This window comes from Janthinobacterium glycogeni, from assembly GCF_051380725.1.
Taxonomy (GTDB): Bacteria; Pseudomonadota; Gammaproteobacteria; order Burkholderiales; family Burkholderiaceae_D; genus Janthinobacterium.
Window position 1 is genome coordinate 1 of the sequence record NZ_JBNYXP010000020.1, and the last position, 53,456, is coordinate 53,456.

Below are 53,456 nucleotides of genomic sequence, written 5' to 3' on the forward strand. Positions count from 1 at the left end.
CCCGTTCGCCACTCGCCACCAGAGCAAGCTCCGTGCTGCCGTTCGACTTGCATGTGTAAGGCATGCCGCCAGCGTTCAATCTGAGCCAGGATCAAACTCTTCAGTTTAATCTCTGTTTAATGTCATTTCTGACAGGTCGGACAGTATCACTACCATCCAAATCTTTTGCATTGCAAAAGATTTGCTCACTCAAAAAACTGACAGGCCACTACTTGCGTAGCGCCTATTTCATTATTTCTTGTGAACATTTGATATTTTAAGTTAGACGCCAATCCGAAGATTGACGCTGCACTGACATCAAATGCCCACACTTATCGACTGTTAATTGTTAAAGAACTGTATTCGGTACTGCTCTCGCGCTATCGACAAAGCGTTGTGTTTGTCAGCTGCGAAGAAGGAAGAGTATGAAGCATTTCAGCACAATCGTCAACACCTTCTTTTCTACTACCCAGCCCCTGAAGGCCGTCCCCTTTGCGCCGCAAACTAGTGCGTCTCATCGGGGAGGCGAATCATATCAAAGACCGCCGAAGTTTGGCAAGCGCTTTTCCAGGAAAGCGTGCATGCCTTCTTTTTGTGCAGGCGTGCCGAAGGCGGCCTGGAACAAGCGGCGTTCATAGGCGACGCCATCGGTCAGGGTCGTTTCAAAGGCGCGGTTGACGCAATCCTTGATCATCATGGCAACCGAGGTCGGCATGGCGGCGATGGTCCTGGCGGCAGCCAGGGTTTCTTCCAACAATTTATCGGCGGGGACCACGCGCGATACCAGGCCGATGCGTTCCGCTTCCAGCGCATCGATGGTGCGCGCCGTCAACAGCAGATCCATGGCCTTGGCCTTGCCGATGGCGCGCGGCAAGCGCTGCGTACCGCCCGCGCCTGGCGTGACGCCAACCTTGATTTCCGGCTGGCCGAATTTGGCGCTGTCGGCGGCGATCAGGAAATCGCACATCATGGCCAGTTCGCAACCGCCACCAAGCGCATAGCCCGCCACTGCGCCCACCACGGGCTTGCGCACGCGCAAGATATGCTCCCAGTTGCGGCTGATGTAGCCCTGGGTAAAGGTATCGGGATACGTGTAATCGGCCATGGCGGCGATGTCGGCGCCGGCGGCAAAGGCTTTTTCGCTGCCCGTGAGCACGATACAGCCGATATTCTCGTCGGCGTCGAACTTCAGCAGAGCGTCGCCCAGCTCATTCATCATGTTGTCGTTCAAGGCGTTCAAGGCCTTGGGGCGGTTCAGGCGGATGACCGCCACTTTGTCCTGGATGTCGATGATCAGGTCTTCGTATTGCATAGTGTCTCCTCTCGATGAACGGTGCAACGATTGTAGCGGCTAACGGCAGCGGCGCGGCAGGTGCGCTGCTATTATTGTGAGCCTGATCATTTTTTATCGAGCAGCGTATTTTCTCCTCCCTCATCCAGTACTGTGCCCGCTACCTGCGCGGCGATGGCAGCGCCGCCAGCGTCAATTTTCGCCGCCTGTGGTTCAGCAACGGCCTCAATTGCTTCGGCGCCCAGATCACCTCGCTGGCCCTGCCCCTGTGCGCGGTGCTGTTATTGCATGCGACGCCGGAGCAGATGGGCGTGCTGGTCGCCTTGCAGGCGCTGCCGTTCGCCCTCTTCGGTTTGCCTGTCGGCGTGTTGCTGGACCGGCGCAGCAAGCACCCGATCATGCTGTTCAGCGAAAGCATGTCGGGCCTGGCCCTGGCCAGCGTGGCCGTGGCCTACTGGTGCGGCGTGCTGTCGATGCCGTGGTTATATATAGTGGGGTTCATCATCGGCACGGGCTTTGTCGTCGGCGGCGGCGCCGAGCAGGTATTTCTGACTTTCCTGGTGGGCCGCGATGGCTTGATCGATGCGCAATCGAAATTTGCCGCCACGGAATCGGCGTCGCGCCTGATCGGTCCCGGCCTGGCCGGCGTGCTGGTGCAAGTGCTGTCGGCGCCCGTCGCCATCCTGTGCACGGCGTGCGGCTATCTGATTTCCGTCTTCAACTTGCGTGCCATGAGCGTGCGCGACCCGCGACCGGCCCCCTCCGACAAGCACGCCTTGCGCGACATCGCCGACGGCCTGCTGTTCGTGTGGCGCGAACCGCTGCTGCGCGCGCTGGCCTGGGGCGCCGGCATCTGGCACTTCCTGTTTTATGCCAGCATGGCCTTGACGGTGCTGTTCGCCACGCGCGACCTGGGCATGAGCCCTGGCGTGCTGGGCATGACGCAGATGCTGGGTGGCGCCGGCGTGCTGCTCAGCGCCTTCATCGTCAAGCCGCTGACGGAGCGCTATGGCGCCGGCCGCACCATCCTGATCGGCCTGGCATCGACCTCGCTCTGTTTTGCCCTGACACCGACGATCCCGGCAGCACTGTTCGGCAGCGCGGCCGCCAGCGCCGTGGCGTATGCCATATTGATGTTCTTTTTCGATTGCGGCGTGATGCTGTTCTTTATTCCTTACCTGGGCTTGCGCCAGAAGGTCACGCCCGATCCCATGCTGGGCCGCATGACGTCGACCATGCGCTTCCTGACGGTGGCGACCGCGCCGCTGGGCGCGCTGGCCGCCGGTTGGATAGCGGAACATTTTGGCGTGCGCAATGGCCTGGCCTGCATCGCGGCAGGCAGCATTGTGTTGACGGTCGCCATGGTATGGGGCACGCCGCTGCGTAGCGTGCGCACCTGAAGCGATGAACGGGCATACACTGGTGAAAGATTGCTTTGGCGACACTATTCATGCCAAAGCCTGTGAGGTTTGATTTATATCAAGGTTTTAATTGATGTAAATCCATAAGCTGTCTTACATCACTTGAGGAGCACGCTATGTTTAACACCATCTTATTTCCCACCGACGGCTCGCCGTTGTCCGACAAAGCCGCCGAGACCGCCCTCGCCTTCGCCCAACTGAACAAGGCCAAGCTGGTCGCCATCAGCGTGGTGCAGCCCTTCCCGTTCTCGCCGATGGCCGACGGCGGCATCGTGCTCGACGCCAGCCTGTATGAACAGCAGATGCAGGAAGCGTCGCAACGCGCCATCGACAAGATCGGCGCAGCGGCGCGCGCCGCCGGCGTGCCTTTCGAAGGCGTGGTGGCAGTGTCACCGAGCCCGCACGATGAAATCGTCAATGCGGCGCAAACCCACCATTGCGACATCATCCTGATGGCCTCGCATGGCCGCAAGGGCTTGAACAAGTTGTTCGTGGGCAGCGAAACGCAAAAAGTGCTGGCTCATACTCACCTGCCAGTCATGGTCCTGCGCTAACCTTGCGCTAGCGCAATCCCCGCCCGGCGCCGCGAGAAACTCAGCGCGCCGGCGCCTGCTTCGGCAGCAATACCCACACGGCGCCGCTCTGCTTCATGCGGCCCGCATTCTCGGCCGCTTCCGCGCCAAAGCCAAAGAAATAATCGACCCGGATCGGCCCGCGAATGGCGCCGCCCGTATCCTGCGCCATCACCAGGCGCTGCATGGGAATTTCGCTGTTGGCTTGCGTGGTGGACAGGAACACGGGCGCGCCGAGCGGCAGGAAGCGCGAATCGATGGCCACCGAGCGCTGCGGCGTCAGCGGCACGCCCAGCGCCCCCTTCGGCCCCACTTTCGGATCGGGCAGGCGCTCTTCCTTGAAGAACACATAGCTCGGATTGGCGTTGAACAGTTCATCCTTGCGCGTGGGATGGCCGGCGATCCACGCCTTGATGCCTTGCGCGGACGCCTGGCTCAACGTCAGCTCGCCCTTGTCGACCAGGTAGCGGCCGATCGATTTATACGGATGACCATTCTGATCCGCGTACGCCACGCGTACGGTTTCCTGCGTATCGGTCAGCTGCACGCGCCCGGAACCCTGCACTTGCAGGAAGAACGCCTCGACTTCGTCATCCACCCACAGCAATTCCTTGCCCGTGACGGACGTGGCGCGCTCGATGTCGGCGCGGGTCGCGTACGGTATCACCTTCTTGCCGACCAGCTTGCCCCGCAAGCGCATATTCTTCAGTTCCGGATACACGCCGGCCAGGTCGACCGAGACCAGATCGTCGGGCACCTTGTACAGCGGTGTCTGGTACGGGCCGCCGCGCTTGCGCGCGCCGTGCAACAGCGGCTCGTAATAGCCGGTGACGAGGCCCGTGCTGACGCCATCGGCGGTGACGACTTGATTGGGCACAAAGAAGGTCTCGAAAAACAGGCGAATGGCCTTGTCGCTGTCGGCATTGACCTGGCGCGCGATCGTGCACGATTCCTTCCAGTCCGGACGCTTCACCAGCACGCCGCACGAAGCCATGAAGGCGGGCCAGGCGGCGCGCATGTCGTCGCGGGCCCAGCCGGGCAAGGCGGCAAACTTGGCGGGCACGAAAGTAGGAGCAGCCACATCCGTGGCCTCCTTGGCGTCGGCCGGCTTGGCCGGCACTGGCTTGACGACGGTCGGCGCGATGGGCGGCGCCTTGCCGCCGGCGGCGGTCGGTGGCGCGGATGGCGTGGTACAGGCGGAAAGCGCAAGCGCGACGACGCCGATGGAAACGGGTAGACTACCGCGTGTCAACAGACGGCGGGTAAATACTAAGCTGCGGGTAAATAACATAGGGGTGCGTATGTGGATCTTGATGATAGAGGCGCTGGTGGCGTTCTTCTTGCTGGCATTTATAGTCTGGTGGACCATGTATTCGGGTAAAAAACCCGCACCGCCGGCACGCAAGCAGCTCGGCGAAGAACAGGACAGCACCGAAAAACTGAAATAAGGGGGCAAGCCCCCGGCGTTGCGTCAATGCAGCGTGCGCGGCACCGACAGCACGAACTCGGGAATCAAAGCTTCAAACTGATGGCCGTCTTCGGCCACGCAAAAGTATTCGCCGCGCATCGAGCCTTGCGGCGTACCCAGCATGGTGCCGCTTGTGTATTCGAACTGTTCGCCCGGCTGCAGCAGCGGCTGGTGGCCGACGGCGCCCAGACCGCGCACCTCTTCCACCTTGTTGTTCGCATCCGTGATAAGCCAGTGGCGCGAAATCAGTTGCGCGCCAGCCGTGCCCGTGTTGACGACGCGGATCGTGTAGCTGAACACGTGCCGCCCCTGGTCCGGTGCCGATTGTTCGGGCAGATATTGCGTTTTGACCGTTACCGTAAATTCATAAGTCGCCATCGTCATTCCTATTCAGACATTGCCAGTCGTATTGTGTGTCGCGCGCGACGCATTGGGCATCGCGCGACGCGTATTCTGTGTTTCACGGTCCTTCAATGAAGCATGGTACCGGCGTCAAGCGTAAAATAGCGCATCTTCGCATTTTCTACTCTCAGCCTTTAGCCACCATGACAACATTCCGTATCGCTCCCAGCATCCTGTCCGCCGACTTTGCCCGCCTGGGCGAGGAAGTGCGCAACGTCGTTACCGCCGGCGCCGACATCATCCACTTCGACGTGATGGATAACCATTATGTGCCGAACCTGACCATCGGCCCGCTGGTGTGCGAAGCGATCCGCCCGCACGTGCAAGTGCCCATCGATGTGCACCTGATGGTCAAGCCTGTCGATCGCATTATCCCGGATTTCGCCAAGGCTGGCGCGAACATCATCACCTTTCACCCGGAAGCGTCGGATCACGTCGACCGTTCCTTGCAGCTGATCCGCGACAATGGCTGCAAATCGGGCCTGGTCTTCAACCCGGGCACGCCGCTGCACTACCTGGAACACGTGATGGACAAGATCGACATCATCCTGATCATGTCGGTCAACCCGGGCTTCGGCGGCCAGTCCTTCATCCCGCAAGCGCTGAAGAAAATCGCCGAAGCGCGTCGCATGATCGACGAGTCGGGCCGTGACATCATGCTGGAAGTCGATGGCGGCATCAAGATCGACAACATCGCCGCCGCCGCCGCCGCCGGCGCCGACACCTTCGTCGCCGGCTCGGCCATCTTCGGCAAGCCCGACTACAAGGCCGTCATCGACGCCATGCGCGCCGAGCTGGCAACCGTCAAGGGCGCCTGATGCAGGCGGGCACGGTGAAAGACCACGTACTGGCCGGCGTGCGCGCCGCCATCATCGACCTCGATGGCACGATGCTCGACACCGTGCCCGATTTTCATGTCGCCATCAACGGCATGCGCGCCGAACTGGACCTGGCGCCCATCAGCGCCGAGGCCATCAAGCTGATGGTGGGCAAAGGCTCGGAAAACCTGATCCGCACCGTGCTGGCGCTCGACTTCGATGCAACCGGCGTGGAACAGCATTTCGAGCAGGCAATGGAGGGCTACCAGCGCCACTATCTGACCATCAATGGCCAGTTCAGCACCCTGTACCCGGACGTGGAAGCGGGGCTGGCGGCAATGAAGGCGGCAGGCTTGCGCCTGGCCTGCGTCACCAACAAGCCGATCGCCTTCGCCCTGCCCCTGCTGCAGCAGAAAAAACTCGACGGCTATTTCGAGATCGTCTACGGCGGCGATTCGCTGCCGAGGAAGAAACCTGACCCGATGCCGCTGCTGCAAGTATGCGCAGACTTCGACCTGGCGCCCTCCAGAGTGGTGGCCATCGGCGACTCCTCGAGCGACGCGCAAGCGGCCAGGGCTGCGGCTTGCCCCGTATTGACCGTACCGTATGGCTACAACCACGGACACTCTATACACGAGACCGATTCCGATGGTATAGTAAATACGCTGCTCGAAGCGGCCCATTTCATAAGCATGCAAAACAGACCAGCATACTGACCAACATCGTGAACACGTTTCTCATCAAAAAACACAACGTCACCCAAACCGGCTCGATTGAGGCCTGGCTTTGGCGACGCTGGCAATCCTGGCAGGCCTAAGGGCCGAGCCGTGTAAGATTGCTGTCGGCGGCACGCGCGCATTTGCGTATTGTATGCACCGGCAGGTTTTTTGATAACCCACCGCAGGGTTTGTGCATCGCGCACACTTGTACCCTGGCGGCATGGAGAGACACATGACCGAACTCGAATTCAAATCGCTGGGCCAGCAAGGCTACAACCGCATCCCCCTGATCGCGGAAGCCTTCGCCGACCTGGAAACCCCGCTCACGCTGTACCTGAAACTGGCCCAGACCCAGCAAGGCGGCAAGAATACCTTTTTGCTCGAATCCGTCGTCGGCGGCGAACGCTTCGGCCGCTACTCCTTCATCGGCTTGCCCGCCACGACGGTGTTGCGCAGCTACGGCAGCCACACGGAAATCGTCAAGAACGGCGTCGTGATCGAAGAGCACGAAGGCAATCCGCTCGACTTCATCGAACAGTACCAATCGCGCTTCAAGGTGGCCCTGCGTCCAGGCATGCCGCGCTTCTGCGGCGGCCTGGCCGGCTACTTCGGCTACGACACCGTGCGCCACATCGAGAAAAAGCTGGCCGGCGGCGCGCCGAAAGACGACCTGAACCTGCCTGACATCCAGCTGATGGTGACGGAGGAACTGGCCGTCATCGACAACCTGTCCGGCAAGCTCTATCTGATCGTCTACGCCGACACGGCGCAGCCCGAGTCGTTCAGCAAAGCGCGCCAGCGCCTGAAGGACTTGCGCATGATGCTGCGCCGCGGCGTCGATGCCCCCGTCACCAGCGCTTCCGTGCGCACGGAAACCATCCGCGATTTTGCCAAGGAAGACTACCTGAAGGCCGTCGCCAAGGCGCACGAGTACGTGATGGCCGGCGACCTGATGCAGGTGCAGATCGGCCAGCGCATCCGCAAGCCGTATGTTGACTCGCCGCTGACCCTGTACCGCGCCCTGCGTTCGCTGAACCCGTCGCCGTATATGTACTTCTATAATTTCGGCGACATGCAGATTATCGGCGCCTCGCCCGAAATCCTGGTGCGCAACGAGAATACGGCCGACGGCGGCAAGAAAGTGACCCTGCGCCCCATCGCCGGCACGCGTCCGCGCGGCGCCACGCCGGAACGCGATGCGGAATTGTCGGCAGAGCTGCTGGCGGACCCGAAAGAGATCGCCGAGCACGTGATGCTGATCGACCTGGCGCGCAACGACATCGGCCGCATCGCCGAAACAGGCAGCGTGCACGTCACCGACCGCATGGTCATCGAAAAATACTCGCACGTGCAGCACATCGTCTCGAACGTGGAAGGCACCTTGAAGAAAGGCTTGTCGAACCTGGACGTGCTGCGCGCGACCTTCCCGGCCGGCACCCTGACGGGCGCGCCGAAAGTGCGCGCCATGGAAGTGATCGACGAACTGGAAATCACCAAACGCGGCATCTACGGCGGCGCCTGCGGCTACCTGTCGTTTGGCGGCGAAATGGACGTGGCGATTGCGATTCGCACGGGCGTGATCAAGGACGGCATGCTGTACGTGCAGGCCGCAGCCGGCATCGTGGCCGATTCGGTCCTCGAAATGGAATGGCAGGAAACCGAAAACAAGGCGCGCGCCGTATTGCGCGCCGCCGAACAAGTGCAAGATGGCCTGGATGGGGAGTTTTAAGATGCTGCTGATGATCGACAACTACGACTCCTTCACCTATAACATCGTGCAGTATTTCGGTGAGCTGGGCGAAGACGTGCGGGTATACCGCAACGATGAAATCACGATCGAACAGATCGAGGCGCTGAACCCGGACCGCATCTGCATCTCACCCGGCCCGAAAGCGCCGGCGCAGGCGGGCATTTCGGTGGAAGTGCTCAAGCACTTCGCCGGCAAGAAACCGATACTGGGCGTGTGCCTGGGCCACCAGGCCATCGGCGAAGCGTTTGGCGGCAAGGTCATCCGCGCCAAGCAGGTCATGCATGGCAAGACTTCCCTCATCGCGCATACGGGCGTGGGCGTCTTCAAGGACATCCCCAGCCCCTTCACAGTGATCCGCTACCACTCCTTGGCGATCGAACGCGCCTCGCTGCCTTCCTGCCTGGAAGTGACGGCGTGGACGGACGACGGCGAAATCATGGGCGTGCGCCACCGGGAATACGATATCGAGGGCGTGCAGTTCCACCCCGAATCGATCCTCTCGGAGCACGGCCACGCCCTGCTGAAGAATTTCCTCGAGCGCTGATTCCCTGCGCACGCCCCGGCGTGCCATCAGTGTCCTCCTGCGCCATCATTGAAGAAGGAAGCATCATGCCGATCACCCCACAAGAAGCCCTGCTGCGCTGCATCGAACACCGCGAGATCTTTCACGACGAAATGCTGTACCTGTTCCGCCAGATCATGTCCGGCGAAATGTCGCCCACCATGATCGCGGCCCTGACCATGGGCTTGCGCGTGAAAAAGGAAACCATCGGCGAAATCGCCGCCGCCGCGCAGGTGATGCGCGAGTTTTCCACCAAGGTGCCCATGGCCGACACCACCAACCTGCTCGACATCGTCGGCACGGGCGGCGACGGCGCGCACACATTCAATATTTCCACAGCCTCGATGTTCGTGGCGGCGGCAGCGGGCGCCCGCGTGGCCAAGCACGGCGGGCGCAGCGTGTCGTCCTCGTCCGGCAGCGCCGACGTGCTCGACTCCCTGGGCGTCAACATCAACCTGCAGCCCGAACAGATCGCCCAGTCGATCGCACAGACAGGCATCGGCTTCATGTACGCACCGAACCACCATGCGGCCATGAAGCATGCGGCGCCCGTGCGCCGCGAACTGGGCGTGCGCACGATCTTCAATATTTTGGGACCGCTGACGAATCCCGCCGGCGCGCCGAACATCCTGATGGGCGTGTTCCACGCCGACCTGGTCGGCATCCAGGTGCGCGTGCTGCAGCGCCTGGGCGCGCAGCATGCGATCGTCGTGTATGGCCGCGACAATATGGATGAAGTGTCGCTGGGCGCGGCCACCATGGTCGGTGAACTGGTCAACGGCGAAATCCGCGAATATGAAATCCATCCGGAAGACTTCGGCATGTCGATGATCGCCAGCCGCAACCTGAAGGTGGCCGATTCCGTCGAATCGAAAGCGAAGATGATGGAAGCGCTGCGCGGCGAGCCCGGTGCGGCCGCCGATATCGTCGCCCTGAATGCGGGCACGGCGCTGTACGCGGCCGGCGTGGCCAGCTCGATCGAAGACGGCCTGGCGCGTGCGCGCACCGCCGTCAGTTCGGGCGCCGCGCTGGCAAAACTCGACCAGTTCGTGCAGGTCACGCAGCAGCTGGGCACCCCGCCGCAAGCGTAAGCCCTCCGCCCTCCTTGATAGAATAGCGACCATCATGTCCGACATACTCGATAAAATCCTGGCCGTAAAAGCCGACGAAGTGGCCAAGGCCAAAGCCCGCCGCAGCCTGGCCAGCCTGCGCGGCGACGTGGAAAGCGACAGCGCCCTGCGTGCAGGCCTGCGCGGCTTTGAAGCCAGCCTGCGCCAGCACATCGCCGCCGGCAAGCCCGGCATCATCGCCGAAGTGAAAAAGGCGTCACCGTCGAAAGGCGTGATCCGCGCCGACTTTCGCCCGGCCGACATCGCCGCCAGCTATGCGGCGCATGGCGCGGCCTGCCTGTCCGTGCTGACGGACGAACAGTTCTTCCAGGGCTGCGTGGATTACCTGCAGCAGGCGCGCGCCGCCTGCGCCATTCCCGTGCTGCGCAAGGATTTCATGGTCGACATGTACCAGATCTATGAAGCGCGCGCCATGGGCGCCGACTGCATCCTCCTGATCGTCGCGGCGCTCGACCATGGCCTGATGGCCGAGATGGAAGCATGCGCCCACGAACTGGGCATGGGCGTGCTGATCGAAAGCCATGACGGCGAAGAACTGACGGCGGCATTGAAACTCAAGAGCGCGCTGATCGGCATCAACAACCGCAACCTGCGCACCTTCGAGACCTCGCTCGACACGACCATCAATCTCTTGCCGCGCATCCCGCAAGACAAATTGATCATCACGGAATCGGGCATCCATAGCACGGCCGACGTGCAACGCATGCGCGATGCGCACATCCACAGCTTCCTGGTGGGCGAAGCGTTCATGCGCGCGCCAGACCCCGGCGTGGAGCTGGAACGCCTGTTCAGCTAAACCATGGTAGTCTGGCAGACATGAGACACGCGATCATCGTCCTTGCCACTGCCGCCCTGCTGTCGGCTTGCCAGACTGCGCCCCCGCCAGCGGTGCGCACGCCCACGCCCCCTCGCACGCCGGCCGCGATACAGCTCGCCGCCAGCATCGACGCCTACAAGGCGCTGGTGGCGCAGCAGATCATGGCGGCCAACGGGGAATACACGTTCAGCGGGCGCCTGCCGCCCATGCTGCCGGCCATCGTCGTGCTCGACCTGAGCGTGGGTCCCGATGGCGAACTGAAAAGCGTGCACGTTCACCGTTCGCGCGACAGCGAAGCATCGGCCGCCGCGCTGGCCGCCGTGCGGCGCGTGCAGGTCCTCTTTCCGCCGGCGGCACACCTGATGCGCCGCCACGCCAGGACCTTCGATTTCTCCGAAACTTTCCTCTTCAACGACCAGTACCGCTTCCAGCTGCGGACATTGTCCGGTCCACAGTAAACGCGGCGGTATCGAGTTCGATGCGGTCGCGTCCCCGCTCCTTGGCCAGGTAGAGGGCCGCATCGGCGCGCGACAGCAACTGTTCCAGTCCTTCCACCACCGATGCCTGGCAAGCGACGCCGATGCTGACCGTACACGGTGGCAGTCCTGCATGACTGGGCTCGCGCAGCAAGGCACGGATGCGTTCGGCCACGCCCAGCGCGTCATGCACCGGCATGTCCGGCATCAGCACGACGAACTCCTCGCCGCCGAAACGCGCCACGCAATCCGTTTCGCGCAGGGCGCCTTTGACAACGGTGGCCACATGCGCCAATACCTGGTCGCCCACCGCGTGACCGTAACGGTCATTGATCGATTTGAAGTAATCGAGGTCGATGCTGAGCAGTGTCAGCGGCAAACGGCGGCGGCGCAAATTGCCTATCTCGCGCGCATAGGCGTCGCCAAAGCCGCGCCGGTTCAGCACCTGCGTGAGCGGATCGTGGGTCGAGCGGCGCTCCAGTATCTGCTGCAGGCGCCGCGTCGCCACCGTCATGAAGCCCACCGTCAGCAGCAGCGCCATGAAATTGGCAACCGCCAGATAGATGCCGGCCGGCGTGCCGGCCACCGTCAGATTCACGCTGGCGCCGCCATGCAGCAAGGCCGCCACGCCGCGCGCCAGCACCACGACGGCTTGCAGCAGCATCAGCGCGCCAAAGAAAAAACTCGAGAAATGGCGTTCGCCATGGCGCCACACCAGTTGCACCTGCCGCGCATAAAACAGGAAGACCAGCAGGGAGAAGAGCGCCACGCGCGCCGAGAAGTCGGGGCGCGCCAGCAGCCACCAGCAATTGCCGGCGATGGCAAGGGCAAGTATCAGCAGATAGGCGCGGCGGCTGGGCGCCAGGCCAAAGAATGTCTCCGTGCCCAGCATCGACAGGCCGATGCCGGCCACCAGCGCCGCATTGGCCGCGATTATGGACAGTGCCGGCGGCAGCACTTCGCGGGTGCCGAACAGCAGGGACGCGCACACGAGCAGCAGCAAACCTGCCGCCCAATGTCCGAGGCCATGCACCTCGCGCCGGAAACTGCGGTACACCGAGAACATGACGATGCTCATCGCCCCGCACATCAGGGTCGTCATCAGCATAATCGTTCGAGGATCGAGGGTTTGCACGTTGGGCGCGGTCGAAAAGAATCAGTTCGGCAATTTTAGTTTAGTTAAAGAAAAATTAGTTCATTTACAGTAAATATGATGGCAATCCACCAATACCGGCGGATAAATTGCATTTGAGAAATTACTGCTTGAAATAAAAAACCGGCCAATGACGGCCGGTTTTCTGTCTTACAGCATGACAAACAGCATCATGCGGCGCTAGGACGCTTCGGTCCCGTGGCTTTCTTTGGCGCCGGCAGCAGGGTCAAGCTGACACCCGGCACGCGGTCGCCCTGCAGCACGGCGGTGAATGTCATCAGCTCGTCGCGGCGGAAGGCGTGAATGGCCACCGTGGCGCCGACGGCATAGCGGCCCAGCAAGGTATCGAGGTTGGCCGGGTTGCCCGTCACGCGCAAGCCGTCGACGGCGACCAGCACGTCGCCCGCCGACAGGCCGGCCACGTGGGCGGCGCCGCCCTGGTGCACCTGCGCCAGTTTGGCGTCATTGCCGTCGCGGCCCAGGTTGACGTCCAGGCTGGCTTTTTCCGCCTTGCGCGCGTCGCTGTATTTCACGCCGAACGGCGCCAGCAGGCGCGCCAGCGGCACGTCGTCCGTGCCGCGGATGTAGCGCTCGAAGAAAGGCTTCATGCGCGTGCCGGAAACCTCGTCGAACAGGGCTTCGACTTCGGCCGGCGTCACGCCGCGGCCTTTGCCTTCTCCCTTGCCCTTGTAGAAATCGCGGCCATAGCGCTGCCACAGCGCCTGCATCACGTCGTCCAGCGACTTTGCGTCATGCGTCTTGGTGCGGATCGTCAGGTCGAAAGCCAGCGCGATCAGCGAACCCTTGGTGTAGTAGCTGACGATGGCGTTCGGCGCGTTTTCATCCTGGCGGTAGTACTTGCCCCAGGCGTCGAAGCTGGAATCGGCCACGCTTTGCTTGGTGCGGCCGCTGCCGCGCAGGACGCTGTTGACAGTCTTGCCCAGCAATTTGAAATAGGCCGCTTCGTCGATCAGGCCCGCGCGCACCAGCATCAGGTCGTCGTAATAGCTGGTAAAGCCTTCGAACAGCCACAGCAGCGGCGAATAGCTTTCCGCCTGCAGGTTGTACGGCGCGAAGGCGGCCGGCTTGATGCGCTTGACGTTCCAGGTATGGAAGTACTCGTGGCTGCACAGGCCCAGGAATTTCAGGTAGCCGTCGCCGATCTCGGTGCTGCTTGATGCCGTCGTCGGCAGGTCGGCGCGCGCGCAAATCAGCGCCGTCGAGGCGCGGTGTTCCAGGCCGCCGTAACCGTCGCCGACGGCCATGGTCATGAATACATAGCGGTCCATCGGCGCCTTTTTCGTCTTCGGCTCGAAGAAGGCGATCTGCGTTTCGCAGATGGCTTTCAGGTCGCGGCACAAATGGCCAAGGTCCAGGTTCGGCACCTTGCCGGTGACGACGATATCGTGCGGCACGCCATATGCGGTGAAGGTGGCCAGCGCGAAGTCGCCCATTTCCACCGGGTGGTCGATCAGCTCATCGTAGTTGGCTGCCTGGTAGCTGCCGAAACCGTAGCGCTTGGCCTTGAGTTCCGGCAGGGTGGTGGCCACGCGCCAGGTCTTGCAGGCGGCATCCTTGGGCTGCACGATATGCACTTCATGGGCGTCGGATTCCTGGCCCAGCACGCGCAAAAACACGCTGGTGCCGTTGAAGAAGCCGTGATTCTGGTCCAGGTGGGCGGCGCGCACGGACAGATCCCAGGCATACACGTCGTATTCGACCGTCAACGGGCCCTGGCACGGCGCGGCTTGCCACGAATGCTTGTCCAGTTTGCTCAGCGCCACGGCCCTGCCTTCGGACTCGGCGCGGATGCTGACGATGTTGCGCGAAAATTCGCGGATCATGTAGCTGCCCGGGATCCAGGCCGGCAAGGACAGTACCTGGCCGATGGCGGCCGGCGACTTGACGGTCAACGTCACCTTGAACATGTGGCCGGCCAGATCAGCGGCGGCGATGCTGTAGACGATGCCGGCGGCCGGTGCGGTTTTCACTGCGGTTTTCGCCGCGGCTTTGCTTGTGGCTTTGCCGCTTGCCTTGGCTCCCGCCTTGGCGGTGATTTTTTGAATCGGTGCTTTCTTCATGTTTTCCTCGTGTCTGGCATGGATATTCTACAATCGCCCGGGTGCGCCAGGCACCGGCGACAAATCATCAGGTGTATCAATATCGCGCAAGATGCCGCTGTCGTCCACTGCCACTTCGCACACGGCATGGCTGCTGACGATGCTGCGCGCGCCCTGGTCGCCATCGAGCGCCAGCAGCAGCGGCAAGTGAAAGGCGCTGAATGCGACAGGATTGCCGCGCCGTCCCTGGAACACGGGCACGGCGATGTGCGCACCAGCGCCGATGGCTTGCGACAAGGCGGCGATTGTAGCCGCTTCCACGAAAGGCATGTCGCCCAGGGCGATCAGCCAGCCCGGCGCGCCGCGCACATGATCGATGGCGCAGGTAAGCGACGCCGCCATGCCCGTGTCGGCATCATGGCAGACGCGTACCTCGCAGCCCAGCGCTCCGAGTGTGCGCGCCACCTGCGTATCGTCGGCGCGCACCACGGCCAGCACGCGCGGCAAGGCCGCCAGCATGGATTTTGCGGCCGCCGCCACTACCGGCAAGCCCGCATGCGGGCCCTCGGCCAGCGGCTGCAATAATTTGTTCTGTACGCCGGAAGGATCGAACCTGCGTCCCCTTCCGGCTGCCAGCAAGATGCCGACCGTACTCAAAAAACCGCTGCCGTCATGCGGCCGCCAGGTCGAACGGCAGCTTGCGCAGGCGCTTGCCCGTCAGGGCGAACAGCGCGTTGGCGAAGGCGGGCGCCAGCGGCGGCACGCCCGGTTCGCCCATGCCCGTCGGCGCATCGCCCGACGGCACCAGGTGCACCTCGATCACCGGCATGTCGGGCATGCGCGGCACGGGGTAGTCGCCGAAGTTCTGCTGCTCCACCACGCCATCCTTGAGCGTGATGGACGCGCCGGGTATCGTCATGCCCAGCGCCATCAGCGCGGCGCCCTGCACTTGCGCCTCGATCGTCAAGGGGTTGACGGCCAGGTTGCAATGCACGCCCGCCCATACCTGGTGCAGCTTGGGCGCGCCCGCCACCACGGACGCTGTCACCACGTAGGCGACGACAGAGTTGAACGACTCGTGCATGGCCACGCCCCAGGCCTGCCCTTTCGGCAGCTTCTTCTTGCCATAGCCGGACTTGGCCACGGCCAGGTCCAGCGCGGCGATGTGGCGCGTGTGCCTGGCGTCGATCAGCTGCTTGCGGTAGGCGACGGGATCCATCTTCGCCACGTGCGCCGCTTCGTCGATCAGGGTTTCCATGACAAAGGCCGTATGCGTCGAGCCGACGGAGCGCCACCACAACACGGGCACGTTCGCCTTGGCCGTGTGCACCGACAGTTTCATCGGCAGAGTGTACGGCTCGCCCATGCCTTCGACCATGGTGCCGTCGACGCCATTTTTCACCATGAAGGCCTCAAAGGGCGTGCCGGCCATGATGGACTGGCCCACGATGGTGTGGTCCCAGGCGAGGATCTTGCCTTTGGCGTCTAGGCCGATCTGCGCGCGGTGCACGTGCGACGGCCGGTAGTAGCCGCCCTTGATGTCATCCTCGCGGCTCCACATCAGCTTCAACGGGCCGCTCTTGCCCGCAGCCCGGTACGCCTTGGCGACGTTGACGGCTTCGACCACGTAGTCGGACGAGGGCACGGCGCGCCGGCCGAAGCCGCCGCCGGCCATCATCGTGTGCAGGGTCACCTGCTCCGGTTTCAGGCCGGAGGTGGCGGCAATCGCCGCCTGGTCGCCCGTCTGGAATTGCGAGCCCACCCACATCGTGCATTTGTCGGCCTGCAGGTCGACGACGCAGTTGAGCGGCTCCATCGGCGCGTGCGCCAGATAGGGGAATTCGTAGACGGCTTCGATCTTCTTCGGCGCCTTGGCCAGTGCGGCGACGTCGAAGGCGCGCGCCACCGTGCCCGGCGTCTTGGCCAGCGCCTTGAAGGCAGCCAGTTGCTTGTCACTGCTGACCTTTTCCACGGCGCTCGTATCCCACTCGATCGCCAGCGCATCGCGCCCCTGTTTGGCGGGCCAGTAGCCGTCGGCGATGACGGCCACGCCGCTGCCGCCACGGTCGGTCTTCACTTCCAGCACCTCCAGCACGCCCTTGATGGCCTTGGCCTTGCTGGCGTCGAACTTCGCTACTTTCGCGCCAAACACGGGCGGACGCGCCACCATGGCCACCTTCGCGCCTGGCGGCTTGAAGTCGATGCCGAACTGCTGTTTTCCCGTGGACTTGGCTGCCGCATCCAGGCGTTTCACTGGTTTGCCGATGATGGAAAATTCGCGCGGGTCCTTCAGCTTGACGGTGGCAGGCACGCTCTGGCGCATGGCCGCGTCGGCAAACTCGCCGTAGGTCGCCTTTTGTCCGCCGGGGCCATACAGCACGCCCTTGGCGGCGCGCACCTGCTCGGGATTGACCTTCCACTGCGCGGCGGCGGCGCCCACCAGCATGGCGCGCGCCTTGGCGCCGATTTCGCGGTACTGCGTGAACGAATGGGCGATGCTGCCCGAGCCGCCCGTCATCTGCATACCGTAGGCGGCGTCCTTGTACTGCTCGCCGGCGGGCGCCAGCGCGCCGTGCACCAGGCTCCAGTCGGCGTCGAGTTCCTCGGCGATCAGCATGGGCAAGCTCGTTTGCACGCCCTGGCCGAATTCCAGCCGGTTCACCTGCACCGTCACCGTGTTATCGGAGGCGATGTGCAAGAAGGCATTCGGCGCATACACGGGCTTGGCGGGAGCGGCATCGGCCGCCTGCGCCAGCTTGCCAGCGCCGGGCAGGAAAAAGCCCAGCATCAAGCCGCCGCCGGCCACCGCGCCGGCCTTCATGAAACCGCGCCGCGAGACGCCATCGGCCGCGCCAACCACAGCCACCGGCGCCGATGCCAGCGCCGCGCCCAGGGTCACGCCGCCATGCTGCAGTGCTTCCTGATTCAACCATTCGATACGCATGTCGCTCTCCTCAGGCCAGGGTCTTGGCCGCGTCCTTGATGGCCGCGCGGATCCGTTGATAGGTGCCACAGCGGCAGATATTGCCGCTCATGGCGCCGTCGATGTCGGCATCGCTGGGCGCCTTGTTGGTGCGCAGCAGCGCCGTGGCGCTCATCACCTGGCCGCTTTGACAGTAGCCGCATTGCGGCACGTCGTGGCGCACCCATGCCGCCTGCACGGCCTTGCCCACCTGGTCGTTTTCCATCGCTTCGATGGTGGTGATCTTTTGCGCGCCCACCGAGGAAATCGGCGTGATGCACGAGCGGATCGGCTGGCCATCGAGGTGCACCGTGCAGGCGCCGCACAGGGCCGCGCCGCAGCCGAACTTGGTGCCCGTCATGTTCAGGTTATCGCGCAGCGCCCACAGGATGGGCGTGGAAGGATCGGCGTCGACCTGCGTGTCGCGTCCGTTGATATTCAAGGTAATCATCTGCTGCTTCCCCTCTTTTGGATTGTTATGGCATCTACGAACTACACTTGATGATACGACAGCGGAAAAAACGCAAAAAAAAGCGCGCCTTGCGAGGGCGCGCCGTCCAGCCTTCCTGGCGACAGCCCGGATTACTTAATGGTCGAGAATTTCTGTTCCAGCGTCTTCGCATCGACCGCGCCCGGAATGCGGCTGCCGTCGGCAAAGAAGATGGCTGGCGTGCCCGAGACGCGCAATTGCTGGCCCAGCGCCAGGATTTTTTCATGCGGATTGGCGCACGTGGCGGCGACCGTGGCTGGCGCCTTGCCGTTCAACATCCAGTCATCCCAGGCCTTGTTGCGGTCGGGTGCGCACCAGACATTGCGCGACTTGACGATGGAGTCCGGCGACAGGATGTTGTACATGAAAGTGTAGACGGTGACGTTGTCGATTTCCTTCAGCGCGTTCTGGCGGAAACGCTTGCAATAGCCGCAGTTCGGATCTTCGAACACGGCGATCACGCGCTTGCCATTGCCCTTGACGGTTTTCATGGCCGAATCGAGCGGCAGGTCGGAGAACTTGATGCGGTTGACTTCGTCCAGGCGCACCTTGGTCAGGTCTTGCGACGTCTTGGCGTCGAAGACGTGGCCCACGAACAGGTATTGCGCGGCCTTGTCCGTGTACAGGATGTCGCCGCCCGTGCGCACTTCGTACAGGCCGCCGTACGGGGTTTCCTTGACCGAATCGACCTTGGCGCCTTCGCCCAGGCGCGGTTCGATCAGCTTCTTGATGCTCGCTTCCGTCGGCGTTTCCGCGCCGGCGCACGACATCATCAGGCCCGAGGCCATCAGCAAGGCGATTTTGCTCATGCTTCCGTTCATTGTTATCACTATCACTTCTCCACTTGAAACGCCCGGCGGGACTGGCCTCTGGCCCGGCGTCGTTATCTCTTCGACAAAACGATCGCCGCAGACCAGCTGCGGCGACCTTGAATTTTCACTGCTGCCATTATCCGGCGATATCTTAAGATACGCTGATATTTACGGATGTCCCAATGCGTGCGCAATCATTTTTCGCTTCAGCGCAGGTAATTTATCCAACAAGTTTAATCCCAAATTGCGAACCACGCGCAACGGCTCCAGATCGGCGCCAAATAACCGCGCCAGGCCGTCGGTGGCCAGCTGCATCAGCAGCACGTCTTCCTTGCGCGCGCGGGCATAGCGGGCCAGCACGCGTTCGTCGCCGATACCGCGGTGCGCCTCGCGTTCGGCGATCGTCTTGACAAGCTGCGCCACATCGGCAAAACCCAGATTCATGCCGTGGCCGGCCATCGGGTGCACCACGTGGGCGGCGTCGCCGACCAGGGCCACGCGCGGCGCCACCATGGCGTGCGGGCGCATCAGGGTCAGCGGGAACGCGCGCACCAGTTCCGGCTGCAGCGGCGTGAGTTTACCCAGTTTGTCGTGGCAATACACGGCCAGGCGCGCGGCCAGGGCGTCGGCCGATTCGGCCATGAGGGTATCGGCCAGCGCATCGGGCGCCGACCAGACGAGAGAAACGCGGTCGCCCGGCAGCGGCAGCAGCGCGACGATGCCTTCGCTGCCAGTGAACCACTGGTGGGCCGCGCCATGGTGCGGCTTTTCGCAGGCGAAGTTGCTGACCACGCCGCGCTGGCCGTAGGAGCGGTAATCGAGACCGATGTCGCACTGGCCGCGCACCCACGATTGGGCGCCGTCCGCACCCACCACCAGCGCGCAGGTGATGGTGTCGCCGCCATCGAGGTGCACGATGGCCGAGTCGTCCGTCCATTCCAGGCGGCTGGCGCGGCCCTGCACCACGCTGACGTTCGGCGCGAATTTCAGGGCGGCGTCCAATGCCTGACCCAGGTTGCGGTCTTCGATGATCCACGCCAGCGTGCCCACATGGGCGCCGTAGGCGTCGAAACCGAGTCCGCCCGCCTGGGCGCCGTCGCCGTTGACCAACATGGCGTCGACGGGCGCCACCCTGTCGGCCTCCAGGGCGCCCCACACCTTCAGCGACGACAGCAGCTGGTGCGCCGTGTGATTGAGCGCAAACACGCGCACGTCCCAGCTGGCTTCCACCGGCTTGGCGGCGGAAGCGGTTGTGGGAGGACTCACCGGGGATAACAGGGTGACGCTTTGTCCTGCCTGGGCAAACGCCAGCGCCGTGGTTTTCGCGATGGCGCCGTTGCCGACGATACAAACGTCGCTGTGGCTGTGCATGAAGCGCCGCATGGTAGGGGGAGTGGGACTGTTCATGCGGCCATTATAGCGTTTGCCCCACCCTTTTCAGATAGTCCGGAAGTACTGGACGCGTGCCCCAGATCAAGCGGCGCCATGAAATACGGGCAGCACGTGGTCCGCGATCTCCTGCATCGTCTCGGCCAGCGGACGGCGGTTCTGCCGCAGTTGCAAGCCGATGTGCCGCACGCCGGCGTCGCGCATGGCCTGCAATTCCGCGATCAGGCCGTCGCGCCCCGTGCGGCCGCCGAAGCGGAAGCGCTGCAGCGGCAAGTGCGGATCTTCATCCAGGTCCAGGTGGATGAAGCTGACATACGGCTTGTTCTCTCCGGCCACGGCGCGCCATTGCGCCGCGCGCCGCGCATGGTCGTCCGGCGTGCCCGGATAGGCGAGCCAGCCATCCATCTGCGCGCCGATCCAGGCGGGCGACTGCTGCGCCAGCCCCGCCACCAGCAGCGGCAAGGGCGCGGCCGGCTTGGGCAGCAGCCGGATGCCGGGCGGCAGGCGTATATCTCCCCAGTCGCGCAGCATGGCGACCTGTTCGCGGAACGCGGCGCCGCGCTGGTCGAAATCGAGGCCAAAGACGGGATACTCGACAGGCCGGTCGCCGCTGGCCACGCCCAGCAGCAAACGCCCGCCGCTCAGCTGGTCGACACTGGCCGCCGCCTTCAAGGTCAATACGGGCTCGCGCAGCGGCAGCACCACGGCGGCCGTGCCCAGCAGGATGTTCTCCGTGATGCCGGCCAGGTAGCCGAGGTAGGTAAACACCTCGAAGACCTGGGCCGCGTCGCCGAATGACGGGTCGTACAGGGGCACGTCGCGCAGCCACAGGGCGCGGAAACCCAGGCGGTCGGCCAGCCTTGCCAGCGCCGCGTGCTGCTTCAGGTCAGGCTCGCCCGGCACGCGGCCGGACGCCGCATTCGCCTGGCGCCCCGTGGACGACCAGTCATTATCGAGCGGCAGTTCCAGGCCGATGCTGAAACCGCCCTGCCCCAGCTTCGTCATGGCGCCCATCTCAATCCCACTGCGGCGCCAGGCCGTCCGGGTTGGCCAGGCGTTCGCCCCGTTCCAGGGTGGCCATCTGCGCCATCTCGTCCGGTGACAGGGTGAGGCGCTGGAAATGCAGGTTCGCTTCCAGGTTGGCGCGTTTGGTCGACGACGGAATCACGGCAAAGCCCTGCTGCAGCGACCAGCTCAAGGCCACCTGCGCCGGCGTCACGCCGTGCTTCGCGGCGATGGCCGCGATCACGGGATCGGCCACCACCTTGCCATACGCGAGCGGCATATAGGCCGTGATGTGGATGCCCTGGCTGCGCGCGAAATCGATGACGATGCGGTTTTGCAGGAAGGGGTGGATTTCGACCTGCTGCGTGGCGATTTCCGCCGCTCCCACCGTGTCGATGGCTTGCCGCAGCTGCGCATTCGTGAAATTCGATACGCCGATGGCCCTGGTCAGTCCCTGCGCCTTGGCTTCCGCCAGCGCCGCCATGTAGTCGGCCACGGGAATGGCGTCCTGCGGCGACGGCCAGTGGATCAGGGTCAGGTCCAGTTGCTCCAGCTGCAGCTTGTGCAGGCTGTCCTTCAGGCTGGGAATGAGTTTGTCGCGCCGCAGATTGTCGATCCAGATCTTGGTGGTGACGAACAGCGCGTCGCGCGGGACGGCGCTGGCGGCGATCGCCTGGCCCACCTCGGCTTCATTGCCGTAGATTTGCGCCGTGTCGATATGGCGGTAGCCGACGTCGAGGCCCGTGGTGACGGAATCGATGACGACCTGGCCTTGCAGGCGAAAAGTGCCCAGGCCGATTTCAGGGATGGCGGTGTGTGGGGTAGTCGTGTTCATGCGGCAGTCCTCTCAAGTCAATGTCGATGGCCACACTATGCGCCCATCCTTTGTTGAGAAAAATACCGTTGATATCAAATCATATTTGACCCACAAGCAAGTAAAGCCATGCCCATGCAGGAAATCGGGGAAAAGTCGCAGCCGGCTCTTGCATTCGCGTTTTGGTCTGCTATAATTCGCCACCTTGGCCTGGTAGCTCAGTCGGTAGAGCAGAGGATTGAAAATCCTTGTGTCGGTGGTTCGATTCCGCCCCGGGCCACCAAGAATAAGTTTTACGTTCAAAAACGCCACCTTCGGGTGGCGTTTTTGTTTGTGGCGTTGACATTTCAACTGAAGCCTGACCTACCTCTGGTACCTATACGGCATGCGCCGCTATGATGTAACCGGTACACCATCAACTCTTGTTGACTCAAAATGCTGTACGACCATCAACTTCGAAGACTCATCACGGATGGGACGATACAGGAGCGCACTGACGGCCGGACACCACCCTGACATGTATGTATAATTTACCCACAATGGAACGACTTCATTCGATCAATGCGTCTCGAATAGCTTGGTGCTGCGCTGACCACGGCATGACTATTGACGAACTTGCGGCTGAGGTCAATATCACGCCAAATAGCATGGATCGCCTCATGAATGGCGGAGGCTTGACGTTCGCTCAGCTGAATAAAATTGCTGAATATTTTGGACGAGGAGTATTATTTTTTCTCGAACCAGGTCCAGCAATTGAAGAGCAAGTGCATACCTTGGCCTTCCGCACACTTGCGAACCAAAAGCCTGAGCTGACAACAAAGCTAAAGAAATTCATCGAACGCGTAGAACACCAGCGTTCGGTTTACTTAAGCTTGCGTGACGAACTGAGCAATCAAGATTTGCCAATTTTCGCACCACCAGATATCCCCCTCGACAACCCGCGTGAAGCGGCAAAAATTGCAAGAAACTGGTTGCAATTAAATGCCACCAATACGTTTGACACATATCGCGATGCTGTCGAGGCGCGGGGAATTCTCGTATTCCTTAGCAATGGATACAATGGCAAGTGGCAGATTGCGAAAGAAAATCCAATTCTCGGTTTTGCGCTATACGATCCCGAGTGCCCCGTCATTGTGGTCAAGAAGCAGCAATGGCATCCGCAACAATCATTTACGCTCATGCATGAACTGGGGCATCTCCTGTTACACAAAGCAAGTTCAATCGATGACGAAGATGATATGCATTCGCACCGCGGCTTCGAACGTGATGCAAACGCATTCGCAGGACATATGCTGGTACCGGACGAATTTCTGGCCAGAATCGATGATGCGACTCGCCCAGCCAACGCGTCAGAATTCGATACCTGGTTGTCGCGGGAGCGCAAAGCATGGGGAGTCAGTGCCGAAGTTATTTTACGACGATTGCTTGATAGCGGACGACTACAACAACATCAATATACGGCTTACCGTGAATGGCGATCCAATTTGATTTTTCCAGAAGGCGACGGTGGATCGCGGGCCTACCGACATCGAGAACCCAAACATATTTTTGGTGACACATTTGTTCGCACAGTATTAAATGCCCTCAGCGGTCGCCATATTACCCTTTCGAAAGCTAGCAGCTATCTCGACGGTTTAAAACTTAACGATCTGCATCAACTGGAACGTTACTATGCAGGTGTTTGACGCATCCGCTATTGTCTACGCTTGGGACAACTATCCCTTAGTCCAGTTTCCTGGCATGTGGCGATGGATGGCAGACAAATTAGTCGATCACACTATCACAATGCCCCATGTGGCATTGTCTGAAGTAGGACATGTTGCACCTGAGTGCGCACGGTGGCTCGAAGACAACAGCTTAAATACACTTCCCATTAGCGACGCCATTCTTCAAGATGCCGTACGCATTAAAAATTTACTTGGAATCATCGGCGATCAATACGGCGGCGGTGTAGACGAGAATGATCTAATGATTATCGCTACCGCGCGCGCTGCTCAGGCACGCCTGATTTCCAATGAGGCGGTACAGCCCGGTCGCCCCAAGTTAATGGCAAATTATAAAATTCCAGCAGTATGCGCACTGCCAGAAGTTAGGGTGAATTGCATCACCTTCGTGGAATTCGTCAAGCAATCCCAAGTCGTTTTCGGCTAACAATCCCCCTATCACCCGCTCTCGCGGCTCAGAACTGCAGCGTCATCGCTTACCACATCAAATCATCGGGAATCTGGAACGCCGCATACGGATCATCCTCGTCCACCTGCGTGCTGGCTTGCTTGACGCGCACGACGATGGCGGGGTCGCGTTCGGCGATCTTGTCGGCGATGATGCGCGGCACCAGTTCCACGGCGCCGCCCAGGCAGACGATCACCAGGCGGCCCGCCACCAGGTGGGCTTGCACGGCGGCCGTCACGTAGATGCGCTCGATCTTGTTATTGAACGTGAAGTTATACGGCACGTCGCCGTTGTTGCCCTTGCTCTGGCGGTTCTTTTGCACCATTTGCGCGATCTGCGCCACGATGGCTTTCTGGTTGGCGGCCGCGTCGCGCTGGGCGTTCAGTTCGCGCGCGCGTTCCGCGTTCTTGCGCTGGGTCTCGAGCGCGGCCAGGCGCACCTCGTCGACGCTTTGCGTGCCGCTCTTGCGCTCGTCCTTTTTCTGCTTGCTCTTGTCCTGGTTGGCCAGCTTGACCTTCTTCTTGTCGACCAGGCCGGCCTTTAAAAACTGCTCTTGCAACGAGACCATAACTACTCCGTGTTGAGGGTGCGCCGGCCAAGGCAGCGGCATCGGCCGGTGGAAAGACGCTAGCATAGCAAAAAACAGGGCCCCTGCCGCCGCAACATGGCTGCCCGGGCCGGCTGGCGGGCGCCTTCTGCCTGCCAGTAACAAAAAGACACACTCGAGTGGAAATTTTGTTGATAAATGTCATATAGTTAGTTACGTTCTGCATATCGGCTTCACTGCCGGTTGCATGCCCCCTTCCACTGACTGCGTCTACAAGGATTTGCCATGAAACAATTAATCGCCCTCTGCATCGCCGCCGTGTTTGCCGGCACCGCCTTTGCCGCCGCACCGGAAGCGGCGCCCGTCGCCAAGACGGCGCAACAGTCAAAAATGACCACCTGCAATGCGGATGCCGCCGGCAAGAAAGGCGATGAGCGCAAGGCCTTCATGAAGGAATGCCTGAGCGCCAAGCCGGCGCCGGCCATGACGCAGCAAAACAAGATGAAGGCCTGCAATGCCGACGCCAAGGACATGAAGGGCGATGCCCGCAAGGCCTTCATGAAAGAATGCCTGAGCGCGCCGAAGAAATAAGCGCCTCGCCTGCCCGCCCCACAACGCCAGCCTCACGCTGGCGTTTTTTTTCACCGCGAGGCGTACGCCTGCATGAGCCGGTCCAGGAAAACAAACAGCTTGTCGTTCATGGCTTGCCAGTCGTGGCTGCGCAGGACCGCTGGCGGCTGCACGAAGCGGTGCGACTCCAACGCGGCCAGCTCCGTTTCTGACGCGGCGATCAGCAGCTCGATCACTTCCGGCGTGAATTCAATATGGCACTGAAAGCCGTATACCAGATTGCCGTATTCGATGATCTGGCGCGGACACCCCTCGCTATAGGCGATGACCTTCGCGTCGTCCGTCAAGCCCGGCATGTCGCTGTGCCAATGCCCTGTCTCCAGCACATCGCCGAAATGGGCGAACTTGCCGCTCGCCTGCCCTTCCGCCGTCAGCATGACGGGGAACTTGCCGATCTCCTTTTCAGGGCTGTGCGCATGCGGTGCACCCAGGGCCGCGCCGATCAGCTGCGCGCCCAGGCAGACGCCGACGACCGCCTTGCCCGCGGCGGCACATGCGGCAATCAGGGCCTGTTCGGCGGCGGCGTCGAAATGCGGACATTCCTCGCGCGTCGTCGACGGCGACTGCGGCCCGCCCATGACGACCAGCAGGTCGATGTCCGCGATGGAACGGGGCAGCGGCTCATGGGCATAAACGCGGGAATACGTGGCCGCGTAGCCGCGCTCGCGCACCCATGTCTCATAGGCGCCCGGCGCCTCGAACGCTTCATGCACGATGAAATGGACTTTCATGCTGTTTCCTTTCTGTGACGAGGAATTAAAAAACTAGGGCCGGCCCAGCACCTGGGCCAGCACGACGGCGAACGCCTGCGCGCCCGCGTCATCCATGGTCGACACGGTGATCCGCAATCCCTGCGCCGGGGCCTGCACGCCGAACGCTTCGCCGCCGCGCACCAGCCAGCCATGCCGGGCCAGCGCCAGCACGGCCGCCTGGCTGCCGCCCGGCAGCGGCAGCCACAGGTTCAGTCCATCGGCAGGGCCGGCGACGGCCAGGCCTTGCGCCGCCAGCGCCGCCGCCAGAATGCCGCGGCGGCGCGCATAGTCTGCGCGGGCCAGGCCCACCTGCGCCAGCACTTCGGGCGACGACAGGCAGGCGCTGACGGCGTCCTGCAAGAGATGGCTGACCCAGTTCGTGCCGGGCGCCAGGCGCAGGCGCAGGCGCCGGGCCGTCTGCCCGTCGCTGGCGACGACGGCCAGGCGCAGGTCGGGGCCGAAGATCTTGGACACCGAGCGGATCAGCGCCCAGCGCCGGGCCGCAGGGGGAATCACATCCTGGTAGCCGGCGGCGGACAGCAGCGAGAAATGGTCGTCAACGATGACCAGCACGTGCGGGTAAGCGGCCAGCACCGCGCGCAGCTGATCCGCGCGCGCCGCGCTCAGGCTGCATCCGGTCGGATTGTGCGCGCGCGGCGTCACGATGACGGCTTGCGCGCCTTGCGCCAGTGCCCGTTCCAGCGCCCCGGCCTGCATCCCCTCGGCATCGACCGCCACGCCAACGGCATGCAGCCCGGCGATGCGCAAGGTGTTGATGCTGCTGACGAAGCACGGGTCTTCCACGGCCACCTTGTCGCCCGCGACCAGGTACGCCGCCAGCAGGCGCTCGACCGCATCGACCGCCCCATTCGTCAGGGTGATGTCGTGCTCTTTCGGGCAATCGCCGGCCAGCCATTGCCGCGCCAGGACTTCCAGCGCCGGGTCCAGCGTGGCCTCGCCATACAGGCGCGGGCGGTATGGCTTGCGCGCCAGGGCCGCGCCGACATCGGGCAGCCAGGCAAGGTTCGGATTGCCGCCGCCCAGGTCGGCCAGCGGCGAGCCGGGCAGCAGTCCTTCCTGCTCGCCGGGATCGCGCTGGGCGCGGATGGCCGTGCCCAGGCGTCCTTGCGTGACCGCGATCCCGGCAGTCACCAGACGCTGGTACGCCAGCGACACGGTATTGCGATTGACGCCCAAGGTCGCGGCCAGGTCGCGCACGGTCGGCAGCGCCTGGCCCGGCAGCAATTCGCCCGCCTGCGTCAGCCCGCGGATGCTGTCGAACAGTTGCGACGCGGTCTTCCCTGTCATCTTCACGATAGTCTCAGACATGATATATTTTGGCATAGGACAATGATACATCAATCCGGCACCTCGTGCCGCCAACGAGACTGACATATGAACCATGACACTCCCCTGCTCACTCCCACCATGCACGCGCAGCATGGACGCTGGCCGCAAGCCGTATCGGTGGACGACTTCCGCCGCAACCTGGCGGCGGTGCATGCACGCATGGCCGCCGCATGCCAGCGGGTTGGCCGCGATCCTGCCGGCGTGCGCCTGCTGCCCGTCAGCAAGACCAAGCCCGAGGCCAGCCTGCGCCTGGCCTACGCCGCAGGTTGCCGCATGCTGGGAGAAAACAAACCGCAGGAAGCGGGCCGCAAGTGGGAAGCGATGGCGGACCTGGCCGACCTGCAATGGTCGGTGATCGGCCATTTGCAGACCAACAAGGCCAAGCTGGTGGCGCGCTTCGCCAGCGAGTTCCAGGCGCTCGACAGCCTGCGCGTGGCAGAGGCGTTGGAACGGCGGCTGCAAGCGGAAGGGCGTGGACTCGATGTGTTCGTGCAAGTGAACACCTCGGGAGAAGCCAGCAAGTACGGCTTGCCGCCGGACGAGGTGGCCGCTTTCCTGCGCGAGCTGCCCGCCTTCCCCGCGCTGCGGGTACGCGGACTCATGACATTGGCGCTGCTGTCGGCGGAAGCGGCGCGCGTGCGTCGCTGCTTCGTGCTGCTGCGCGAACTGCGCGACCGGCTGCGCCAGGACGCCCCGGATGGCATCGGCCTCGACGAGCTGTCGATGGGCATGTCCGGCGATTACGAAATCGCCATTGAAGAAGGCGCCACCGTCGTGCGGGTGGGCCAGGCCATCTTCGGCGCGCGGGACACGCCGGACAGCCACTACTGGCCGGCGGCGCAAACGCCGTAGGCGGCCCGATGGCCCCGCAGGTGGTCGTGGAGTCAACCATGTCGAATGATCAAGATGACATGCAGAAAGATAGCGCGTAATATTTTTATCATACTGCTCAGCTCGACAGCAAAGCTCCCTGGGGAAAGGACGGCAGCGTGGCCGCGTCAAACGATCTAGCGCACTGGCGCGGACAGATTTTTGCGCGCCTGCTGCAGGCGGTGCTGCTGCTTGGCATCGTGACGGCCATCCCCAGCGCGCTGCTGGCCGCGAGCGAAGCGATCTGGTCCATTGTCGCCCTCGACTTGCTGGCCATCGGCTGGATCGGCCTCATCTGGCACCTGCGCGCCATGCCCTACCGCTGGCGCGTGTGGCAATTCCTCATCGTCGCCTATCTGGTGGGCGTGGGCCTGCTGCTGAAAATCGGTCCCGTCAGCCAGATCTACATGATGCTCATGCCCGTGCTGGCGGCACTGCTGCTGGGCATGCGGCCGGCCTTGTCCACCCTGGTCCTGACCACGCTGACCATCTTTTTCCTCGGCCTGCATCCCGACGTCGCCCTGCGCCTGCCGGGCACGCCCGACTCTCCCGTGCTGCGCGCGCTGATCGTGGCCCTGAACTTCCTGTTCATCGCCGCCGTGCTGACCCTGTCCTGCGCCTTCCTGCTGCGCCACCTGGAAGACAGCAGCCAGGCCTTGTCGCAGCTCAACGCCGAGCTGCGCCTGACAGCCACGGCGCTGGCCCGCCTGAACGACATGGTGATGATCGCCGAAGTGCTGGACGGCCCGCCTGGCGCCGGCACGGTATCGGCCACGCGCATCATCTTCGTCAACGACGCCTTCGAGCGCAGCAGCGGCTATGCGCGCGCCGAGGTGCTGGGCCGCAGCCTGCTGTTCCAGCATGGCCCCGACACCGATGCGGACGAACTGGCGCGCATCGCCGCCGCCATGGCCCACGCCCAGCCGGCCAGAGCGGAATTACTGAACTACAACAAGGCGGGCAAGGCGTACTGGGTCGAAGCGGAACTGGTGCCGTTCACGGATGCGGACGGCAGGCAGACGCACTGGGTGGCTGTCGAGCGCGAGATCGACGAGCGCAAGAAATCGGAAGCGGACATCCACCGCCTGGCCTTCTACGACGTGCTGACGGGCTTGCCCAACCGGCGCCTGCTGATGGACCGCATCGGCCACCTGCTGGCCGCCGCGCCGCGCAACCATACCATCAGCGCGCTGATGTTCATCGACCTCGACCACTTCAAGCACATCAACGACGCGCGCGGCCACGCCACGGGCGACGCGCTGCTGCGCCTGGCGGGCGAGCGGCTGGCGCAGCTGATGCGCAAGGCCGACACGGTGGCGCGCATCGGCGGCGACGAATTCGTCGTGCTGCTGGCGCACTTGGCCGATGACCTGGACAGCGCCGCCCGCGCGGCGGCCCAGGTGGCCGAGAAAATCCGCGCCGCCATCGCGCGCGACTTCGAGATCGGCGCGCAGTCCTATCATTGCAGCGCCAGCATCGGCGTGACCCTGCTGCCGAAAGCGGGCCAGCAGGCGCACGACCTGCTGCGCGAAGCGGACATCGCCATGTACCGCGCCAAGGCGGAAGGACGCAACGGCATCGCCTTCTTTGAAGCGGCCATGCAGGCGGGCGTGGAGCGCCGCCTGACCCTGGAACGGGCGCTGGCGCGCGCGCTCGATGCCCATGCACTGTGCATGCACGTGCAGCCGCAGGTCGACCGCCACGGCCGGGTGACGGGCGCCGAGATGCTGATGCGCTGGCCGCAGGCGGACGGCAGCCATATCGCGCCGGATATCTTCATTCCCATCGCCGAGGAATCTGGGCTGATCGTCAAGCTCGGGCACTGGGCCCTGCGCGAAGCGTGCCGCGCCGCCAGGGTGCTGGCGCAAGCTGGCCAGCCCGTCCCCCTGTCCGTCAACGTCAGTCCGGCGCAGTTCCGCCAGCCCGATTTCGCCGCCCGCGTGCAGGCGGCGCTGGCCGAACACGGCACGCCGGCCGGCGCCCTGATCCTGGAACTGACGGAAGGCTTGCTGATCGACCAGCGCGACGCCTCGCTGGCGCGCATGCGCGCATTGGCGGACCTGGGCATCCGCTTTTCCATCGACGATTTCGGCACCGGCTATTCCAGCCTTTCCTACCTGACCTCGATGCCGCTGTACGAACTGAAAATCGACAAGCGCTTCATCGACGACACGCCGCGCGATGCGCGCGACACGGCCATCGTGCAGGCGATCCTGGCCATGGCGCGCCACCTGGGCTTGCGCGTCGTGGCCGAAGGCGTGGAAACGCAGGAGCAGGCGGACTTCCTCGTCGCCCACGATTGCGACGGCTTGCAAGGCTTCCTGTATGCGCGGCCGATGCCGCTCGATGACTTTCTCGCCTGGCTGGCCCGGCATCAAGCTTAGCTTTCCGACATTTCCTGCACGAAACTCCTCCGCTAGAATACCGGCCTCATAGCCTGTACCTTCACCATCCCCTTTTCTTAAAGCGATCCCCGATGCGTCTGGTTCTTCCCCTGCTGCTATCTCTGCTGCCCGCCGCACATGCGGCCCCTACCTCCACCACCACCGCGCCCACGCCGATCACGCTGGACCAGGCCATGGCCGATCCCGACTGGATCGGCACGCCCGTCGAAGCGGCATGGTGGGGCTGGAATGGCCAGCTCTACTACAAACAAAAACGCCTCGGCTCGCCCCTGCGCGACACGTATCAAGTGGCAGGCGCGAACGCCAAACTCAATAGCGGCAAGAAGGTCGACGATGCGCAGCTGGCGAACCTCGATGGCCAGCAGATGGTCGTCAACCGGGCCGGCACGCGCGCCATCCTGCTGCGCAATGGCGACTTGTTCGAGCGCGACCTGAAAAACGGCGCCTTGACGCAGATCACGCGCGGCGTGTCCGCCATCAGCGACCCGCAATACTCCGCCGACGGCGCCGCCGTGCAATACCGCAGCGGCACCGACTGGTTCAGCTGGAACCGGCTTGAGCGCCTGAGCGCCCCCGTGGCCCTGCTGCGCGCGGCCAAGGACCCGGACGCCAAGCCGGAAGCGGACGCCCTGCGCGAATTGCAGCTGCGCCTGATAGTCAACCTGGCGCGCCAGAAGGAAGAACGCGACGCCAGCCGCGAACGCCGTCACGCAGAGCGCCGCCTGGACGCCACGCGCGCGCCGGAACCGATCTACCTGGGCGACAAGGTCACGATTTCCGGCAGCGCCCTGTCGCCGGACGGCCGCTGGCTGCTGTTCGTCACGCAAGACAAGGCCGCCGAAAAGGGCAAGCTGGGCAAGCTGGCCCGCTACGTCACGGAAACAGGCTATCCGGAAGCGGACGACGAGCGCACGCGCGTGGGCCGCAACATGCCGATCGCGCAAAGCCTGAAACTGGCCGACCTGCGCACGGGTCAGGTGCGCGACATCGCTTTTGATCAGCTGCCCGGCATCGCCACCGATCCGCTGGCCAGTCTACGCGCCGAACAGAAGCTGCCGCCGCTGAAAGGCAACCGTGGCGTGCGCATCGACGCCCAGCGCGACGGCATCGCCTGGACCGATGACGGTTCCAAAGCGGCCGTGCGCGTGCGCGCCATCGACAACAAGGACGGCTGGCTCGCCACCGTCGACCTGGCCAATGGCGCCCTGGTGCCCGCGCACCGCATCAGCGACACGGCCTGGGTCAACCGTCGCGCCGAGGAATTCGGCTGGCTGCCCGACAACGCCACCCTGTGGTATCTGTCCGAGGAAAGCGGCTACGCCCATCTGTACGCGAAAACGGGCGCGGCCCCGGCGCGCGCATTGACCAGCGGCCAGTGGGAAGTGAGCGCCGTCGAATGGAGCCGCGATGGCAAAACCGCGTATTTCATGTGCAACCGGCAGGCGCCCGGCACGTATGAAGTGTGCGCCAGCACGGCCAAAGATGGCGGCGCGCGCGAAGTCAGCAGCTTGAAAGGCGTGGAAAACTTCGGCCTGTCGCCCGATGGCGGCAAACTGCTGCTGCGCTATTCCAGCAGCTATATGCCGGCCCAGCTGGCCACGATTCCTGTCTCTGGCGGCAAGGCGAATATCCTGACCGATACGCGCAGCGACGCCTTCAAGGCGCGCAGCTGGGTCATGCCGCAGCTGGTGCAAGTGCCGTCCACGCATGGCGCGGCGCCCATCTGGGCCAAGCTGTACCGCCCGGCCCAGCTGGAAGCGGGCAAGAAATATCCGATCGTCATGTTCGCGCACGGCGCCGGCTACCTGCAGAACGTCACCGAACGCTACCCTGTCTACTTCCGCGAACAGATGTTCCACAACCTGCTGGTGGAGCAAGGCTACATCGTGCTCGACGTCGACTACCGCGCCTCGCTCGGCTACGGCAGCGCGTGGCGCACGGCCATCTATCGCCAGATGGGCCACCCGGAACTGGAAGATTTCATCGACGGCGCCAACTGGCTGGCGCAGCAGCATCAGGGCGACATTCAGAATGTGGGCATCTATGGCGGCAGCTATGGCGGCTTCATGAGCCTGATGGCCCTGATGCGCGCCCCGGAAATCTTCAAGTCCGGCGCCGCCCTGCGTCCTGTGACGGACTGGACCACGTACAACCACGAATACACGGCCAACATCCTGAACACGCCGGACGTCGATCCGCACGCGTATCAAATCTCGTCGCCGATCGAATATGCGGACAAGCTGACGGGCAACCTCCTGATCGCCCACGGCATGATCGATGACAACGTGTTTTACCAGGATTCCGTGCGCCTGTCGCAGCGCCTGATCGAGCTCAAAAAGGATAACTGGGAAATGGCCAGCTACCCGATGGAGCGCCACGGCTTCGTGCAGCCGGAAGCGTGGTATGACGAGTACCGGCGGATTTACCAATTATTCCAGCGCACGCTGAAGTAAAAGCTGGGGTCAGCCCCCCGCCTGCGCTAGCGTCAAGCTTTGCGTTAACCGTGTTGGGGGGGGCTGATCCCAAACAACCGTTCAGTCAAACGGCACCGGCCGCGGCGTCGTGTCCGACGATGGCGGCAGGATCGGCAGCACGAGGTGCGGCTGCTTGCCCGTCAGGGTTTTCAGGAAGGCCACCAGCTTGCCATTTTCGTCGGGCGTAAAGGTGCGGCCCAGCTGCAGCCGGCCCATCACGTCGACGGCTTGCGTCAGGGTGGCCGCTTCGCCATCGTGGAAGTAGGGGTAGGTCAGCTCCACGTTGCGCAGGGTCGGCACCTTGAAATTGAAGCGGTCGGCATCCTTGCCCGTCACGGCCGAGCGTCCCTCCGCCGTCATCGCCGTTTTATACGGTTCCACCACGCCCATCTTCTGGAAGGTGTTGCCGCCCACGGCGGGACCGTTATGGCAGGCGATACAGCCGCTCGATTTGAATAACTGGTAGCCGGCCAGCTCGTCTTTCGTCAGCGCGCTTTTCTTGCCCATCAACCATTGGTCGAAGCGGGAACCGGGGGTCACCAGCACTTCCTCGAAGGCGGCGATGGCGCGCGTGACTTGCTCAATGGTCAATTTATCCTGGCCGAACACTTGCCGAAATTGCGCGCGGTAGGCGGGAATCGAGGCCAGCACATCGATGGCCAGTTCATGCGTAAAAGCCATCTCCCCGGGATTGGCGATGGGGCCACCCGCCTGCTCCTGCAAATCCTTGGCGCGGCCATCCCAGAACTGCGCCACGTTCATGCTGGCATTGAGCACCGTAGGCGAATTGATGGGCCCACGCTGCCAGTTGTGCCCAATCGAGGTCTTGATGTTGTCCGTGCCGCCCATGCTCAGGTTATGGCAGCTATTGCAGGAAATAAAACCCGAGCGCGACAGGCGCGGATCGAAAAACAGTTTCTTGCCCAGCTCGACCATGGCCGGATTGGCCACCTTGGCGGCGGTGATCGGCTGGATCGGTTCCCTTTCGGCGGCGTGCAGCACGTTGCCGAAAGTCAGGCTGGCGATGAAGAGGAAGGGGGATAAAGTGCGGCGCATAGTCTAACTCCTGGAAACATTCCCGAATCGGCGGCGCGCGCCGGCGCGGGAATGCAGCGCACCGGCCCGGTTGCCACCCGTACATCGCTGATTGGATGTTGATTTATATTAACTTTGACTGCTTGACAATGAAAATGACCGGGATCAAGGATAGTCCAGCGCGCGAATCGCGCTTGCCATTTGGGCAAGCGTGGCACATGATGAAGGCATGAAAACGTCCGCCTACTCCGCCCTGCTGCGCGCCGCGTGCGCCAGCTTCCTTCTGCATGCCGCCAGCGCCTGCGGCAGCGCACCCACGCAAAATGATGCGCCGTCCGCGCCCGGCAATGCCGGCTTGCTGGCGCAAATCCAGGCGGAAGTGGGCACCGCCGCCTGCGATTCCACCCAGCAATGCCAAACCATCGCCATCGGCGCCAAGGCATGCGGCGGCCCCGAGCGTTATCTGGCCTGGTCCAGCAAGGACTATGACGGCAAGAAACTCAAGGCCTTGGCCCAGGCGCAAGCCGAGGCCAGCCGCAAGCAGCAACAGGCGGACGGCATGATGTCGACCTGCTCCATCGTCACGGACCCGGGCGCCACCTGCGAAGCGGGACGCTGCGTGCTGCAAAAGAGTGCCATGGGCGGCAACTCGGCGATGTAAAAAAGCCGCTGGATCAGCGGCTTGCGAGATTTGGCAACAAGTCAGGACTGCAGCTGCAAGGTCTTGATAATTTTGCTTTCCACCTTCTCGCCCGCGCCCGAGGTGGCATTTTTGCTCTCCTTGCGCAGCAACAATAAATGGTCGCCGCTGACGCCATACTGGCGCGTCTCGGCCGTCTTTTGCGTAAAGCTGATGACGACGAAAGCGCGCCCGCTCACGTCAAAGTGGAAATGGCTGGCCAGCGGCGTGCCGTCGGCGGCGATCCACACCTCGATGCCGCCTTCGAACTTCTTCACATACTTGCGGTCTTTCTCCGGCACCTTGTCGAGCGACAAGGTAAAGCTGAGCAGGCGCGCGGGCTTGCCCTTGTAGCTATCGATCTTTTCCCCACTAAACACGGCTTCCTCGATCTCGCGCGACAGGGAATCCGACGCGGACACCATGGAGTGCAACTCCGTCGCCTTCATTTCCCCCAGCGCAAAGCCGATCGGCGTCTTGACCTTCGGGTCCTTCACCCTGGCTCGCTGCTCGGCCTCCACTTTCGCCAGCAAATCCTTGCCGTAAAGCACCTGCAAGCCCGCCGGCCCGCCCTCGACAGTGACAGTGGCCTGGCCGCTATCGTCTTCCGCCGCCTTGCCTTCGCCCTCGCGGCGCCAGCTTTTCGATTCGACCTGTGCCTTGATGGGCATCTGGCCCTGCAGACGCGCCAGCGCCGCATTCAGATCGGCCAGCCCGTCGGCCTGCGCCGTACCGCAAAACAAACTGAACAAGCCCGCAGCCGCCAGGCCCTGCACTCCAATACATCGCTGCATCGCCACATCCCTTCCGGTCATACAAGGATGCCAAAACACCATGTTTTGGCCATCTGTTGCATTTGAACACAGCTAGCTCTGGTCAGGTGGAAAGTCTTTCTGCTATAATTCGCCGCCTTGGCCTGGTAGCTCAGTCGGTAGAGCAGAGGATTGAAAATCCTTGTGTCGGTGGTTCGATTCCGCCCCGGGCCACCAAGAACAAAAAACGCCACCTTCGGGTGGCGTTTTTGTTTGCTGGCGCCGAAAACAATAATGCCGCATGACAATATGACTTAAGTTACAATCATGTAGTTTTATAAATCTCATTTCCATGACGCATTTGCGTATTATTTCAGCGACAAGCTTAATGCAGTTCGGCGATGGTCAATTCAATCGCGACGCCTTCCGGCAAGTCAGTACCGGGATTGCCGCTGCAGCGCATGCTCCTTCATCCAGAAGAGCGATGGCAGCTTGTGGGCAGCAGGCTTCTGCGACTTGGGGGGACGGCAAATATACGCGCCCCATTCTCACGCCGGAACCCGTGACGCTGTAATTTTCCATACCGCTCATCTACATCACCGTCCTGGATCTGAAACAAGCAGTATTGCTTGAAACATATAAGTTATATCAAAGGCCTGGCTCTGGCACAGCCATGGCCGTTTCAAGGTGGCGCCAGCACAGGCGTCACTTAACAATTGAAAATGGATAAATTCGATGAAGACTCTGGCAATTGTATTTAGCTCGTGTATGCTCGTTGCATGCGGTGGCGGTGGTGGCGACTCGTCACCGGCCCCTACTGCCCAGGCAGATTTAACCGTCAACGGTACTGCCGCAACGGGGAGGGCCATTGCCGGCGCCATGATTACTGCCAAATGCCAGACGGGTACAGGCAACGCCACGACGCTGGCCGACGGCAACTACAGCCTTGTCGCTGCCGGCGGCAAACTACCGTGCCTGCTCCAGATCACCGATCCGGCAGATGGCTCAAAATTGCACACGCTCGTGCTGGGAGGCGGCAGCGCCGCCACTGCCAACATCACGCCACTGACCGAAATGCTGACGGCGCGGCTATTGGGGCATGAACCCGCAGTCTTCTTTGCCGCTTTTGACCCCGCTATTGCTGGCAACAAAATCACTACCGCTGCGGTGAAGGCAGCGCAAACCGACGTGGCTACGGTATTGGCTGGCGTAGTCGATACGAAACCGCTCGCTGATTTCCTTGCCACGCCCTTGAAAGCGGCGACGCAAGGCAACCCGGCCGGCGGCGATGCACAGGACAGGCTTCTGGATGCGCTCAGAGTAAAAATCAATGCCGCCCAACTTACCCAGATCGTGGCCGCGCTGGCCAAGATCTCCAATACAGACACCATCAAGCAAGTCATCGCCGATACTGCGGCAGTTCCCCCGGTCGCCCAAGCTGGACCTGCACAAAGCGTAATGACGGGCACTGTCGTCACGCTCGATGGCAGCGCCAGCTTGGCGGCTGCAGGGCGCACGCTCAGCTATGCATGGACCCTGCAATCCAGACCGGCAGGCAGTACGGCAAGCCTGTCGTCGCCGACCTCCGCCAGACCCACTTTTACGGCGGATGTAGCTGGCACCTATGTTGCCAGCGTCATCGTCAACGACGGCAAGGTCAGCAGCAACGCCGCGGCGGTCAGCATTACAGCCAGTGTAGCCAATGCGGCGCCGGTTGCGAACGCAGGCTACGCGCAAAATGTCTTGTCCGGCAGCGTGGTGGAACTTGATGGCAGGGCCAGCTCGGATGCGAATGGCGATGTCTTGACGTTTGCCTGGAAACTGACGGAAAAACCGGCGAACAGTACGGCCACCTTGTCCTCTGTCAACTCGGCCAGGACCACCTTTACCGCCGATGCCTCCGGCTTGTATGTCGCCAAACTCACCGTCAACGATGGCAAAGCGAGCAGTGCGGATGCGACGGTCACTGTCAGCGCCAGCGCCGTCGACACGTCGGGTCCCTCCGTGTCAGCCATCAACGTCAACCCCGCCACCGTCGACGTCTCGCAGGCAAGCCAACTGGTGACGGCCACGGTGACCGTGACGGATGCCACCGGAGTCAATCTCAACGCCTTGCCCCACCCTTATTGGTACGGCATCGCCGATATCGGCGGCACCCGCATCGATAGCAAATGGGTACTGGCATCCGGCGACGCGAAGCATGCCACCTTCAGTTCGACGGTGACGATCCCCGCAGGCGCCAAAGCGGGCGCATGGCTGGTTGGTGCAACATCTTTCAGGGACGTATTGGGCTATACAAGTACCAATGGCGGCTACAGCCAGAGTTTCACCGTGCAAAACGATGGACTCAGCGACACGTCCGGCCCCGCCGTGTCAGCCATCACCGTCAATCCCGCCACCGTCGACGTCTCGCAGGCAAGCCAATTGGTGACGGCCACGGTGACCGTGACGGATGCCACCGGAGTCAATCTCAACGCCTTGCCCCACCCTTATTGGTACTGCATCGACGATATCGGCGGCACCCGCATCGACAGCAAATGGGTACTGGCATCCGGCGACGCGAAGCATGCCACCTTCAGTTCGACGGTGACGATCCCCGCAGGCGCCAAAGCGGGCGCATGGCTGGTTGGTGCAACATCTTTCAGGGATGTATTGGGCTATACAAGTACCAATGGCGGCTACAGCCAGAGTTTCAACGTGCAAAACGATGGACTCAGCGACACGTCCGGCCCCGCCGTGTCGGCCATCACCGTCAATCCCGCCACCGTCGACGTCTCGCAGGCAAGCCAACTGGTGACGGCCACGGTGACCGTGACGGATGCCACCGGAGTCAATCTCAGCGCCTTGCCCCACCCTTATTGGTACAACATCGCCGATATCGACGGCACCCGCATCGATAGCAAATGGGTGCTGGCATCCGGCGACGCGAAGCATGCCACCTTCAGTTCGACGGTGACGATCCCCGCAGGCGCCAAAGCAGGCGCATGGCTGGTCGGTGCGACATCTTTCAGGGACGTATTGGGCTATACGAGTACGAATGGCGGCTACAGCCAGAGTTTCACCGTCAAATAAGCGTGCCAGGCAGCGCCAGACCCTAAGTCGCGGTGCTGCCGATCCAGTCTGCACGACCACAGCCAGCCTCCGGGTTGGCTTTTTTGTTTTCGCCTGCAAACAACGTCAGGCCATCCATCGCCAGCTATGTACGCAAACGTACGGACTGCGGCCGCGCAAGAGCCCATGCTGCAGGCAGACCACCACTTCCCCTCCCGCCGCCAGCGCCCTGCGCGACACGGCAGACGGGGCGGCTGGTCAGCTCTCCCCGCCACACCGCCATGCGAAACTCGCGCCCGACGCCGTCGAGCCGTTCCGTACATAACGGCACACTGCCAAAGGATGCATCATGAAAACTACCCTGATATTGCTCGCGCTCGCCTCTACCCTCGCCTTGACCGCTTGCCAGCGCGAAACGCCACCCGCGCCCACCGTCGTCCAAGTCGTTCCCGGCCCTGCCGGCGCGCCTGGTCCTGCCGGCGCTACCGGTGCCAAAGGCGCTGAAGCCCCTGCCGGCGCGACCGGTGCCACCGGCGCCACGGGCCAGACCGGCGACAGCGGCATGCAAGGCAACGATGGCGCCAAGGGCGACGCTGGTGTTGCCGGCGATGAAGGCGCCAAGGGCGACACGGGCGCCAAGGGCAAAACAGGCGACACGGTGATTGTCGTTCCGCAACGCTAATACGCCTCACGCCAGACAGCACAACGCCAACCCTTGCGGTTGGCGTTGTGCGTATGCGCTGTACCGCACAGTAACATCGGCCGCATCGGCCTACCCTGTTGTCATTACACAGGGAGATATCGCATGCTGACGATCATACTGATGCTGGCCCTGCTGGGCCTGGCTTTACTGTTTGCGCCCGGCCCCGTGCGCCGCGCCTTGCTTGCGCCACGACTGCTGGCCTTATTCAAACGCATCTTGCCGACCATGTCCGACACGGAGCGCGACGCCCTCGAGGCGGGTACCACGTGGTGGGATGCGGATCTGTTTTCCGGCCGGCCCGACTGGCCCAAGCTGCTGGCGTATGGACGCGCCTCGCTCACGGCCGAGGAACGCCACTTTCTGGATCACGACGTCGAACACCTGTGCGAGCTGGTCGACGACTGGGAAACGCAGCAGCAACTCGACTTGCCACCGCAAGCCTGGGCCTATATGAAAAGCCAGGGCTTCCTCGGCATGATCATCCCCAAGCAATACGGCGGCAAGCAGTTCTCCGCCTATATGCATTCGCAAGTGGTGATGAAGCTATCGAGCCGCTGCTCGGCGCTGGCCGTGACCGTAATGGTGCCCAATTCGCTGGGACCGGCCGAACTGTTACTGCACTACGGCACCGAAGAACAGAAAGATTACTACCTGCCGCGCCTGGCCGCCGGCACCGAGATTCCCTGCTTTGCACTCACCAGCCCGTATGCGGGTTCCGACGCGGCCGCCATTCCCGACCTGGGCGTCGTCTGCATGGGCATGCACGAGGGCCGCGCCACCGTGGGCTTCCGCCTCAGCTGGAACAAGCGCTATATCACCCTGGCGCCCGTGGCAACCTTGCTGGGGCTGGCATTCCAGACCAGCGACCCCGAACATTTGCTCTCCGACAACGATGCACCGGGCATCACTTGCGCCCTGATCCCCGCCAGCCACGACGGCGTGGTGATCGGCCGGCGCCACCACCCCTTGAACGCCGCCTTCCAGAACGGCCCCACGTCCGGCAACGATGTCTTCATCCCCATCGACTGGGTCATCGGCGGCCAGGCGCAAGTGGGCAAGGGATGGCGCATGCTGATGGAGTGCCTGGCGGCCGGGCGCGCCATTTCGCTGCCCTCGTCCAGCGTGGGCATGGGCAAGATGGCCGTGCGCGGCACCGGCGCGTATGCGGCCGTACGGCGCCAGTTCAACATGCCGATCGGCAAATTCGAGGGCGTGCAGGAAGCGCTGGCCCGCATGGGCGCCAACCTGTACCTGATGGACGCGGCCCGCACCCTGGCCGCGCACGCCGTCGACCTGGGCGAGAAGCCGGCCGTCATTTCCGCCATCGTCAAATACCACGTCACGGAACGGGGACGCGCACTCGTCAACGACGGCATGGATATTCTTGGCGGCAAGGGCATCTGCGTGGGTCCGAACAATTTCCTCGCCAGCGCCTACCAGCAAATCCCCATCGCCATCACCGTCGAAGGGGCCAACATCCTCACGCGCAGCCTGATCATCTTCGGCCAGGGCGCCATCCGCGCGCATCCGTATGTACTCAGGGAAATGGCTGCCGTCGGCGAAAGCGACGGCCGCAAAGCCTTGCGCGATTTCGATGCGGCCTTCTTCGGCCACGTGGGCTTTGTGCTGGGCAACCTGGCACGGGGGCTGTGGTACGGGCTGGGCGGCGCGCGCCTGGCGGCCGTGCCCGACGCCGGCGCGCCCGCACTGGCGCCCTACTACCGCGCCCTGACGCGGCTGTCGACGGCGTTTGCCGTCATGACGGATATGTCGATGTTCGTGCTCGGTGGCGAACTCAAGCGCCGCGAGCGGCTGTCCGCCCGGCTGGGCGACGTGCTGGCGCAGCTGTATCTGGCGTCGTCCGTGCTGAAGCGCTACGAGGACGATGGCCGTCCCGAGGCCGACCTGCCCTATGTGCACTGGGCGCTGCAGGATGGGCTGGTCAAGGCGCAGCAGGGTTTGACGGGCGTGCTCGACAATTTCCCCGCGCGCGTGCTGGCCGTGCTGCTGCGCACCTTGCTGTTCCCGTTTGGCCTGCCTCACCGTCCACCGTCCGATGAGCTGGGCAGCGAAGTGGCGCTGGCCCTGCAAACGCCGGGCGCCGACCGCGAACGCCTGCTGGCCGACGGCCATGTCGCCAGCGAGGGCAGCCACGGCGGCAACCCCGTGGCGTGCGCCGAGCGGGCGCTGGCCCTGCTGCCCGAGGTCCTGCACATCGAAAAACGCCTGAAGGACACGCCCGAAGGCGCGGCCCTGCGGCGCCTGCCGCAAAGCCTGTCCGCCATGCAGCAGTGGCTGGCAACGGCCAAAGCGGCGGGCAACGTCAACTGCCAGGAGCACAATACCTTGCTGGAATATGCGCGTCTGGTCGACGGCTTGATCCAGGTCGACGATTTTGCGCCCGATACGGCGCACCAGGCAGGCGACGGCGCCGCACGCCTTCCAGATGATGCTGGCGAAAGCCGCGCGGCCTAGGCCCGGCGGCCTATACTAAGATTGAACGGGTGCTGTGCCCGTTCCTTGCAGAAAGGAGTCGATCATGACGCGCAAATTCATCGATTGCCGGGAATTCCCCAGCGACACGCATTGCTCGGTGGCCATCTCGGCCGACAGCGAGGAAGAATTATTGGGTATTGCCGTGCAGCACGCGGTCTCGGTACACCATCACCACGACACGCCGGAGCTGCGCCAGCAGCTGCGTCAGCTGTTCAAGGACGGCATGCCGCCCGAACACCTGCCCATGAGCGGCCAGGCCGGCAGCAGCGGCAGCGCTGCGCACACGCACTAGGCGCGCGCCGGTCTTGCCGGTTGGATAGTTCAGGACGCCAGCTTGCGGGCTGGCGTTGTCACGTCCAGGGCCAGCACGAGCGGCACCAGCGCCGCATACACGACGATCACCGACAACCAGACGGCGCCTGGCCAGTACGCCCTGACGCCAAAATAAATGCTGGAAAACACCAGCGGACAGATCACGGACGCCAGGCTCACGGCCGAGGCCAGCACACCCTGGAACTGGCCTTGCCGGTCCTCGGCAACTTGCCGCGTGGCCAGCGACTGCAGGACCGGCGCGCCGATGCCGCCCAGGGCGAACACGGGCATAATGGCGAAGATCATCCAGCTGCGGGTGGCGAAGGCCATGACGACCAGCGCCACGCAGGCGCAGGCCACGCCTGCCAGGATGGTGGCGCGCTCGCCCAACAGTTTCACGGCCGGGCCGGGCAAAAAAGCCTGGGCCAGCGCCTGGCACACGCCAAAGGCGCCCAACGACAGTCCGATCCACAGCCCGCTCCATTCGAACGCATCGTGGCCCCACAGCGCCCAGCAGACGCCATACACTTCGCCGGCCGCGCTGAAGGTAAAGAAGATGGCGGTGATCGGCAGCAAGCCTTTCTGCGAGAACACCCAGCGCAGCGGACGCAAGGGATTCAATGCCGCCAGGTCGATTTTCACACAAGCAGGCTGACGCGATTCGGGCAAGGTGAACCACGCCAGCAGCAGGTTGCAGGCATTTAACACGGCCGCCGCCATGAACGGCAGGCGCAGCCCGTAGTCGCCGAGCGCGCCGCCCAGCACGGGGCCGATGATGAAGCCTGCGCCGAACATGGCGTTGAGCAAGCCGAAACGACGCGCCCGTGTCGCTTCGGGAGAAATGTCGGTGATGTAGGCGGTGGCCACGGAAACGTTGGCACTCGTCAACCCCGCGATGGCGCGCCCCAGCAGCAGCATCCACAAGCTCGGGGCAAAGGCGAGGAACAGATAATTGACGGCCGCGCCCGCCAGCGATAGCAGCAGCACGGGGCGTCGCCCCAGGCGGTCGCTCAGCGCGCCCAGCACGGGCGCAAAAACAAACTGCATCAGCGCATACAGGGCCGTCATGATGCCGATATACGGTGCCACGTTATCGGCATGCGCGACGTCGCGCAGCAGCGCGGGCAGGATGGGGAAGACCAGGCCGATGCCGACGGCGTCGAGGGCGACCGTGGCAAAGATGACAGGCAGCGCCGCCAACGGAACAGGATTTTTCATATACTCGATCTAAATATGTACTCAGTACATAAATAATAAGCTCAGCCTGGGTGCGCCATCAAGCCTTATCTGTACTCAGTACACTTCGTGTATGATCTGGGCAACATGACAATTCCTTCCGACCTCCGCTCCCGCAAACGCCTTGCCACCCGGCAAGCCATCTCGAATGCCGCCACGCGCCTGTTCTTCGTGCGCGGCTTCGAGCAGGTGACGGTGGACGAAATCGCTGCGGCCGCCAGCGTGGGACGCATGACGGTGTTCAACCACTTTCCCCGCAAGGAAGACATGTTCTTCGACCGCGAGGAAGAGGGCCGCGAACTGCTGCGCGCCGTCTTGCGCCAGCGCGATCCCGCAGTGTCTCCCTTGGAAACCCTGCGCCTGCTGGCGCACCGCCTGGTACGGGAGGACAGTCCCTACGTCACGTTTTCCGCCGCCGGCCAGGGTTTCATTGCCACCATCGAGGCCAGCGATACCCTGAAAGCGCGGGCGCGGGCGATCCGCGACGAACTGGCGCAAGTGGTGGCAACGGCGCTGACCGACAGCACGGGGCGCGACGCGCACGATCCCCAGGCCCGGCTGGCGGCCAGCCTGCTGCTGGCCACCTGGAGCACGGCCCTCATCGAAGCGCACAGTGCCTTCGCGCGGCATGGCGACGCGCAGCTGGCCAAGGCCCGCTTCCTGGCCCTCGTGGACCAGGGGCACAACGGCCTTAACGCCGCCATGGCGGGTACGCCTTACATCTGACGCCACGCGGGTCGCATCGGTCCCAATACGTAAATCCTTGACCTTGGGCAAGGCGCCGACGCACCTGCCGGCATAGAATCGCCGGCTTTGCCCCTCGCCCATGCGCCACGCTCCCGAACTCCTCCTGCCTGCCGGTTCCCTGGCCAAGATGCATGCCGCCTTCGACTATGGCGCCGACGCCGTCTACGCGGGCCAGCCGCGCTACAGCTTGCGCGTGCGTAATAACGATTTTTCGACCTTGCAGGCCTTGCAGGAAGGAATCGATGGCGCGCATGCGCGCGGCAAGCAATTCTTTGTCGCCAGCAATATCTTCGCCCATAACGCCAAGCTGAAAACGTATCTGCGCGACATGGAACCGGTGATCGCCATGCGCCCGGACGCCCTGATCATGGCAGACCCGGGCCTGATCATGATGGTGCGCGACAAGTGGCCGGACGTCCCCGTGCACCTGTCCGTGCAGGCGAATGCCGTCAACTGGGCCGACGTGAAATTCTGGCACCGCATGGGCCTGACGCGCGTGATCCTGTCGCGCGAGCTGTCGCTCGACGAGATCGAGGAAATCCGCCAGCGCTGCCCGGAAATGGAACTGGAAGTGTTCGTCCACGGCGCCCTGTGCATCGCCTATTCGGGCCGCTGTTTGCTGTCCGGCTATTTCAACCACCGCGACCCGAACCAGGGCACGTGCACGAATTCCTGCCGCTGGGATTACAAGGTGAAAAATGCGTCCGAAGACGCCAGCGGCGACCTGGGCGGCATGCAGGTCGTGCCGCTGGAATTCCACCAGGCGCTGGCCGAAGCCGACAACAACGCGTTTTCCGCCCTGCACCAGCAGCCGCGCCACCCGCTGGCCGACCAGCCCTATCTGATTGAAGAAGCCCAGCGCCCGGGCCAGCTGATGCCGATCCTCGAAGACGAGCACGGCACCTACATCATGAATTCGAAGGACTTGCGCGCCGTCGAGCACATCGAGCGCCTGGTGAAGATCGGCGTCGACTCGCTGAAGGTCGAGGGCCGCACCAAGTCGCTGTACTACGCGGCGCGCACGGCGCAAGTCTACCGCCAGGCCATCGACGACGCCGTCGCGGGCCGCCCCTTCGACATGGCTCTCTTGGGCCAGCTGCAAGGCCTGGCCAACCGCGGCTACACGGACGGTTTTTATCAACGCCACCACACGCAGGCGCACCAGAATTACATGCGCGGCGCGTCCGAGGCGGACCGCAGCCAGTACGTGGGCGACGTGCTGGGCGTGACGGACGGCTGGGCCAGGGTGGACGTGAAAAACCGCTTCGCCGTGGGCGACCGCATCGAGGCCGTGCATCCGGGCGGCAACCGCGACTTCACCATTACCCGCATGCTCAGCGATGACGGCAACGAGATCCAGGTGGCACCCGGCAGCGGCCACTTCGTGCGCATCGAACTCGACGCAGCCCTCGACAAGGCCTTGCTGGCGCGCTATTTGTAACCGCCAGTCTGGCGGCGGCAGCGGCAAACCAGTCCGCAAGTGTTTGATTTGACAAGTAAAAATCCGCGTATCCGCGCCTAAACAGTTTGTTTAGGCTTCAACATTGCTATACGATACGGCCACCCTGCGCCCGGGGGCCTGATCGGCATCCCGGGCGTCCCTGACACGTTCACCGGAATCCCCGATGCCACCTGCCACTCCCGCCCTGATCACCAATGACGCCGTCGTCCTCGGCCTGCTCGCCATGACCCTGGGGGCCGTCTTCTGGACCGCCTCCCGCCAGAATGGCTTCTGGAAAAAGTTCTACACGTATATCCCGTCGTTGCTGATGTGCTACCTGATCCCTGCGCTGCTCAACACGTTTGGCGTCATCGATGGCAACGCCTCCGGCCTGTACGCCGTGGCGCGCGACTACCTGCTGCCCAGCGCGCTGGTCCTGCTGTGCGTGGCCATCGACTTCGGCGGCATCCTGCGCCTTGGGCCCAAGGCCATCATCATGTTCTTGACCGGCACCCTGGGCGTGATGCTGGGCGCCCTCGTCTCGTTCGAAGCCTTGCGCCTGATCCACCCGGAAACGGTGGCGGGCGACACCTGGCGCGGCATGACGACCGTCGCCGGCTCGTGGATAGGCGGCGGCGCCAACCAGGCGGCCATGAAGGAAGTGTTTGAAGTGGACGCCACCCTGTTCGGCCAGTTCGTCGCCGTCGACGTGCTGGTGGCCAACGTGTGGACGGCCGTGCTGCTGTTCCTGGCCGGCCGCGCGGGCGCCTTCGACCGCTGGACGGGCGCCGACTTGTCCGCCATCAATGCGCTCAAGGACAGCATCGAAAGCTACCGCGCCCAGCACGCGCGCATCGCCAACCTGACCGACATCATGATCATCCTCGGCGTGGGCCTGGGCGTGACGGGCCTGTCGCACTTCCTGGCCGGCCCCATCATCAGCTGGATCGCTACCTTGCCCGCCGCCTGGCGCTTGCAGGATTACAGCCTGACGTCGAACTTCTTCTGGATCGTCGTGCTCGCCACCACCTTCGGCCTGCTGCTCAGTTTTACCAAGGCGCGCAGCCTGGAAGGCGCGGGCGCCTCGACCATCGGCTCGGCCATGCTGTACGTGCTGGTGGCCACCATCGGCATGCACATGGACTTGAAAGCCCTGTTCGACAAGCCGTTTTTGTTCCTGCTGGGCCTGATCTGGATCGCCGTGCATGGCGGCCTGATGCTGCTCGTCGCCAAGCTGATCCGCGCGCCCCTGTTCTTCATGGCCGTGGGCTCGCAAGCGAACATCGGCGGCGCCGCCTCGGCCCCCGTCATCGCCAGCGCCTTCCACCCGTCGCTGGCGCCCGTCGGCGTTCTGCTGGCCGTGCTCGGCTACGCGCTGGGCACCTACGGCGCCTACATCACCGGGCTGATCTTGCGCGGCATGGCGGGGTGATGCCTGTCCAGGCCTGACCAGGCCGCCTGCCAACAACAACGCCAGCCTTCGGGCTGGCGTTGTCGTTTACGCGTCGCATCGGCCGCAGCGCTTGAAAACGCCCCAGAATGTAGCAGAAACCCCTCAAAACCAAATTTCCGCACCATTTTTGTGCGAAATCTGCGATGATAGTTGCCCAAATAACCGTTTACCTCCATGGAATTCTGATGAAATACGCATCTGCTCACGAGTATGTCCAGCATGTCGCCGCACGCAATCCAGGTCAGCCCGAGTTTCTGCAAGCCGTCACCGAAGTCATGGAAAGCTTGTGGCCATTCCTGGAACAGCACCCGAAATACGCGGAACAAGGCTTGCTGGAACGCTTGATCGAGCCCGAGCGCGTGGTGATGTTCCGCGTGTCGTGGGTCGATGACCATGGGCAAGTGCAAGTCAATCGCGGCTACCGCATCCAGCACAGCATGGCCATCGGGCCGTACAAGGGGGGCATCCGCTTCCACCCGTCCGTCACCCTGTCCGTGCTGAAATTCCTCGCCTTCGAACAGACGTTCAAGAATGCGCTGACGACCTTGCCGATGGGCGGCGGCAAGGGCGGCGCCGATTTCGATCCGAAGGGCAAGAGCCCGGGCGAAGTGATGCGCTTCTGCCAGGCGTTTGTCAGCGAACTCTTCCGCCACGTGGGCTCGGACACGGACGTGCCGGCCGGCGACATCGGCGTGGGCGGGCGTGAAGTGGGCTATATGGCCGGCATGATGAAAAAACTCAGCAACCGCGCCGACTGCGTGTTCACGGGCAAGGGCGCCAGCTTCGGCGGCTCGCTGATGCGTCCGGAAGCGACGGGCTATGGCACCGTGTATTTTGCGCAGGAAATGCTGAAAACGCGGGGCCGCTCGTTCGAAGGCATGCGCGTGTCCGTGTCCGGCTCGGGCAACGTGGCGCAGTACGCAGTCGAGAAAGCCATGGCCATGGGCGCGAAAGTCATCACCGTCTCCGATTCGAGCGGCACCGTCATCGACGAGGAAGGCTTTACGCCGGAAAAGCTGGCCATCCTGATGGAAATCAAGAACCATCTGTATGGCCGCGTCAGCGACTACGCCGCGCGCACGGGCGTGCGCTTCGAAGCGGGCGTGTCGCCATGGCATGTGCCGGTCGACATCGCCCTGCCCTGCGCCACGCAAAATGAACTGGACATCGCCGATGCGCGCACCTTGATCGCCAATGGCGTGCAATGCGTGGCCGAAGGCGCCAACATGCCCACCACCATCGAAGCGGCCAAGGCGCTCGAAGCGGCCGGCGTGCTGTACGCGCCGGGCAAGGCCAGCAATGCGGGCGGCGTGGCCACATCCGGCCTGGAAATGAGCCAGAACGCGGCCCGCATATCGTGGCCGCGCGAGGAAGTCGACGCGCGTTTGCTGCAGATCATGCAGGGCATCCACGCCGCATGCAAGCAATACGGCACGCGCCCTGATGGCACGGTCAGCTATGTCGATGGCGCCAACATCGCCGGCTTCGTCAAAGTGGCCGATGCGATGCTGGCGCAGGGAGTGATTTAACGCGCCTGGGGTCAGACCCGACGGGTCTGACCCCAACAGTGTTCGCCGACACCGCCGCAAGCGTCAACAATGTTGTCGGATTACGCGCGGCGTTGCCGCGCTAATCCGACCTACAACATTTCAGGCTTCATCAGGCTCTTGCGGCTGATCGTCCGGCCCGACACCATGAACTCGCCGTTGCCCCGGTAGTGCAGGGTTTCAGGCAGCTTGGGCGAGGTGGCGACGTGGGCTTTCACGCACTCGAAAATGAAAAAGCCGCCTTTCGGATTGCCCGCTACCTGGGCCAGCTTGCATTCGAAGTTGGCGTAGCATTCGGCGATCAGCGGCGCGCCCACCTGCTCGGCCGGCTGCGGCGTCAGGCCGAAGGCCGTGAACTTGTCCGTGTCTTCGCCGCTGCAATTGCCGATGGCGACCACCTGGTCGACCATGTCGGCCGTGGGCAGGTTGATCACGCACTCCATGCTGCGCTTGATCATTTCATAGCTGTGATTCGCGTCGGAAATGAAGCAGCCGAGCAAGGATGGCGACAACTCCATCAGCATGTGCCAGGCCATGGTCATGACGTCGCTTTCCCCGTTCCACGTTGAACTGACGAGCACCACCGGCCCCGGTTCGAGGAAGCGCCGGATATCGGCAACGGGATAATCTTCTTTGTGGTAATTTTTCATCTGGTCTCCAGGACGCGGTACGCCGTAGCATAGACCAACGGCGCCTTTGCGGGCGCGCGGCTGGCCGATGGCGGCGCGTCATCCGCGCCGCGATTTGCGCCGTTCATCGCAAATTTCTCCCCGTTGGAGATGTTGCAACATAGAATACACTGATCAACTACTCAAGGAAACCGCCATGCGCCCTCTGTTCCTGTTGTCAGTCCTGTCCCTCGCCTGGCTCTCGCCCCTCGCGCATGCCGACGAGCAAACGCGCACGGTAGCCGCCTTCAACGCCATCGACATTCGCGGCCCCATCAGCATCGAAGTGGAATCGGGCAAGGAACAAAGCCTGCTGCTGCGCGGCGACCAGAAATTCCTCAGCGGCGTCATCACGGAAGTGGTCGACGGCGAACTGAAAATTTCCATGAAGGATAAAGATATCAAGAAGACCGAGGGCGACCCGCGCATCATCATCACCATGCCCACCTTGCGCAAGCTGATCGCGGAAGGCGCGGGCGAGAAGATATTGACCAAGCTCAATGGCCCCCGGGTCGACATCAGCTACAAGGGCGCGGGCCGCCTGGCCGCCGATGGCCAGGTCGACTGGCTGCGCCTGAAGGCGCAAGGCGTGGGCGAAGTCGATACGAAAGCCTTGCTGGCGAAAAACGTCGATGTGAATTTCGAAGGCATCGGCTCCGTCAAGGTGTATTCCTCGGGCGAACTGAACGCCGTGGTGCGCGGCATGGGCGAACTGACGTATTACGGCAAGCCGAAGATCGTGCACAAATCGATCGCCGGCATCGGCAGCGTCAACGCAGCCAAGTAAGATTTTTCCATAAAAAAAGGCCATCAGGCCAGGGGAGACCGCATGACCGCAACACCCGATACCCAAGATACCGACGCGCCGCTGGTGCTGCGCGAGGAGCACGATGGCCTCGTCACCCTGCGCCTGAACCGCCCTCTGCAATTCAACGCCCTGTCGGAAGCCATGCTGGCCGCGTTGCAGCAAGCATTCGACGCCATCGCGCAACAGCCGCACGTGCGCTGCGTGGTGCTGGCCGCCGAAGGCAAGGCCTTTTGCGCGGGCCACGACTTGCGCCAGATGCAGGCCACGCGCCAGCTTGCGTATTATCAAACCCTGTTCGCGCAATGCTCGCGCGTGATGCAAGCGATCCAGGCCTTGCCCGTGCCCGTGATTGCCCGCGTGCACGGCATCGCCACGGCGGCCGGCTGCCAGCTGGTCGCCAGCTGTGATCTGGCCGTGGCGGGCGCCTCGGCCCGCTTTGCCGTCTCCGGCATCAACGTGGGCCTGTTCTGCGCCACGCCGTCCGTCGCCCTGTCGCGCAATGTCTCGCCCAAGCGGGCCTTCGACATGCTGGTGACGGGCCGTTTCATCGACGCCGACACGGCTGCCGACTGGGGCCTGGTCAATGAAACGGTGGCCGATGCGGCGCTCGACGAGGCCGTGGCGCGCCTGGCGCAGCAGATCATGGCGAAAAGCCCGACAGCCATCCGCTACGGCAAGGCCATGTTCTACCGGCAGCGCCAGCTGCCGCTGGACGACGCGTATGCGTATGCGGGCGACGTGATGGCGCGCAACATGATGGAAGAGGATGCGGAAGAAGGCGTTACCGCCTTCCTTGAAAAACGGCCGCCCGGCTGGGCGACCGTCAGGTAGCTTAGCGCTGTTCTTTCATCTGCTGCTGGACAGAAAGACTCAAGGTCCCCAGGTCTTCCTTGCCCAGCAGCGGCAATTGCGCCAGCAGCTGCATCAGGGCGGAACTGCCCGTCACGTCCAGCTCGGACGACTGCACCAGCACCGTGCCGGCACCCGTGAAGTCGATCTGCTTTTCCTCCCCCGATAAACTGAAACCCGTGAGCGCGCCGGCGGCCGAGGCCCAGCCCTGCACGTGGGCGTAATCGTAGTGATACGAGGGGCTGGGACAGTCGGCCCAGCCCAGCACGGCCTGCTCGTCCACGCGGCACGGCAACTCGAGGAAATGCACGGGGCCGTTTGACGAGGCGATGACTTTACCAGTGCCGATCATGGTGAGATAACCGGGCAAGGTCGATTCCTGGCAAATCACATCCTTGGTAAAACCCAGCAGGTTTTTCGCGCGGATGGTCATGTTGGCGTTGTCCAGGTCGTAGCACGCCAGGTCGTTGCCGTTGTCGCCCAAAATCAATTGGCCCTGCCCTTGCGCCACGACAAAGTGGTGGATGTATTTCGGCGCATTGAAAGCGTTGCGCACGATCAGGTCGAGCACGCTGCTGCCCATGGCTTCGAAGCGCAGCTCGCCATAGAAGGCGATCATCTTGCCTTTGCGAATGAATATCTGTTCCTTGACGTCGATGACATATGAAAAACGGTTCAGGTTATCGTTCTTCGGCAAGGTATCGGGATTGTAGATCGTCATGGCTTACCTCTCGCTCGCTTGGATGTAGACCGTGCCCTGGCCCGTGAATTTCACCTGGTACGATTCGCCGGACGCCTGGCCGACGAAGGTTTTCCAGTTCAGGTCCGTGACGATGGTCGAGCTCAGCTGGCCCGTGTGGCCGATATACGCTTGCGGGTCGACAAAGACGGGCACGTCCGGCGTGACGGGCAAGCCGATGGCATTGCCGTCGGACAAAATCGCCACTTCGCCCGTGCCTTGCAAGGTGGTGGTAAACAAGCCCTGGCCCGAGGCCATGCCGCGCACCACCCCCTGCACGCCGCCCTGGTTGCCGAGGAACATGATGCCGGCCGTCAGGCGCGCATCGAAGGCCAGCAGGGAATCGCTTTCCACGTAAAACGTTTCGCCGCGCACGGGCACGATGGTGACGAACAGGCCGCCCTGCGCGTAAAACACGCTGCCCGTGCCGCGTGCCGACATCAGGGCATAGCCCTCGTTCGTGACGGCGCGCATGGCCAGGCTTTGCACGCCCTGGCCGGCCAGGAAGGAGCGGCTGAACGCCACGTCGCCCTGGTAGGACACCATGGCGCCCTTGCGGGCGAACACTTCTTCATTGCCGAGTTTGACCTCAAGCATCTTTTCATTGATTTGCTGATAGACAGGCATCGCGGGTCCTCGCTGACTTAACGTTCGGCGGGCTGGATGAACACCACGCCCTGGCCTGAGAATTTGTGCTGGTACGATTCGCCCGAGCTCTGGCCGATCATCGTGCGCCAGTTGACGTCGAAAACGAATTCCTGGTGAATATCGCCCTTGAAGCCGACGAAGGCGTCCGGGTCCACGCGCAGCGGGTGCGCCGGCGTCACTTCCAGCATGATCAGGTTGCCGCGCGAAATGACGGCCAGGTTGCCGTGGCCTTCGACGGTGGTGGAAAACAGGCCCTGGCCCGAGCTGGCGCCGCGCAAGCCCGCAAAGCTGGTGCCCGTCTTCAGACTCGTGTCGTAGGCCAGCAGGCTGCTGCTTTCGATGGTCAGCTTTTCGCCGGCCAGCGCCATGACGGTGATCTCGGCCGCATTCTGCGCGAAAAACACGGTGCCCGTGCCGGCGGCCTGCATCACCTGCATGCCTTCGTTCGTCACCTTGCGCTTGAGCGCGCCGAACAGGCCCTCGCCGCCGAGCAGGGACTTTTCAAATTTGATGCTGCCCGTATAGGCGACCATCGCGCCGGCTATCGCCAGCACTTTTTCATCCTGCAGGCGCACTTCCAGCAGGCGGTCGGTATTGGTGCGGAAACTGGTCACGCGCGACTCCCCAAGAATGCCAGGGCACAAAGCCATGGCTATCCGACAAGATACCGGGGGCGTTACTGCCATGCAAGTGCTATTCCTCCCGGACGGGGGTGGGCTGTCCAGTCCTAAAATAGGTTGACAGTATTTATTGCTGCACAAACGCCCGATGCACCGCATCGGGCGTTTTGTACTTCAGGGCCATATGTGGTCGTTCCTGGTTGTATATCCGCACCGATTGCGCCACCATTTTGCTCGCCTGTTTCAGGTCCGCCGGCCGATTCAGCAGGAACTCGCCTTTCAGAATGCCGTTGATGCGTTCAGCCAGCGCATTCTGATAGCAGTCATAACCGTCTGTCATGGAGCAAGTCAGTCCATGACGACGATGAATTTCCTGATAGTA

The 53,456-nt window shown here is 63.0% G+C and carries 50 protein-coding genes, 2 tRNA genes and 1 rRNA gene; 29 read left to right on the forward strand and 24 right to left on the reverse strand.

Going from position 1 to position 53,456, the window contains the following annotated elements; translation table 11 throughout:
• Both ACQ4W4_RS26495 and ACQ4W4_RS26500 read right to left on the reverse strand, forming a co-directional pair.
• A 16S ribosomal RNA gene (locus ACQ4W4_RS26495) occupies positions 1-107 on the reverse strand; the annotation flags it as partial.
• A 407-nt stretch (positions 108-514) separates the two neighbouring features.
• Complete coding sequence (locus ACQ4W4_RS26500; protein ID WP_436544502.1) at positions 515-1,291, reverse strand: enoyl-CoA hydratase; 777 nt, start codon at positions 1,289-1,291, stop codon at positions 515-517.
• A gap of 185 nt (positions 1,292-1,476) precedes the next feature.
• Between ACQ4W4_RS26500 and ACQ4W4_RS26505 the strand changes: the two genes are divergently transcribed.
• Positions 1,477-2,670 carry an MFS transporter gene (locus ACQ4W4_RS26505; RefSeq protein ID WP_436544538.1) on the forward strand — a complete coding sequence of 398 codons (1,194 nt, stop codon included), beginning with the start codon at positions 1,477-1,479 and terminating at the stop codon, positions 2,668-2,670.
• Between the two features lie 137 nt (positions 2,671-2,807).
• Complete coding sequence (locus ACQ4W4_RS26510) at positions 2,808-3,245, forward strand: universal stress protein (protein ID WP_131689922.1); 438 nt, start codon at positions 2,808-2,810, stop codon at positions 3,243-3,245.
• A gap of 40 nt (positions 3,246-3,285) precedes the next feature.
• Here the strand turns inward: ACQ4W4_RS26510 and mltA are convergent, their stop codons facing one another.
• Positions 3,286-4,554, reverse strand: coding sequence for a murein transglycosylase A (gene mltA, locus ACQ4W4_RS26515; RefSeq protein WP_495542795.1), 1,269 nt, complete (start codon positions 4,552-4,554; stop codon positions 3,286-3,288).
• A 10-nt stretch (positions 4,555-4,564) separates the two neighbouring features.
• Between mltA and ACQ4W4_RS26520 the strand changes: the two genes are divergently transcribed.
• A complete protein-coding gene (locus ACQ4W4_RS26520) occupies positions 4,565-4,711 on the forward strand; it encodes a hypothetical protein (protein WP_165829277.1) in 147 nt (48 codons plus the stop codon).
• Between the two features lie 23 nt (positions 4,712-4,734).
• On the opposite strand, the gene apaG is transcribed toward ACQ4W4_RS26520, so the two are convergent.
• On the reverse strand, positions 4,735-5,109 hold the full coding sequence (gene apaG, locus ACQ4W4_RS26525) for a Co2+/Mg2+ efflux facilitator ApaG/CorD (protein WP_070223779.1): 375 nt from the start codon (positions 5,107-5,109) through the stop codon (positions 4,735-4,737).
• Positions 5,110-5,276: 167 nt separating this feature from the next.
• Here apaG and rpe point away from each other — a divergent pair, with 167 nt between their 5' ends.
• The 7 genes from rpe (at position 5,277) to ACQ4W4_RS26560 (ending at position 11,387) form a co-directional block, all read left to right on the forward strand.
• Positions 5,277-5,951, forward strand: a complete 675-nt coding sequence (gene rpe / locus ACQ4W4_RS26530; RefSeq protein ID WP_070254125.1) for a ribulose-phosphate 3-epimerase — start codon at positions 5,277-5,279, stop codon at positions 5,949-5,951.
• Entirely contained in the window at positions 5,951-6,667 is a 717-nt protein-coding gene (locus ACQ4W4_RS26535) for a phosphoglycolate phosphatase (RefSeq protein ID WP_436544504.1), read from the forward strand. The genes rpe and ACQ4W4_RS26535 overlap by 1 nt, the downstream gene beginning before the upstream one ends.
• Before the next feature lie 235 nt (positions 6,668-6,902).
• Positions 6,903-8,399, forward strand: coding sequence for an anthranilate synthase component I (gene trpE, locus ACQ4W4_RS26540; protein WP_058048880.1), 1,497 nt, complete (start codon positions 6,903-6,905; stop codon positions 8,397-8,399).
• A 1-nt stretch (position 8,400) separates the two neighbouring features.
• The gene (locus ACQ4W4_RS26545; protein WP_035824429.1) at positions 8,401-8,964 is read left to right on the forward strand and encodes an aminodeoxychorismate/anthranilate synthase component II; all 564 of its coding nucleotides are present in this window, start codon (positions 8,401-8,403) and stop codon (positions 8,962-8,964) included.
• A gap of 65 nt (positions 8,965-9,029) precedes the next feature.
• Complete coding sequence (trpD, locus tag ACQ4W4_RS26550; RefSeq protein ID WP_436544505.1) at positions 9,030-10,073, forward strand: anthranilate phosphoribosyltransferase; 1,044 nt, start codon at positions 9,030-9,032, stop codon at positions 10,071-10,073.
• Positions 10,074-10,107: 34 nt separating this feature from the next.
• The gene (gene trpC / locus ACQ4W4_RS26555; RefSeq protein WP_326457948.1) at positions 10,108-10,908 is read left to right on the forward strand and encodes an indole-3-glycerol phosphate synthase TrpC; all 801 of its coding nucleotides are present in this window, start codon (positions 10,108-10,110) and stop codon (positions 10,906-10,908) included.
• A gap of 20 nt (positions 10,909-10,928) precedes the next feature.
• On the forward strand, positions 10,929-11,387 hold the full coding sequence (locus ACQ4W4_RS26560; RefSeq protein ID WP_436544506.1) for a hypothetical protein: 459 nt from the start codon (positions 10,929-10,931) through the stop codon (positions 11,385-11,387).
• Here the strand turns inward: ACQ4W4_RS26560 and ACQ4W4_RS26565 are convergent.
• From ACQ4W4_RS26565 to dkgB, 9 genes are all read right to left on the reverse strand, one after another.
• Positions 11,338-12,507: a GGDEF domain-containing protein gene (locus tag ACQ4W4_RS26565; RefSeq protein WP_436544507.1), complete on the reverse strand. Its 1,170-nt coding sequence runs from the start codon at positions 12,505-12,507 to the stop codon at positions 11,338-11,340. The two genes, ACQ4W4_RS26560 and ACQ4W4_RS26565, sit on opposite strands and share 50 nt — an antisense overlap.
• A 221-nt stretch (positions 12,508-12,728) precedes the next feature.
• A complete protein-coding gene (locus tag ACQ4W4_RS26570; RefSeq protein WP_436544508.1) occupies positions 12,729-14,549 on the reverse strand; it encodes a M61 family metallopeptidase in 1,821 nt (606 codons plus the stop codon).
• 117 nt (positions 14,550-14,666) lie between these two features.
• Entirely contained in the window at positions 14,667-15,275 is a 609-nt protein-coding gene (locus ACQ4W4_RS26575) for a nucleotidyltransferase family protein (RefSeq protein WP_436544509.1), read from the reverse strand.
• A gap of 13 nt (positions 15,276-15,288) precedes the next feature.
• Complete coding sequence (locus ACQ4W4_RS26580; RefSeq protein WP_436544510.1) at positions 15,289-17,562, reverse strand: xanthine dehydrogenase family protein molybdopterin-binding subunit; 2,274 nt, start codon at positions 17,560-17,562, stop codon at positions 15,289-15,291.
• A 10-nt stretch (positions 17,563-17,572) separates the two neighbouring features.
• Positions 17,573-18,031, reverse strand: coding sequence for a (2Fe-2S)-binding protein (locus ACQ4W4_RS26585; protein WP_034753534.1), 459 nt, complete (start codon positions 18,029-18,031; stop codon positions 17,573-17,575).
• Positions 18,032-18,162: 131 nt separating this feature from the next.
• Positions 18,163-18,879 carry a DsbC family protein gene (locus ACQ4W4_RS26590; RefSeq protein WP_282408207.1) on the reverse strand — a complete coding sequence of 239 codons (717 nt, stop codon included), beginning with the start codon at positions 18,877-18,879 and terminating at the stop codon, positions 18,163-18,165.
• Positions 18,880-19,050: 171 nt separating this feature from the next.
• The gene (locus ACQ4W4_RS26595; RefSeq protein WP_436544511.1) at positions 19,051-20,289 is read right to left on the reverse strand and encodes an FAD-dependent monooxygenase; all 1,239 of its coding nucleotides are present in this window, start codon (positions 20,287-20,289) and stop codon (positions 19,051-19,053) included.
• 66 nt (positions 20,290-20,355) lie between these two features.
• Positions 20,356-21,285, reverse strand: a complete 930-nt coding sequence (locus ACQ4W4_RS26600) for an LLM class oxidoreductase (RefSeq protein WP_436544512.1) — start codon at positions 21,283-21,285, stop codon at positions 20,356-20,358.
• Between the two features lies 1 nt (position 21,286).
• Positions 21,287-22,111: a 2,5-didehydrogluconate reductase DkgB gene (gene dkgB / locus ACQ4W4_RS26605; protein ID WP_436544513.1), complete on the reverse strand. Its 825-nt coding sequence runs from the start codon at positions 22,109-22,111 to the stop codon at positions 21,287-21,289.
• A gap of 186 nt (positions 22,112-22,297) precedes the next feature.
• Here dkgB and ACQ4W4_RS26610 point away from each other — a divergent pair.
• The 3 genes from ACQ4W4_RS26610 (at position 22,298) to ACQ4W4_RS26620 (ending at position 24,241) form a co-directional block, all read left to right on the forward strand.
• A tRNA-Phe gene (locus ACQ4W4_RS26610) sits at positions 22,298-22,373 on the forward strand.
• A 256-nt stretch (positions 22,374-22,629) separates the two neighbouring features.
• Positions 22,630-23,775 (forward strand): ImmA/IrrE family metallo-endopeptidase, encoded by a 1,146-nt coding sequence (locus ACQ4W4_RS26615; protein WP_436544539.1) that lies wholly within the window; start codon positions 22,630-22,632, stop codon positions 23,773-23,775.
• A complete protein-coding gene (locus ACQ4W4_RS26620) occupies positions 23,762-24,241 on the forward strand; it encodes a DUF4411 family protein (RefSeq protein WP_436544514.1) in 480 nt (159 codons plus the stop codon). Before ACQ4W4_RS26615 ends, ACQ4W4_RS26620 begins: the two co-directional genes overlap by 14 nt.
• A gap of 49 nt (positions 24,242-24,290) precedes the next feature.
• Here the strand turns inward: ACQ4W4_RS26620 and ACQ4W4_RS26625 are convergent, their stop codons facing one another.
• On the reverse strand, positions 24,291-24,830 hold the full coding sequence (locus tag ACQ4W4_RS26625) for a DUF2058 domain-containing protein (RefSeq protein WP_070223805.1): 540 nt from the start codon (positions 24,828-24,830) through the stop codon (positions 24,291-24,293).
• A gap of 264 nt (positions 24,831-25,094) precedes the next feature.
• Here ACQ4W4_RS26625 and ACQ4W4_RS26630 point away from each other — a divergent pair, with 264 nt between their 5' ends.
• Positions 25,095-25,400: a PsiF family protein gene (locus tag ACQ4W4_RS26630; protein WP_436544515.1), complete on the forward strand. Its 306-nt coding sequence runs from the start codon at positions 25,095-25,097 to the stop codon at positions 25,398-25,400.
• A gap of 50 nt (positions 25,401-25,450) precedes the next feature.
• Here ACQ4W4_RS26630 and ACQ4W4_RS26635 read toward each other — a convergent pair whose 3' ends face one another.
• Together ACQ4W4_RS26635 and ptsJ are read right to left on the reverse strand one after the other, a co-directional pair.
• Positions 25,451-26,170 carry a glutamine amidotransferase-related protein gene (locus tag ACQ4W4_RS26635; RefSeq protein ID WP_436544516.1) on the reverse strand — a complete coding sequence of 240 codons (720 nt, stop codon included), beginning with the start codon at positions 26,168-26,170 and terminating at the stop codon, positions 25,451-25,453.
• Positions 26,171-26,203: 33 nt separating this feature from the next.
• A complete protein-coding gene (gene ptsJ / locus ACQ4W4_RS26640; RefSeq protein ID WP_436544540.1) occupies positions 26,204-27,505 on the reverse strand; it encodes a MocR-like B6 salvage transcription factor PtsJ in 1,302 nt (433 codons plus the stop codon).
• Between the two features lie 81 nt (positions 27,506-27,586).
• Between ptsJ and ACQ4W4_RS26645 the strand changes: the two genes are divergently transcribed.
• The 3 genes from ACQ4W4_RS26645 (at position 27,587) to ACQ4W4_RS26655 (ending at position 33,269) form a co-directional block, all read left to right on the forward strand.
• A complete protein-coding gene (locus ACQ4W4_RS26645; protein ID WP_436544517.1) occupies positions 27,587-28,393 on the forward strand; it encodes a YggS family pyridoxal phosphate-dependent enzyme in 807 nt (268 codons plus the stop codon).
• A 137-nt stretch (positions 28,394-28,530) separates the two neighbouring features.
• Positions 28,531-30,795 (forward strand): putative bifunctional diguanylate cyclase/phosphodiesterase, encoded by a 2,265-nt coding sequence (locus tag ACQ4W4_RS26650; RefSeq protein WP_436544518.1) that lies wholly within the window; start codon positions 28,531-28,533, stop codon positions 30,793-30,795.
• Positions 30,796-30,887: 92 nt separating this feature from the next.
• On the forward strand, positions 30,888-33,269 hold the full coding sequence (locus ACQ4W4_RS26655; protein ID WP_436544519.1) for a S9 family peptidase: 2,382 nt from the start codon (positions 30,888-30,890) through the stop codon (positions 33,267-33,269).
• A gap of 81 nt (positions 33,270-33,350) precedes the next feature.
• Here ACQ4W4_RS26655 and ACQ4W4_RS26660 read toward each other — a convergent pair whose 3' ends face one another.
• Positions 33,351-34,346, reverse strand: coding sequence for a cytochrome-c peroxidase (locus tag ACQ4W4_RS26660; protein ID WP_436544520.1), 996 nt, complete (start codon positions 34,344-34,346; stop codon positions 33,351-33,353).
• A gap of 208 nt (positions 34,347-34,554) precedes the next feature.
• Here ACQ4W4_RS26660 and ACQ4W4_RS26665 point away from each other — a divergent pair, with 208 nt between their 5' ends.
• On the forward strand, positions 34,555-34,986 hold the full coding sequence (locus ACQ4W4_RS26665) for a hypothetical protein (RefSeq protein ID WP_436544521.1): 432 nt from the start codon (positions 34,555-34,557) through the stop codon (positions 34,984-34,986).
• A 41-nt stretch (positions 34,987-35,027) separates the two neighbouring features.
• Here ACQ4W4_RS26665 and ACQ4W4_RS26670 read toward each other — a convergent pair whose 3' ends face one another.
• The gene (locus tag ACQ4W4_RS26670) at positions 35,028-35,798 is read right to left on the reverse strand and encodes a hypothetical protein (protein WP_436544522.1); all 771 of its coding nucleotides are present in this window, start codon (positions 35,796-35,798) and stop codon (positions 35,028-35,030) included.
• Positions 35,799-35,917: 119 nt separating this feature from the next.
• Here ACQ4W4_RS26670 and ACQ4W4_RS26675 point away from each other — a divergent pair.
• From ACQ4W4_RS26675 to ACQ4W4_RS26695, 5 genes are all read left to right on the forward strand, one after another.
• Positions 35,918-35,993: transfer RNA gene (locus ACQ4W4_RS26675), tRNA-Phe, on the forward strand.
• A gap of 498 nt (positions 35,994-36,491) precedes the next feature.
• Entirely contained in the window at positions 36,492-38,828 is a 2,337-nt protein-coding gene (locus tag ACQ4W4_RS26680; RefSeq protein WP_436544523.1) for a PKD domain-containing protein, read from the forward strand.
• Between the two features lie 328 nt (positions 38,829-39,156).
• The gene (locus ACQ4W4_RS26685; RefSeq protein WP_436544524.1) at positions 39,157-39,489 is read left to right on the forward strand and encodes a collagen-like protein; all 333 of its coding nucleotides are present in this window, start codon (positions 39,157-39,159) and stop codon (positions 39,487-39,489) included.
• Between the two features lie 123 nt (positions 39,490-39,612).
• Complete coding sequence (locus tag ACQ4W4_RS26690) at positions 39,613-41,985, forward strand: acyl-CoA dehydrogenase (protein WP_436544525.1); 2,373 nt, start codon at positions 39,613-39,615, stop codon at positions 41,983-41,985.
• Positions 41,986-42,049: 64 nt separating this feature from the next.
• Complete coding sequence (locus ACQ4W4_RS26695; protein WP_436544526.1) at positions 42,050-42,298, forward strand: DUF1059 domain-containing protein; 249 nt, start codon at positions 42,050-42,052, stop codon at positions 42,296-42,298.
• Between the two features lie 29 nt (positions 42,299-42,327).
• Here ACQ4W4_RS26695 and ACQ4W4_RS26700 read toward each other — a convergent pair whose 3' ends face one another.
• Entirely contained in the window at positions 42,328-43,536 is a 1,209-nt protein-coding gene (locus ACQ4W4_RS26700; RefSeq protein WP_436544527.1) for a TCR/Tet family MFS transporter, read from the reverse strand.
• A gap of 105 nt (positions 43,537-43,641) precedes the next feature.
• Here ACQ4W4_RS26700 and ACQ4W4_RS26705 point away from each other — a divergent pair, with 105 nt between their 5' ends.
• From ACQ4W4_RS26705 to gdhA, 4 genes are all read left to right on the forward strand, one after another.
• Complete coding sequence (locus tag ACQ4W4_RS26705) at positions 43,642-44,280, forward strand: TetR/AcrR family transcriptional regulator (RefSeq protein ID WP_436544528.1); 639 nt, start codon at positions 43,642-43,644, stop codon at positions 44,278-44,280.
• 100 nt (positions 44,281-44,380) lie between these two features.
• Positions 44,381-45,742, forward strand: coding sequence for a prephenate-dependent tRNA uridine(34) hydroxylase TrhP (gene trhP, locus ACQ4W4_RS26710; RefSeq protein WP_436544529.1), 1,362 nt, complete (start codon positions 44,381-44,383; stop codon positions 45,740-45,742).
• 184 nt (positions 45,743-45,926) lie between these two features.
• Positions 45,927-47,174, forward strand: a complete 1,248-nt coding sequence (locus ACQ4W4_RS26715) for a DUF819 family protein (protein ID WP_436544530.1) — start codon at positions 45,927-45,929, stop codon at positions 47,172-47,174.
• Positions 47,175-47,380: 206 nt separating this feature from the next.
• The gene (gene gdhA, locus ACQ4W4_RS26720) at positions 47,381-48,724 is read left to right on the forward strand and encodes an NADP-specific glutamate dehydrogenase (protein WP_436544531.1); all 1,344 of its coding nucleotides are present in this window, start codon (positions 47,381-47,383) and stop codon (positions 48,722-48,724) included.
• Positions 48,725-48,834: 110 nt separating this feature from the next.
• Here the strand turns inward: gdhA and ACQ4W4_RS26725 are convergent, their stop codons facing one another.
• Positions 48,835-49,392 (reverse strand): flavin reductase family protein, encoded by a 558-nt coding sequence (locus tag ACQ4W4_RS26725; RefSeq protein ID WP_436544532.1) that lies wholly within the window; start codon positions 49,390-49,392, stop codon positions 48,835-48,837.
• Between the two features lie 175 nt (positions 49,393-49,567).
• Between ACQ4W4_RS26725 and ACQ4W4_RS26730 the strand changes: the two genes are divergently transcribed.
• Positions 49,568-50,197, forward strand: a complete 630-nt coding sequence (locus tag ACQ4W4_RS26730) for a head GIN domain-containing protein (protein ID WP_436544533.1) — start codon at positions 49,568-49,570, stop codon at positions 50,195-50,197.
• Between the two features lie 42 nt (positions 50,198-50,239).
• The gene (locus ACQ4W4_RS26735; RefSeq protein ID WP_436544534.1) at positions 50,240-51,049 is read left to right on the forward strand and encodes an enoyl-CoA hydratase; all 810 of its coding nucleotides are present in this window, start codon (positions 50,240-50,242) and stop codon (positions 51,047-51,049) included.
• Position 51,050: 1 nt separating this feature from the next.
• Here the strand turns inward: ACQ4W4_RS26735 and ACQ4W4_RS26740 are convergent, their stop codons facing one another.
• From ACQ4W4_RS26740 to ACQ4W4_RS26755, 4 genes are all read right to left on the reverse strand, one after another.
• Positions 51,051-51,788 carry an AIM24 family protein gene (locus ACQ4W4_RS26740; protein WP_034784287.1) on the reverse strand — a complete coding sequence of 246 codons (738 nt, stop codon included), beginning with the start codon at positions 51,786-51,788 and terminating at the stop codon, positions 51,051-51,053.
• A 3-nt stretch (positions 51,789-51,791) separates the two neighbouring features.
• The gene (locus tag ACQ4W4_RS26745) at positions 51,792-52,433 is read right to left on the reverse strand and encodes an AIM24 family protein (RefSeq protein ID WP_436544535.1); all 642 of its coding nucleotides are present in this window, start codon (positions 52,431-52,433) and stop codon (positions 51,792-51,794) included.
• Between the two features lie 17 nt (positions 52,434-52,450).
• Positions 52,451-53,104 carry an AIM24 family protein gene (locus ACQ4W4_RS26750; RefSeq protein WP_436544536.1) on the reverse strand — a complete coding sequence of 218 codons (654 nt, stop codon included), beginning with the start codon at positions 53,102-53,104 and terminating at the stop codon, positions 52,451-52,453.
• A gap of 97 nt (positions 53,105-53,201) precedes the next feature.
• The coding region (locus ACQ4W4_RS26755; RefSeq protein ID WP_436544537.1) for an integrase core domain-containing protein at positions 53,202-53,456 on the reverse strand (255 nt) is incomplete at its 5' end.

Bases quoted from the DNA above. Each gene is read 5' to 3' on its own strand.
- ACQ4W4_RS26500 (WP_436544502.1), bottom strand. From the start codon at position 1,291: ATGCAATACGAAGACCTGATCATCGACATCCAGGACAAAGTGGCGGTC.
- ACQ4W4_RS26510 (WP_131689922.1), top strand. From the start codon at position 2,808: ATGTTTAACACCATCTTATTTCCCACCGACGGCTCGCCGTTGTCCGAC.
- mltA (WP_495542795.1), bottom strand. From the start codon at position 4,554: ATGTTATTTACCCGCAGCTTAGTATTTACCCGCCGTCTGTTGACACGC.
- ACQ4W4_RS26520 (WP_165829277.1), top strand. From the start codon at position 4,565: ATGTGGATCTTGATGATAGAGGCGCTGGTGGCGTTCTTCTTGCTGGCA.
- apaG (WP_070223779.1), bottom strand. From the start codon at position 5,109: ATGGCGACTTATGAATTTACGGTAACGGTCAAAACGCAATATCTGCCC.
- rpe (WP_070254125.1), top strand. From the start codon at position 5,277: ATGACAACATTCCGTATCGCTCCCAGCATCCTGTCCGCCGACTTTGCC.
- ACQ4W4_RS26535 (WP_436544504.1), top strand. From the start codon at position 5,951: ATGCAGGCGGGCACGGTGAAAGACCACGTACTGGCCGGCGTGCGCGCC.
- trpE (WP_058048880.1), top strand. From the start codon at position 6,903: ATGACCGAACTCGAATTCAAATCGCTGGGCCAGCAAGGCTACAACCGC.
- ACQ4W4_RS26545 (WP_035824429.1), top strand. From the start codon at position 8,401: ATGCTGCTGATGATCGACAACTACGACTCCTTCACCTATAACATCGTG.
- trpD (WP_436544505.1), top strand. From the start codon at position 9,030: ATGCCGATCACCCCACAAGAAGCCCTGCTGCGCTGCATCGAACACCGC.
- trpC (WP_326457948.1), top strand. From the start codon at position 10,108: ATGTCCGACATACTCGATAAAATCCTGGCCGTAAAAGCCGACGAAGTG.
- ACQ4W4_RS26560 (WP_436544506.1), top strand. From the start codon at position 10,929: ATGAGACACGCGATCATCGTCCTTGCCACTGCCGCCCTGCTGTCGGCT.
- ACQ4W4_RS26565 (WP_436544507.1), bottom strand. From the start codon at position 12,507: ATGACGACCCTGATGTGCGGGGCGATGAGCATCGTCATGTTCTCGGTG.
- ACQ4W4_RS26580 (WP_436544510.1), bottom strand. From the start codon at position 17,562: ATGCGTATCGAATGGTTGAATCAGGAAGCACTGCAGCATGGCGGCGTG.
- ACQ4W4_RS26585 (WP_034753534.1), bottom strand. From the start codon at position 18,031: ATGATTACCTTGAATATCAACGGACGCGACACGCAGGTCGACGCCGAT.
- ACQ4W4_RS26590 (WP_282408207.1), bottom strand. From the start codon at position 18,879: ATGAGCAAAATCGCCTTGCTGATGGCCTCGGGCCTGATGATGTCGTGC.
- ACQ4W4_RS26595 (WP_436544511.1), bottom strand. From the start codon at position 20,289: ATGAACAGTCCCACTCCCCCTACCATGCGGCGCTTCATGCACAGCCAC.
- ACQ4W4_RS26600 (WP_436544512.1), bottom strand. From the start codon at position 21,285: ATGGGCGCCATGACGAAGCTGGGGCAGGGCGGTTTCAGCATCGGCCTG.
- dkgB (WP_436544513.1), bottom strand. From the start codon at position 22,111: ATGAACACGACTACCCCACACACCGCCATCCCTGAAATCGGCCTGGGC.
- ACQ4W4_RS26615 (WP_436544539.1), top strand. From the start codon at position 22,630: ATGGAACGACTTCATTCGATCAATGCGTCTCGAATAGCTTGGTGCTGC.
- ACQ4W4_RS26620 (WP_436544514.1), top strand. From the start codon at position 23,762: ATGCAGGTGTTTGACGCATCCGCTATTGTCTACGCTTGGGACAACTAT.
- ACQ4W4_RS26625 (WP_070223805.1), bottom strand. From the start codon at position 24,830: ATGGTCTCGTTGCAAGAGCAGTTTTTAAAGGCCGGCCTGGTCGACAAG.
- ACQ4W4_RS26630 (WP_436544515.1), top strand. From the start codon at position 25,095: ATGAAACAATTAATCGCCCTCTGCATCGCCGCCGTGTTTGCCGGCACC.
- ACQ4W4_RS26635 (WP_436544516.1), bottom strand. From the start codon at position 26,170: ATGAAAGTCCATTTCATCGTGCATGAAGCGTTCGAGGCGCCGGGCGCC.
- ACQ4W4_RS26645 (WP_436544517.1), top strand. From the start codon at position 27,587: ATGAACCATGACACTCCCCTGCTCACTCCCACCATGCACGCGCAGCAT.
- ACQ4W4_RS26655 (WP_436544519.1), top strand. From the start codon at position 30,888: ATGCGTCTGGTTCTTCCCCTGCTGCTATCTCTGCTGCCCGCCGCACAT.
- ACQ4W4_RS26660 (WP_436544520.1), bottom strand. From the start codon at position 34,346: ATGCGCCGCACTTTATCCCCCTTCCTCTTCATCGCCAGCCTGACTTTC.
- ACQ4W4_RS26665 (WP_436544521.1), top strand. From the start codon at position 34,555: ATGAAAACGTCCGCCTACTCCGCCCTGCTGCGCGCCGCGTGCGCCAGC.
- ACQ4W4_RS26670 (WP_436544522.1), bottom strand. From the start codon at position 35,798: ATGCAGCGATGTATTGGAGTGCAGGGCCTGGCGGCTGCGGGCTTGTTC.
- ACQ4W4_RS26680 (WP_436544523.1), top strand. From the start codon at position 36,492: ATGAAGACTCTGGCAATTGTATTTAGCTCGTGTATGCTCGTTGCATGC.
- ACQ4W4_RS26685 (WP_436544524.1), top strand. From the start codon at position 39,157: ATGAAAACTACCCTGATATTGCTCGCGCTCGCCTCTACCCTCGCCTTG.
- ACQ4W4_RS26690 (WP_436544525.1), top strand. From the start codon at position 39,613: ATGCTGACGATCATACTGATGCTGGCCCTGCTGGGCCTGGCTTTACTG.
- ACQ4W4_RS26695 (WP_436544526.1), top strand. From the start codon at position 42,050: ATGACGCGCAAATTCATCGATTGCCGGGAATTCCCCAGCGACACGCAT.
- ACQ4W4_RS26700 (WP_436544527.1), bottom strand. From the start codon at position 43,536: ATGAAAAATCCTGTTCCGTTGGCGGCGCTGCCTGTCATCTTTGCCACG.
- ACQ4W4_RS26705 (WP_436544528.1), top strand. From the start codon at position 43,642: ATGACAATTCCTTCCGACCTCCGCTCCCGCAAACGCCTTGCCACCCGG.
- trhP (WP_436544529.1), top strand. From the start codon at position 44,381: ATGCGCCACGCTCCCGAACTCCTCCTGCCTGCCGGTTCCCTGGCCAAG.
- ACQ4W4_RS26715 (WP_436544530.1), top strand. From the start codon at position 45,927: ATGCCACCTGCCACTCCCGCCCTGATCACCAATGACGCCGTCGTCCTC.
- gdhA (WP_436544531.1), top strand. From the start codon at position 47,381: ATGAAATACGCATCTGCTCACGAGTATGTCCAGCATGTCGCCGCACGC.
- ACQ4W4_RS26725 (WP_436544532.1), bottom strand. From the start codon at position 49,392: ATGAAAAATTACCACAAAGAAGATTATCCCGTTGCCGATATCCGGCGC.
- ACQ4W4_RS26730 (WP_436544533.1), top strand. From the start codon at position 49,568: ATGCGCCCTCTGTTCCTGTTGTCAGTCCTGTCCCTCGCCTGGCTCTCG.
- ACQ4W4_RS26735 (WP_436544534.1), top strand. From the start codon at position 50,240: ATGACCGCAACACCCGATACCCAAGATACCGACGCGCCGCTGGTGCTG.
- ACQ4W4_RS26740 (WP_034784287.1), bottom strand. From the start codon at position 51,788: ATGACGATCTACAATCCCGATACCTTGCCGAAGAACGATAACCTGAAC.
- ACQ4W4_RS26745 (WP_436544535.1), bottom strand. From the start codon at position 52,433: ATGCCTGTCTATCAGCAAATCAATGAAAAGATGCTTGAGGTCAAACTC.
- ACQ4W4_RS26750 (WP_436544536.1), bottom strand. From the start codon at position 53,104: ATGGCTTTGTGCCCTGGCATTCTTGGGGAGTCGCGCGTGACCAGTTTC.